Below are 57671 nucleotides of genomic sequence, written 5' to 3' on the forward strand. Positions count from 1 at the left end.
CGTTCATTGAAAGCATAGATTTTTTCAGTGACGACATCTTTACAAGAAACCCAAAATTGCTCTTGGACACGCTGGACGTACTTAAAAGAAAACAGCCAGAGATTGAGAACGTTATAGGCTGGAAACGTTACGAACGAATTGTAAGGAAATTTGAAGAAAAAACACCTGCACACAACAACCACTAAACCTAATGCGTGCGACTGTACGTCAGTCAGTCTCAGTTTCGTTCTGCGCTGTCTGTGCATGGCGAAAGAACGGCAGTTTCTAACGCATTATCTTTAGCGGAAAACGTTGTGTGTAATTTTAAAATGCCTCGCATCGAACTTGCAACCTTTCAGAAAGTTCATCAATCAACTCTCTTCAACTAATCTTAAACAATAAGTTCAATCCCCATCATTATCGTTGAAAGTGAGCGTAATTCCCAAAGAAGGGAATGCTTCTGTTTTCAGCAGAACAACCACATTTTGAATATGACTTCTGATTTCTTGCAGCGTTTGAGGAGATGACGTGACGCCTTCTGCAAGCGAAGTGTTATAGTTATCAATTAGAATAATGGATTCAGAAAGGTGCTCTTCAATATCTGTTGCGGTGGCCGATGCACCACAGGCAATTAGGTGGTTTCTGAGTGAAGCACTGTCCGACAAACCATCCATTTTTCCATTCAGCGTTTCTAATAAGGATATGATGGATGCACGAATACAGGCAAGCGATTCTCTACTTCTGAACGCTTCAGCCAACGTTTCGTCTGGAGTTCCACCGTTGTAGTTTCCAAGAGCTTGGCCGAGTTCCGAAGCATAGATACGCTCGGCTTGAGCAACCAAGGCATTACAGATAATATTCACCGGACTTTCGAGCCCAGATCTTGGTGAATTGGTCACAAACGTTTGGCCGTAATTTTCTCCAGTCATAGCCCACAAATCATTCAGAAAATACGCCTTGAAGTAAAGGTCTTGCGAATACGCTTCTATCAGGTCTTTCCGTCTCGCAAAATCAGCTGAGGACGTTAGTTGCATATGCATCTCAGTCTCTGAAAGTGTCGGATCAAAAAGCAGGTATTCCAATGCTGGCAATCCTTTCGCTGTAGAACCTTTTGTGTCAATATACGCTTGGTCTAGTACAACCACATCTGCCAACATATCATCAATGAACGTGGTGTTACAAGGCCACTTGTTCATCTTATTGTGCATGTATGTATCGTAAACATCGCCAAGGTTAAACAGCTCAATAAGTTTGTAGGCTTTTTTAGACTCAAGCCATTCCTGTCTGAGGGTTTGGAAATTGCTAAAGGAAGCATCTGTCTTAAACGCCTGCGCAGCATTATACAGCGCAAATGTTTTGTCTTGCGCACTCTGCTGCCTTGGTAGGATAACGTTATTCACCAGTTCTTGAACCAAGAGAACGCGGTCATACTCAGCTGATTCCGTCTTTTTACACGATTGATATGCTCCAATAGTGGCAATAAACAGGAAGAGCAGAACGAGTTTTGAGTAGCGCATTACAGCGAATTTAAGAATGTGATAATATCGTTGCGCTGCGCGGAGGACAGCGCTTTGAATTTATTGACGGAGTTTTCAGCTTCGCCACCATGCCAGAGAATGGCTTCTTCAAGATTTCTCGCTCTGCCATCATGCATGTAATTGGTATGTCCGTTTACGGTTTGAAACAGGCCAATGCCCCAAAGTGGCGGGGTGCGCCATTCGTTTCCATCGGCTAAAAAGTCTGGGCGATTATCGGCCAATCCTTCGCCCATATCGTGCAACAGCATATCGGTATATGGGAAAATGGTCTGACCAGACAATGCGGAAACATCTGGATGGTTTCCCGTAACCATTTTAGAACGGTGGCAGCTTTCGCAACCGATAGAGAAGAAGAGTTCTTTTCCTTTCAACACCTCTGGTGCATTGTGGTTTCTGCGCACAGGAACCGCCAGGGTTCTGCAATAGAGTTCCACTTTTCTCAGGTCGTCATCCTCGATTTCGGGTTGACCACCGTTGGGTGCGTTCTGACAGTCGTTCTGCGGACTTGTGCAATTCTCTGATGGGTTAACGAAAGAGGTAATTCCCATATCGCCCAAAAATGCCCCAGCCGCTTGCAGCAGCAAATTGGGCTGATTGGCTTTCCATCCAAACCTTCCGAGTTGTGTTGTTTGTGTAAGACTGTTCCAAACATAATTCGGTCTGCCTGAAACGCCATCGCCATCGGCATCTCCTGCATCGGCCCGTTCCAAAATGGTACTCTCTGAAAGAGCCTCTAACAGACCGAGCCCTATCATTTGGTTGGCTACGCGGGGAGAGAACATCACCCCACCTGCTCCGCCATAACCCGTAAAGTTGAGTTGATAATTCGGTTCGCGTAGCGAATATGACGTTCCATCATCATACTGACCAGAAACGGTGCTGTACGAGATGCTGAAATCGCCTTCCGCAGGCACACCAACAATTGCCTGATCATGTAACTGGCCGCCATAGGCCGGATGCGGCAATGGTTCGCCATGCGGTCCCATGCCGGGTGTGCTCAGCCTGATCAACAGTCCTGAGGAAACTTCACCTGAATATTCGGGTGCGCGGCCTCGGCCATCTTTAAAATGACAACCAGAACATGAACGCGAATTGAAAAACGGCCCTAATCCGTCTCTGGCTGTGGTGCTGGCAGGTGCTGTTACCCAATTCTGATTGAAGAAGGAATTGCCTACAAAGAACAGCAGGGCGTCATCTCCCGTTAATCCATCTATGGATTTGGAAAACGCCAAAGGCGAAGCATCATGAACTGATGCTCCGCCTCCAGATAATTCTTCGCTTGGGTCAAGGTATTCCCAAAAGCTTTCTTCTTCTGGCTTGCAGGCATGTAGCATGCACAACAATCCCAGAAAGAGGAAGGGTTTTCTATGTTTCACTTCGTCTTCGTGTTTATTCAGGCAGTTCGGTACTTACGGTCAATCCGAGTTCGGTTGCGGCTTCGGTAATCTTATCTCCCTGATCTTGAAGTTCGCGAATGGCTTGCATGATAGGACCGTTTCCTCCTGCTGTTTCTGCAATTATAGCTTGGTCAAAAGGATTGCCAATGGCGTTCACTTTAGTAATTACACTTTCTGACAATACATCAAGTTCTGAACCCAGTGTTGTGTTGGTTTCATTCACCAGATCAATAAGTGAGTACCCTGATACAACAGCGCTGTTTGTTCTTGTGTAGGTGCCTTGAATAACGTTGTAAATGCCTTGCGCATTGGTAACGATGTCTCTGTCTGTATTGTCAGAAAAGCATGAGTGCTCATCTTCTTGATTTTGGTTATCGAGAGCCGTGAACATGCGCTCGCCAGAAAGTTCGCTGCTGCTCAGTGTGCCAATTCCAGTAAGGATGTTGGCCAATGCTACGTCATTTTCCAATGCCAAGAAACTTGTTCTGTAAGCACCACCTGCTTCCCAAGTATTAACCATTTCTTCCAAGTGCTGTACCAACAATTCGGCACAAGCTTGCAAGTATCGAGCTCTTCTGTCTTGGTTTGCAGCCGTGCCGCCACCACCAGTAACGTAGTCGGTGTACGGACGCATTCCAGCGGATGAAGAACTCATATCCTGTCCCCAAAGCAAGAACTCAATAGCGTGGTAGCCAATGCTGATGTTTGTTTCGCCCCCAACTTCGTTCAATGTTTCCAAATACGCTGCTGTGATGTTCGGGTGTGAGGTTGGGTCGTTGATGATGCCAGATGTTGGGGCACCATTCACGTAATCCACATAGTTCTCATCTAACGGCCAAGCGTTGAGCGCGCCTTCAGGTCCGTCCTCATCGTCAATCGGTCCGCCAGCAAAGCGGAAGGCTTCTGTTTGTCCGTAAGGCTCGCGGGCATCCAACCAAGCCTGCTTCGCATCATCAAACAAGGTCTGAGATGGCGCTGCCACAAATGAATCAATCGCAGTTTTTAAGGCAACAGCGGTGGTATAGCTGTCTTCATATCCGGCCAGAACAATGTCGGCATAGTTAGAAATGTAGCGTGCTTTTTTGTCTGCCAATGGGTCGGTATCGTTATCTTTCTTACAGCCCGCCAAAAACATGATCGGGAGTGTTGCTAAAAGCATTAATCGGATGGTAAAGGGGTTGAACATGGGCTTCTTTATTTAGATTGATTTTAAATAGTGGGACAAACGTATGGTAGTGATCATCAAGTGGCAATACCCATTTTAGGGTAATGTTATGCTGACGAAGCGTTTTCCGTAACGGACGAGAAAAGCTGTTGTAGCGAAAAGAAACAACGACACGCCAACACTGCTATCAAAACAGGACGTGACGAGAGCTACGCAAGCTCAGTTGTTTCTACCAAGTTCAGTTTCGGGCGAAAGGTCGAAGGAATTAAAGCCCTATTTTCATAGCAGTAACCGTTGCGCGCGTTTAACGCAGCGTAACGCGTGCCTGTGATACTCGCTGTATTCCGTTAGTGCTTCTAAGCCCATCCGTATTCGGTACGCTCCGTTCCGAGAATAATCAGGAGTTATCGGTACAATCAAATAACCCCGAGGAAAAGAAACCAAGACCTACTAGGTTTTGGAAAGCTAGAAGCTCTCTCCACTGTTTGCTAATGTCCCACAAAGCCTGTACTGAGCGTGATGAAAGAATTACTCTTTAGCGTTAAAGCACAATCAATCTGTGACAGGTATTTTCGTTGCATGAAAATCAGCTATTTGAATCGCTACCTTCGGGAGGCTGCCAAACGTCCTTAACACGGGTGCAGACAAACTGATGATGAAAACATTTCACCAACTAATTCTCATCCTTTTCCTTTTTGTGTTTAGCAACGCGAATGCACAGTATTGCGCGAGTGATGAAAGATATACCGAAGCGGTCTATTTTGATATCGCAGAGATAACGGTACAGAACGATGTGGCATATGGTCAGGCATTGGATCATCTTGGAGTGAACACTACATTATTAATGGATGTGTATTACCCGAGCCTAACCATTGACGCTTCTCCACTAAGGCCGTTTGTGCTTCTGATGCATGGTGGTGGATTTTCTTCGGGAGACAAACAATTGGGAGACATCAGAGACCTGTGTTATCACCTTGCCATGCGAGGGTTTGCATGTGCTTCCATCAACTACAGACTGGGATACGACTTTACCGAATATGGTCAGTATAAGGCCAGATACAGATCTATCCAGGATGCTAACGCTGCCATGAGGTTTGTTGTTGCCAATGCCAATAGCGTGAGAATTGACCCGAATTGGCTGTTCGTAGGTGGACAAAGTGCGGGCTCGTTAACGGCTCATGGTATGATCTATGCTGATGAATCGGAGTGCGACAACATCTCGGTGCTATACAACGCTACGTCAATTAGCACAGAGCTAGGCGGTCTATACAATTCAGGCAACAACCTTACAGATACCTATACCATCAAAGGGCTGTTCAATAATTGGGGTGCCGTTGCTGGCAACGAAGTGGAAACTTTAGAAATGGTTCCAACAATTGCGTTCCATGGAGGCCTTGATAATACAGTGCTTATCGATACCGACAACTCATTTGCCAATTATTCTCTTTTTGGCTCGGAGACGATGCATGATCAATTGCTGGCGGCAAATATTTGTAGCGAATTGACAGTGGACATACTTGGTGGTCATGGAATATACAGGAATGCAAGCAGTGTTTTTAGAGCCGAAAGAGCCAGTTGCTTTTTCAAGAGCATTTTCTGTAACAGTTGTTCCGATTTCTATGCAACCGATTCAATCCCATCAAACTGCTCTACAACACTTGGTCTAAGTGTTGCAGAAAGTGCCAAGAATGCACTTGTCAAAGCATATCCAAACCCTACCAATGGTATAGTTTGGTTAGAAGGAATAAATGAACCCATAGAAATTCTCGTACTGAACGCAATGGGTCAGATTTTAAGCAAGCAAAGTTCTGTTACACATGTGGACCTATCCGAATTTCCTAAAGGAATCTATTTCATTTTAACAGAATCAATTGGAGATTCATTTGATCGCCATATCATCAAAGTGATGAAAGATTAATGCTAAGAGACAGCACCCCATAAAACTCAACCATTAAAGAAATGAAGCAAAGAGCACTTTCAGAATTAACGGATCAGGAGCTGCTGGATATAGTAAAGAAGAAGAAATCAACTTCCATAAAATACGCCCTACTGATAGGGTTTCTTATCGGTATTGTCATTTACGGTGTGGCAAAAAACAGCTGGGGATTCTTTACACTGATTCCTTTGTACTTTATCTACAAGTTGATCAGCAACTCAAGGTATGACGATAAGGAATTGGAGAAAATTCTGAAAGAGCGAAATTTGAACTGAGAAAAGACGCTGCTCTCCTCAGCCTATGACCTGCTAGGTTTTATAGCGCATCTCAAAACCTCACACTCAGCTTTCCACGGATGAAGAAAGGCGTTCCGGGTGTGAAATGGATTTCTTCCACGCTTGCAGTTTCATCGCGCAAGCGCGATTCAGTTGCAAACTGCGTTTCGTTCCATTTGCTGTTGAAGAGGTTTTGAATAACGATACCAGCTGTCCATTTGCGCCATGTGTAACTCAGGTTGGCATCGCACACAAAATAGCCCTTGGCCGTGATGGAGTAATCTTCGTTAGCTGGTCGGTCGCCTATCCAGCGGTAGTTGATGCCGCCCGAAATACCAATTGGGTGATTGACCGAAACACCGCCCACCGAGGTCAGCTCGGCCGCCAGCGGAATGTAATTGGCATCGGCAGGTTCATCCATAGCCCGAGCAAAAGCATAGTTGAAATCGGCATAGATGAAAAGCCACTTGAGCGGTTGATAGCGCAGGCTCAGGTCAGCACCCAGTCGCTGCGTTCTGCCGCTGGGTTCCACAATGGCTGCATCTCCAACGTACACGAATTCCTGTTCGAGATATAAGTACCAACCGCCCACGTTTATCATCAGGTTATCAATGGGTTTGATGATGGCGCCAAGGTCGGCTCCGTAGGCAGTAGGAAGCGTTCTGCGGCCATTCTGCGCCACCACCACGCGCGTATCGTTGCTGTGGAATCCCATTCCTGTTTTCAGGTACAATTGCCAGCGATTGCTAGGCGAGTAGATCACGTTGAATTTGGGGCTCGGCTTGATGGTTTGTTCCGAACGGTTGTTGTAAACCGAATCCAACCTATTGTGATAATCGAATTTGAAATGATCTAAACGGATGGCCGTGTTGATGAGGAAATCTCCGAACTCAAAATCGGCACCCAAAAAGGCATAGATGTTCGATTCGTCTATATCGCCCAGCGCATACGGAACGAGCAAGGAATCGCGGTTTACGGTGTGCGAAAGTTCTACATCATTCACATCATCATAGCGCATTCCAAGACCGCCTTTCAGACCGATGGTGCCTTTGTTCAAATGGAAATGATGATCGACCACGCTTTCAAACCCTGCTAGGTTTCTGCGTTCGAATTGCTTTATCTGATCACCATTTATCGAGTCATCAAGGAAGAACGTGAAGTTGCTGTAGAGTTCAAATCCGTAGCGGCTGTAGTAGGCATTGCTCTTTACGGTGGTGTGTTCGCCAAGGATGGCGGTATGGTTCATGGCTGCGTTGATGCGGTGCGTATTGCCGCCCTCGGTATCGTCAATGGCTCCAAATCTTCCAATCAAACCGTTTTCCACAGCACGGACGGGAATCTGCCCGCTTGCATCCCATTTACTGTTAAAGTAAGAAGCTTGAAACGATAGGAATTGCCGCTTGTCAATGGCTGCGTTGTATTTCGCCATTACGTTAATTCGGTTGAAATTCTGCGATGATTTGAACGGGCCATCCGTCAGTTGAAACTCGCCAGCTACGTAAGCATCTTGGTTGGGTCTGTTCTTCATAAGGTTGAACATTCCTAGCGCTCTGATGGTGTTGAATTGGCCATATTCCAACGAGACCAGACTTTCGTTTAGCTTGTCTTTGGTTTTCATGGCGACATAACCTGCCGTGTTGAAATTCCCTTTGTCGGCATAGTACGGGCCTTTGCCAAAATCTATTTCCTCTATGGTTTCAGGAATCACGAAGTGGAGGTCGGCATAGCCTTGTCCGTGTGCATGCGAAGCCATATTCACCGGCATTCCATCCACAGAAATAGTAATGTCTGTTCCGTGGTCGATATCAAATCCCCGAAGGAATATCTGCTCTGCTTTTCCACCCCCAGCGTGTTGACCAATGATAAGGCCAGGCACTTTGCGCAGCACTTCTTGAGAAGTGGTTACAGGATTCACCGCGACATCAATTTTCGTAATACTGTTTATCGCTTTTAAGCTATGACTTACTTCCACAGCGGCCAACTCGAAGGAACTTTCGCTGAGAGTTACGGTCAATGGTTCAAAATCGTTGACAATGACAGACTGTGGCATGTAGCTGATATGCGTGATCAGCAGCGTATCGCCCAGTTTTACATCATCAATTGCGAACTTTCCCTTTAGGTCGGAGTGCGTATGTGCGCCTGAATTAGTAGTGATATGCGCGTTTGCAACTCCACTTTTGTTGGTGGAAATGATCGATCCCGTCAGCGTTTGTCCAAAGCTGGTTGATGTAAAAACTAGTCCAAAAAGGGTTATAATTAAGAATGGAATGCGGAAGTGCTTAGGCATGGAATTGGGGTTGATCAAAACATTCAACAACGCTAAACTAAAAACGAACTCGAAAGTTCACAGCATAGCAGGTCAATTCTATCTACGAGATATTTTCTAGCTCGGTTTTGTAAAACCTAAAGCTCCGCAAAAGGGTCTTTTTCCGAAAACGTGCTTACGCTTGATGCAGCTTTGATGTCAGTTAGCTTCAGCTTAATGAAACCAAGCTTGTGAAGACCTGCTGTTTTGGCACCCGTTTCGAGCGTTTGCCAATCTTCCCAACTGAACTTTATGCCTTTGATGGGAATAATGGAAACCCACATTTTTACAGCGATCGGCAGCCCCGTTTCATCGCATATCCATAGGTAAGAATCGCCAGGCGTGTTGCCGCCCGTGGTGTAAGTAATGAGCAATGCATCGTTCCCGTCCTCCGTTTTCACGTAGGCCCGTTCGGTGCCATCATCGTATAATTTCTCAAAGGGATTGAGCCAGAACGAATCGTTCGCCCACGAATTCCAAGCTTCGTCAATAAGCTCAACGAGTTCTTCGCCTTCCACGGGCTTGCCATCTTTCCAAGCTCTGCCTTTTTTGGTCGTATGGTCAAAGATGACGATGGTTTTGCCCCATTCAACGCGTGAGTATTTGCGCTCGCGGTCCCAAATGTGTTTGTTCTTCCCCGCAAACGTCCAACCGACAATGGCTGTTTCTTGCCAAGCATCATGCCCAGTGGCGAGCATGATCTTTTGCGCAAGCGAATCTGCTCGTGGGCCTGAATCCTTTTCGGAGATGGCTTTGTCAACACCTGCACAACCGATGATGAGCAGAAAGGCTGTAAATAGGATAATGGAATGGCTGAATGAATATTTCATGCTAGCAAGCTACTCAGTTTTGAGCGGATGGCGACTGTGAACACTGGTGCGTTACGGGCAAAGACTCAATCTTCCGAAAACTCGACCAGCAATTTTCGGTATTCCGTAAAGAGTTTAGAACGGCTCAAATAGCCTTTGTATTTGCCGTTTTCGAGTACGGGCAAATTCCATGCATTCACATCCTTGAATGTGTTGACGACCTTTTCCATGCTGTCGGTAATTTCCACTTTGCCAAGCGGTGGACGCATGAGTTCTGCAACCAAAACAGAGTCGTATTTAGAGGTATCAAACATGATATCGCGAACATCATCCAAAAAGATGATTCCGAGGAAATTCTCATCTGGGTCTACAACTGGGAAAATATTTCGCGTTGACTTTTTAATCACCTGAACCAATTGACCAAGGTTCATTGTAGGCTGGATGCAGACCAGATTGCGTTCGAGCAATTGATCCATTCGCATAAGCGTAAGCACGTTTCGGTCTTTGTGGTGCGTTAGCAGTTCTCCACGACTTGCCAGTTTGAAGTTGTAGACAGAATGCGGAAATAGGAATTTTGAAGTGAGAAACGACATCGAAACAGCAATCATCAACGGAACGAAAAGCGAGTAGCCATTGGTTATTTCGGCAATGAGGAAAATGGCAGTTAGCGGAGCACGCATGTTTCCTCCCATTAGCGCAGCCATGCCAACCAGTGTGAAGTTAACTACGGAAATGTGCTCGAAACCGACCAGATTCAACGTTTTGGCCACAATGAATCCCAAGGTGCTGCCCATAAAAAGTGTTGGGGCGAAAATTCCTCCAACGCCTCCGATTCCAATGGTGACCGAAGTGGCCACGGCTTTGAAGATCACCAATCCCGTGAGGAATAAAAGCATCAGTGGAAGTTGATTTTCCAACCCTACAAATAAGGTGTTACTGAAAATTTTGGAGTAATTCCCGTCAATGAGCGAATTGATGAGGTCGAAACCCTCGCCATAAAGCGGAGGGAACACGAAAATCATCATCCCAAGCAATGCACCGCCACCAGCAATGCGCAAGTATGGGTTCATTTTCCGCGTTCCCAGTTTGGTAATGGTAAGGAACGTGATGGTGAAATAGACAGAAAACAGACCTGCTGCGATTCCGAGAAGGATGTAAAATGGAACTTCTGAAAGTCGCAACACTTCCATAAGTGGAAAGTGAAAAAGCGTGTCGTTTCCGAGAAATAATCGGGATGTGACCGATGCGGATGCTGAAGCCATCAACAGCGGAATGAGTGAAGCGGTGGTCAGATCGATCATGATCACCTCGATGGCGAAAACGATGCCTGCGATCGGTGCGTTGAAGATCGATGAAACGGTTCCTGCAGCTGCACAGGCTATCAGTTGCGTGCGCATTTTATAGTCGAGGTGAAAAATGCGACCGAGATTGGAACCGATTGCAGCGCCAGTGATCACGGTCGGAGCCTCCAAACCAACAGAACCACCAAAAGCTACAGTGAATGGAGCGGTAATAAGAGACGCAAACGTGTGATAGAACTTGATGAAACCGCTTTCCTTGCTCAGCGAATACAAAATGAGCGGAACACCTTCGCTCAATGGTCGTCTGATGACCCGATGAATGATGAGATAGGTAATGAGAATCCCAATTGTTGGAAGTACGAAATAGAGGTACTGTTGAATTGGACGGATGTATTCGCTCAGCAATCCTGATTGAATGAGGTGCACCGCATTTTTGATGGTAACGGCTACAAGTCCTGAGGTGAAGCCAACAAGAACGCTGAGGATCAGAACGAAATTCCGGTGCGAAATATTCCTAAGTCGCCACTTGACAAAGATCCGGAACCACTTTTTTAAGGATCCCTGCGATTGAATGAAAATGGACCTAAGCAGATTCATTTATCAGGAAGAGAGAAGATGCTCGTCTACAAATTCACGCACACAAGCGTCACCACCTTTTCGGGTAAGAATCACCGTAGCTTTCATTTTAACAGCTTCCACAGCATCGGCCGGACAGCCCGAGAAACCAACGGCATCCATCACTTCCAGGTCGTTGATGTCATCGCCAATGTAAGCCACGTTTTCGAGCTTGATTCCCAGCTCATTACACCATTGATTGAGAACTTCGAGTTTAGGTTTTGAACCGACATATACACGCTCAACACCTAGTGTTTTTGCTCGGTTCTGAATGATGTGATTGGTGCTTCCTGAGCTCAAAAACGCCACATTCATTCCTTTTTCTCGAATGATCTTAATGGCCATTCCATCCTTGGTGTTGAACTTCTTGAACTGATCGCCATTTTCGGTGTAATACATGCCGCCATCGGTCATTACACCATCTACATCCAACACCAAAAATTTGATGTTGTGCGTTGCGAATTCTTCAAATGCATTGTGATGTGACATTAATTCCTTCGTTTATCTATTTAAGCGGAGCCAAGTTCGTTGAAATCCATGTCATCAAATTCATCTCGTTTTGATTTTGTCATAACCTCAGTTGGCTTAAGCATGTCTCGAATTAGGAGAAACCAGAGAAAGGGAATTATCCAAACCACAATCGTATTTAACCTCTTTTGCGTTTCACCAAACCTATTCGACCTGTAAATCCGTTTTGTGAAACGAATTGCGAAAATCACGTGAGTCAAGCCAAGGAGGATACAAATGATTGTTGAACCAAGGTTCATGGTACAAAACTAATCGCTATTCGCTGGTGGCTATTCACTAAATGATTTCTCTTCCAATCGCCTTCGCAATCGGTCTGAGCGTTCCTAAAAGGTCACGGAATTCATCATGATTCAATTGCTGAGAAGCATCGCTTTTCGCCACTTTCGGATTCGGGTGAACTTCAACCAACAGTCCATCAACACCCATGGCAACACATGCGCGACTGAGATCAGCAACACCATACGCATAACCCATAGCGTGCGAAGGATCCAATACCAATGGAAGATTGGTGTATTCTTTCAAATACGCCACTCCACAGAGATCAAGTGTAAATCTTGTTTTCGTTTCGAATGTGCGAATACCGCGCTCACAAAGCATCACATTCTGGTTTCCACCCGAAAGGATGAACTCCGAAGCCTGTACAAATTCCTGCAAGGTGGTGCCAAAACCACGCTTCAGCAGCACAGGCTGTTTTGCCTTTCCGCATTTCTTCAGAATACCGTGATCATACATCGATTTTGCTCCGATCTGAATGATGTCAGCATATTCAATGATATCATCCACTTGAGTTGCATCGCGCACTTCCGTAATGATGTTCAGACCGAATTCATCGCGCATCTTAGCTAGCAGTTTCAGTCCTTCTAAACCCATTCCTTGGAACGAGTAAGGCGATGTTCGTGGCTTATAAGCTCCTGCACGAAGCGTGCTGATGCCTAGCTCTTTCATCAAAGATGCCGAAGAACGAATCTGCTCTTCGCTTTCTACCGAACATGGACCGCCAATGACAACCGTGTTTCCAGAATTGCCTCCAATTTGCACCTTGCCCAATTGAATGGTGCGCGTTTCGTTTTTGTACTTACGACTTCCAAGCTGAAGATCATCCGCAAACACAACGAATTTGTTTGTCAGATTTTCGAGTTCGGTTGGTAATTCTTTTTCTGACGAACTGTTGATCAGCACAAATCGGGTTCCATCGTAAATGCAAAAGGCTTTCGCAATTTTTGCCAGCTCATGAGCTCGTTCTTCGCTAACGTTTTCGTTCAGTTCAATGATCATGCTTCTCCTTTAATGAGGTCGTTAAATGTGAGTGAACCCGTCAGTTTTCCTTTGGAATTGACCACGGGCAAATAGTTTATCGGTATGGTTTGATGGCGAATGAATCGCAGCAACTCTGTCACCGTCATGTCTTCATTCACCACAATTGGATTCAGATTGATGAGTGATTCCGCTTGAAGCGAAGCCAGATCGTCAATGTGTTGAAGCAATCCTTTTCGAACATCTGCATTGCTGATAATTCCTTTCAAAAAACCAGCTTTGTCAATCACAGCTGTGAAAGCCATTCGTGCTTCTTCGATGGATTGCAGCACACTTTTCAATGAAAGATTTGAAAGACCAACAGTTGGCGTTTCGTTCAGGCCAAGCATGAAATCAGCTACGCGATAATGCGAATCAACTTCTCCATTTTTAAGACTGAGCATCGCACCGCCAACGGTATTCTGCTTAAAAAGGTACGAACCAGAAACCGCACAATGCACGCCTAGATTGCGCAAAATGAAAGAGACTTCGGCATTCACACCGCCATCCACATGTATCTGTTTGTTCGGGAATTTCTGTTTGAATTCGCGAATGCGCTTGAAATTATCCTTGTTGAATGTTCCACCACTTTCACCAGGAACGGTCGCCATAAGCAAAACGAAATCGCAGGTCTTTGCAAACTCTCCGAACACATCCACAGGCGTGGCTGAGGTCAAGGCCAAACCAAGCTTTTTGAATCCAGTATTTGGCAGTTCTCGGCTTCCATTCAAATTCTCGTATTGAATGGTGAGGAAATCGACCGGATTTGTTTCCAACACTGAACCAAAATCCATTGGTTTGCTGGTGATCAAGTGGAGGTCGAGTGGGAGTGAGGTCTGGGTTTTAACACGTGCCAGATCAGCAAAAACAGAAAGATCGTTCTTACAATCGATGTGCAGCATATCGGCATGATGCGCTTCCAATTCCTTTACGGTCTCCAGAATATCCTGAGTTCCGTTGGCGTATATGGAAGCTGAAATGCGCATTTTTCTATCGCGCAAAAGTAGGGCTTTGCCGCTTGGGAATTAGAAATTGAAAAGGTCGGAACTCAGGTATCGGTCACCACGATCGCAAGTGATGCAAACGATGGTTCCACTTTCTAATTCGGAAGCCACTTTCAGCGCTGCGAAAAGTGCTCCTCCACTGCTCATTCCAGCAAGAATTCCTTCTTCGCGTGCCATTCTTCTCGTGGTCTGAGTCGCATCATCCTGACTCACATCTACAATGCGGTCAACGCGAGTAGCATCAAAGATCTTTGGTAGAAATTCGGGCGACCATCTTCTGATGCCTGGAATACTTGATCCATCTGTTGGTTGTGTGCCTACAATTTGAACGTTCGGGTTCTGCTCTTTCAAGTAGCGAGAAACCCCCATGATCGTGCCTGTTGTTCCCATGGCCGAAACAAAATGCGTCACTTCGCCATTCGTATCTCGCCAAATTTCCGGTCCAGTTGTTTTGTAATGCGCTCCCGAATTGTCGTGATTCGCGAATTGATTGAGCATGAAATATTCTCCAGTGGCGGCCATTTCCTCTGCCAATTCACGCGAATATTCAATCGTTCTTGCTGCTGGCGTCAGAATCACTTCTGCGCCATAAGCTTTCATGGTCTGAATCCGTTCTTCGGTAGAATTATCGGGCATAATCAGGTGCATTTCCACACCTTTCAGCTGCGCGATCATTGCCAATGCAATGCCGGTGTTTCCGCTTGTTGCTTCTACGAGTTTATCACCTTTCTTAATGTCACCACGCTTCAAGGCATCTGATATCATTCCGTAGGCTGCTCGGTCTTTCACACTTCCACCAGGATTGTTGCCTTCCAACTTGCAGAAGATCCGCACGTTTGGATTAGTGTTAAGATGAGTTATCTCTACAAGTGGCGTGTTTCCAATTAGACTTTCAATTCCCACTTTGTTCAATTATGAATTAGTAATTAAAAATTAAGAATGAGATTGCCACGTTCGTTCCTCACTCGCAATGACGTTGTTAAACTATCAACTTTATCTCTTTATATACTGATCAACTCTTTATCGTGATTCGGTCCGTTTTGCCGCTTTCATCACTCATACTGGCGCTGTAATAGACCTTGCTTCCTGCTGGAACACTTCGCGTTAGCCACACATTTCCACCAATAACTGAGCCTTTACCAACGGTAGTGGTGCCTCCTAAAATGGTTGCTCCTGCGTAGATCACTACTTCATCTTCAATGGTTGGATGGCGCTTGGAAGTCGCATCTTTCTTATCCACGCTCAACGCACCAAGCGTTACGCCTTGATACAATTTTACGTGACGGCCGATAACAGTCGTCTCTCCAACAACGATTCCTGTTCCGTGATCGATACAGAAATATTCTCCAATTGCGGCAGATGGATGAATGTCGATTCCCGTTTGAGTGTGCGCGTATTCTGTCAGAGCTCGTGGAACCAAATGTGTTCCCATCTTATCCAAAGCATGCGCAATTCGGTAAGCTGAAATGGCGTAAAAACCTGGATAAGAACGTGCTACAACCTGTTTGGTTTTTGCAGCTGGATCGCCCAGAAAAGTAGCTTCCAGATCGAGATCAAGCGCAGCCTTGATCGAAGGAAGTTGTTGGAAGAATGCGGTAACAATTCCTTCTGGTTTCTCTTCGGAACAAGAACAAAGAATGTCATCTAAAATCACTTTTAGACTTTCATAATGCTGCGTAAAATCGGCTTCATTGTCGAATTTGACAGTGCTTCGTTCAGGATAAAGAACTCCCAAGAGTTCGTTCAGCCATTTGGCCACAACCTCAGGAGAAAGGCATTTGCCCGTTTTCTGATGTTGCTCGAAAAGTTTATGTATGAATGAAGATTCCAAATTCAAAAATGAAGTGCGCGAAGATAACGCTGCACATTGAAACAATGTTCTTCTTGAATTAGCCTTTCAGTAATCTCAGTTCTTGTTTCAGAGCTGGAACGTGTTTGACTGCGATTGACCAAATGACCGAGATTTCAATACTATCGTATGCATGTGCCAAATAGTTTCGAAGTGAAATGATGCTGTCGGAATGTTGAATGGAAATTGACGGGTCCGCTTTTCGCATCTTACTTACCGCTTCGCCAATGATCTCCAGATTTCTTTCAAGCGTGCGAATGGCCATGAAATTCTGTGTGAATGTTTCATAGTTGCTGTCGCACAGGGTGATAACCTGCTCAATTTCCTCAATCACAGATTCAATGTCAAGAATATACTTGAGAACGAGACTACGCGGCATATAATTGAACCTTAGTCGAGTTCAGTTCCTCAATGAAAATGGGGTTTTTCAACGCTGGAATTGAAACCAGATCTACCTTCTTGTTAAATAGATTTTCCAATGCACTGATAAGACCGAAAAAATGGTCGGCCATGTCAACAACTGGTACGTGGGCAGAAAATTTCACAGCAAAATCAAGGTCGCTCTTAGTCGAATCAAAAGATTGTCCAGTGGCAGAACCGAACAGATATAATTCCACCACATCATACTTTTTGCAAAGGATGAGCAAGGATTCGCGGTTCTGTTCTATCAATTTAAGCATGAACCAAAGATACGTTACTTGATTAATGAAGAACGAACTCTATTTTTTTCCTCGTTTTTGAGGAGTGAGTTCCTCTTTCTCGGTTCCATTCAAAAACTTAAGTGCCACGTTGACAGGAACGCGTTTTTTGCGATTGAAAGCGGTGACGAACGCATCGGTCAGCCCTTGCTGCTGCAACATGTCGCGATGTTTCTGTGCTTCTTCGTAAGTATCGAATTTACCAGCGGTGAGAATGGTGAGGTCGTTTTCGCGCACTTCCTTTAGTTTGTCCACTTCAAAATAATAAGAGCGTAGGTCTTTTGGAAGCGTTTCTGCAAACGCACCGATCTGTACACGGAATTCAATTTTGCCTTTCAGGTCGGAGTGAATGTTGTGGTCGTTGAGCGAAACCACTTCTTCTCCGTAACGCTCCGGTTGATTGATATCTACAATGAATGCATCTGGATAACCATTGGAACGCACTTCTTCCAACAACTCTTCTGCCTGCGAACGGAAGCTCAGATTTCCGATAACGTATCGGTAGATCTTGTTCTCATCTACATAAACCCCCACATTTTTCAGTTTCGGAAATTCAATCGTGTAAGCAGGATTGATGGACGCGCTTACTTGAACACCATAAAGCACCGAATTGGTGGTGTAATTCACTTCGCGCGTCACTACTTCGGGCTCGTCTGGTTGCATGCTTACCAAACGGTCTTTTAGGTAATTGGAAGAATGCGTGTTGATGTAATTCCGTGTTTTGATCTCTTGCGCCATGCGCATTGGTTCGTGGCAGAGTTCAATCCATTTCACAGCCTCATTGGTGTAAAATGGATCTCCTTGAGAGAAAACCTGCACAAACTTATTGTAGCGGTCCAAGGCTTTATCGCAGTCTTTCAATCTACTGTAAGCAATCACCAAATAGTACCAGCAGAATTCAGGTTCGCCCATGCCTGGGTCGATATCCGTCTTGCTATAATCGTCAGCGGCTTTTTCGAGATAACCAACCGCTTCTTCAATCCTAATTCCCTCTTTTACCAAGCACATTCCGAGGAAATAGTTATTCGGTGCTGCCGTGGCATCTGCTTTCATCAATTCTTCCAAGATCGGAATTGCTTCGCGGGTTTTGTTGGATGCGATCAGAATCTTCGCCTTTTCCAATTGCGACTCAACGGCAAACGAAGCGGTGCACAGCAGCACGCTGGTAATGAGTGTGGTCAATATCTTATTCATCGTCAGCAGTCATGTGTTTGTTGAGTTTAACGGCACTCTTCGATTTTCGTAATCGCATGTTCACCATTTCCACCACGAGTGAAAAAGCAACTGCGAAATAGATGTATCCTTTTGGCACATGGAAACCCAATGCATCCAAAATCAGCATAAAACCAATAAGAATAAGGAACGCGAGTGCGAGAATCTGAAGAGTAGGGTGCTGATTGATGAATTTGCTGATAACGCCCGAAAACAGCATCATCACGATCATGGAAAGTACGACCGCACCAATCATAATAAGTACGTGCTCTGTAAGTCCGATGGCCGTTAGAATGGAATCGAAGCTGAAAACCATGTCAAGTGCTACTATCTGGATAAGTGCGTTGGAGAGGGACAAGGCCTTTTTCGCTACTTTTTGTTCTTGGTCTTCATTCACACCTTCCAATTTGTGGTGGATTTCGGTTGTGCTTTTGCCCAACAGGAAAAGTCCTCCAGCCATCAGAATCAGGTCGCGGCCGCTTACCGCATGTTCAAAAACGGTGAACAATGGTTCTGAGAAACCAATGATCCAGGTAATGCCGAGCAACAAGCCGATGCGAAAAACAAGTGCTAGCATAAGGCCGATGTTCCGTCCTTTTGCCTGTTCGTTTATGGGCAGTTTGTCTGTTACAATGGATATGAAAATGATGTTGTCGATTCCGAGAACGATTTCGAGAAAGGTTAGCGTAAGAAGCGCAATCCAAGTTTCTGAATGCAAGAATATTTCCATGGAGTGAAGGTATTCTGAGTTTCCTGCGAAGTTCAAAGAACACCTCATTCTTTGCACACAGTCGCGTGTTAATTATCAACACCTGTGCATCAATTATCGAGCGAATGTTACCTTGATCCCCGATGAAAACCTTTTTGGATGAGATTGCTGAGGAGCTGCTGAAGGACGGTTCCAACGATATTTCGAAGACCTGTATCGTGCTGCCAAACCGCAGAGCAGGCGTGTTTCTTCGCGATGCCATTTCTAGGCAAAGCGATCGGGCCATTTGGGCGCCATCAATTCTTTCTATCGAAGATTTTGTATTCCAACTGTCAGACATTGTCAAGGCCGATCAGACCACGTTGCTGTTCAGTTTCTATGAGGTTTATCGGCAGTCGGTAACCGATCCGCAGACCATTGAACAGTTTGCCAATTGGGCGCCAACATTCCTTTCAGATATCAACGAATTGGATCTGAACCTGATCGATGCGGAAGATATTTTTCAGCAACTGCATGCTGTAGAACGTATTTCAAGATGGAATCCGGAAACGGGAAAAGCCACCGAATTCCAGCAAAAACACCTCGATTTTGTGAAGCAGCTTTATCCTTTCTATCAGCAGCTTCGCGAGGTTTTGAACGGCAGAAAGGTCGGATATCAAGGAATGGCGTTCCGTTCGGTGGCCGAAAACATCGAAACGGTTATTGCCAACACACATTTCGAACGGATATGGTTTGCGGGTTTCAACGCACTTACTATTTCGGAAGAGAAAATGCTGAATGCTTGGCAACAATCAGGCAAAGCCAAGATATTTTGGGACATGGATTCGTTCTATGCTGATGATCCGATGCACGAAGCAGGGCATTACATCAGGCGATTCCGAAGTGGCGAAAGCGAACTCAAAATTGCTGCCGATTTTCTATGGAAGGGCAATCGACTTTCCACTGATCCTAAAGAAATTCATCTCATTGCCACGCAACGGAACATGACGCAAGCGTTCGTTGCAGGAACGATCTTGAACAGACGTTTGATGGCTGAACGAGATACGGTGATGGCGAATTCGGCAGTAGTTCTGAACGATGAGCAGTTGCTGATTCCGCTTTTAAGCGCAATTCCAGCCGATCTGAATGGCGTGAACATCACAATGGGTTATGGTTTGACCTATTCGCAAAGCGCCACGTTTGTGGAACATCTGTTTGCCCTTTACACTCGATTCAGGGAGCACGGAAGTCGCTTTTATCACGCTGATGTGGCTGCCTTGGCCGAAGGTGCGTTTTTGAAATTGACCGAAGATAAACTTGCCAATCAACTGAAATTGCGAAAGCAGGTTTATTTCAGCGTGGAAGAATTGCAGGGTTCTGCCATTTCCGCTATGATCTTCAATAACGAAATGTCATCCGTTGCTGGATTTCTTTTGGGTTTGCAGCGCATCCTTCAGTACTTCGGAAACAGTTTGCGAGAAGCGGAAGATGCTTCGTTGGAAGGTGAATTCCTGTTTTTGCTTGCAACACAAACGCAACGGCTTATCGATCTCACAGCCGAATTCGGAAGCATCGATTCTATAAAAACCTTGCATTCGTTCTGGAAACAATTGCTGCGCGGACAACAACTTGATTTTGTGGGCGAGCCGCTCAAAGGTTTGCAGGTGATGGGAATGCTCGAAACGCGTAACCTCGATTTTGAGGAAGTGATCATGCTTGGGGTGAACGAGGGAAATCTGCCTTCCAATGCACATTCCAATTCGTATTTCACTTTCGATATTCGAAGAGCGTATGGATTGGCTTGTCAGAACGAGCGCGATGCGGTTACTGCTTACCATTTCTATCGCTTGTTGCAGCGAGCAAAGAAGGTTTATCTCATTTATGATCAAGACACCGATTCGCTTGGAAGAGGGGAGATGAGTCGCTACGTTCGGCAATTGTTGATGGAGAAAAAGGACAACATCACCTTGCATCAGTGGAATGTAGACCAGGAAATTCCATTTGGAGGATTAGCGCTGCCGATAAGCATCCAAAAAACAGATCACGAATTCGCCAAGCTCCAACAATTGGCCGAAAAAGGGTTTTCGCCTTCGGCTCTGAACACGTACAGGAGCTGTTCCCTCAAATATTATTTCCGCTACATCGCTGGCATTGGAGAGCCCGATAAGCTAACCGAAGAAATGGATCACGCCAAATTCGGAACGGCAGTTCACGATACCTTGGAAGAACTGTACAAACCGTATCTGAATAGGCCGCTTTCTGAAGCGATACTCCAAGCAGCCAAAAAAAGATTCGATCCTATTTTAAAAAGCAATTTCGCCAAACAGTTGGCCACAGGAAATGAGTTGACAGGAAAGAATCTGTTGATCTTTGAAGTGGCATCTTCCTACGTAAATCGTGTGTTGGACCACGATCTGAAGACCATTCGGTCTGGCAACATCATCACTCCATTGGAATTGGAAACAGTACTTTCAAGCAGCTATCAGTTAAACCTTGATGAGCAATCCGTGACCATCAATCTAAAAGGAATGGCAGATAGGATTGACAGACTTTCTGATGGCACCGTCCGATTGATCGACTATAAAACGGGTTCGTTCGATAAGAAAACGGAAATAAAGCAGTTGGAGGATTTTGACTCCAGTAAGGCCGATCATGCTTTTCAGTTACTCACTTATTTGGTGATGTATTCAGAAAATCAACCAATCAATTCGATTAAGCCAACGGTGTTTTACTTGCGTTCACAGCAAGTGGAGCGTCCGATTTCGGTGTCCGAAAACAAGATTGAACTGCATGATGCTGCTTTGGTTGATTACGGCAAGGAGCGAATCACGGAATTGCTTCAAGATCTGTTCAGTCCAGAAAACTCATTTGAACAGACCGAAGATCGAATGACCTGTCAAACCTGCGATTTCAATCAGGTATGTCAGCGCTAAAGCAACGCTGACGCAATTGTCCGTCTGTCGTATTGGTTACGAATTCGTTAAATGTCAATGGTTGACACGATTGTCAACTGCATTAAAAAAGTATTTTCGCATCGCTTTAAATCAATGAAAATGAAAAGAATAGCTACTCTTATTGCATTTGTAATTGCATTTGTCACGTTTCAAACGAACACGGCCGATGCTCAATGTCCTGGTTGTACCATCGATGCCACCTGCGGTGTTGGCGTAAGTCCTGTGGCACCGGCTTTATGTCCTGCCGTACTTCCAAATGGAATGCAAGGCGTTTATTATGATGAGAACGCTACCTTTTTCATGCCTCGGGATTTTGTGGACGCTGCTTCAGGACAGTCTGTAACGCTTAACACGATTACAGTTACCAGCGTAACAGGAATGCCGCAAGGTTTGAGTTATCAGTGCGATCAGCCAGGTTGTGCTTACACCGTTACCACCGATCCGCTAACTCAACGTGGCTGCGTTAAAATGTGTGGAACGCCAACGGTTCCTGGAAACTACAATATCGTTATTTCGGTTGTGGCCAATGTTGGTACGCCAATTGGAACGATCAATCAGCCAACAGGATTTACAATTCCATTGACCATTGATCCTGCACCGGGTGGCAACTGCTGCTTCAGTTTCAATCCTCCTTCTGCTTGCGGAAGTTTGGATGTGACTTACGAAGGGCTGTTGAATTTTGAGCCTTTGCAACCAACAACTTACGATTGGGATTTTGGAAATGGCAACACGTCTACAAGCGCAACTCCACCAGTTCAATCGTATACAACTCCAGGTGATTTTTATCCTGAGTTGGTAACGACCGTTTACAATTATGTAGTTACAGACATCGACTTTACAGCAGCAGGTTCAAACTGGTGTGGTGATGTTGAGGAAATTTCATTCCTAGGTGTTTGTCAGGGCTCGCCTGATATTTACTACACATTCACAAACGGAAACCAAAGCGTGCAGTCAAGTGCAGGAAGCAATAGCTTGTCGCAATCATGGACAAATCAGGGTCTGGTTCTTGAAAACAACCTTTTGTCGTTCCAATTCTGGGATTCTGACGGAACTTCTGCAGATGACAACCTCGGTGTTTTTTCGCTTAACGTCACGAGCACAGGCACCTTTCAGTTCAGCACATTCGTAAATGGTAATCAAGAAGGTTTCGGCACCGTTACTATCGGTACAGAAGTGGAAACGGTTTACACCACAACAGACACCGTTTCTGTTTTTCCAATTCCTGCTCAACCGCAGTTAGTTTTCAGTCCAGCTCAGGAGGTTTGTGTTGGAGATTCAATTCTGATTTCTGGTCCAGCAGGTCCGTATCAATATCAATGGAAACAGGCCGGTTCGTTTATTTCCGATTCAATTGCTGTTTGGGTTAACGAAACTGATTACTATGCTCTATTGATCATCGATACCAACTACTACTGTGGAATTGAATCAGATTCTGCACTTGTTCAATTATTCACAAATCCATTGCCTCCCGTCATTGCGTACAATAGTAACACGGGTAATATGGAGGTTACCAATAATCCGAATGGATATGACGTAGAATGGTATGTTGATGGCGTTGTGGTTCAGGGCGAAACAGGAGATACACTAGCGAATGTTGGTGTTGGCCCATATGCGGCTATTTACTTGAACGGTGGACTTTGCGCTTCAGGTCAGTCTACAGAATATTCTTTATGCCTGCCGGCTTCAATTCAACCACTCAATAATGACACACTTTGCTGTGGTGATATGGTGACTTTCGATGCGAGTGGCTTTGAAGTGAATCCTTTCAGCACAATTGCTTGGGCGGTAACACCTCAGTCTGCTGGTCCAGTAACAGATCAGCAAAGCGCCACGATGGCTGGAGATAATGGACAGATTTTATCTGAATATGGTCCAGTGGTTGATTTTTCGCGCAACTGCGTAAGCTACGCAGACAGCGTTGCTTCTGGAAGTTATTACGTAACGCCATTTGCAATTGAAAATCCGAACGTAACACCGCTGACTTACGATACACTTCAAGGATGTTCTCCTTATGCGGAAATATGCCCAGCATTAAGCGCTGCTGATGATAACTGGGAGATTTTTCCAATGGTTTTCACCTTCCCAGATAACTCAACGTTGAATGTGAATGATGCGATCGCATTCGGTCTTCCAATCACACAACAGTTACTTGATCTTGCTGGCGGACTTCCTTGTTTGGCACTGACGGATCTGTTCCGTGGTAATCCAAATGGCGTTTGGACAATCAGTGTGACGAACACCGGAACTACTGCGTTGGATATGTCGGTGCCAGATTTCGTTGTCATCAACTCTGTTGATAGTTGTAACCTTATTACTGAGGATGAAACCTATTTGATTGAAGGTGTTGACGTGACCGCCAATCCTGGTCAAACCGTGACTATCAGCTTCAATATTCCACCACTTCCAAGTAATTTTCCTTCTGTGAGCCCTGAGTGCTCTGCATTTGGCGAACCGATTTTGATCACGTTCAAGGATTGTTTCCCTGAATTGACCAACAACTTGGTTATTACCGGTATTGTCAGTAATCCAACCTTGGATTTCCAGAACAACTACATCTACGGAAACATCGATGTGACCATCACTGGAGGAACACTTCCTTACACTATTTCATGGGCTGATGGACCAACAAGCGAAGATCGATTGAACCTTCAACCAGGAACATACACGATCAATGTTGAGGATGCCAATGGATTAACAGCTTCTGAAACATTCGTGCTTACTGGACCATATCTTGGCATTGAAGATTTGAACCGTTATGGATTCTCCTTGGGGCAAAGCGTTCCAAATCCTACAACTGGAAATTCGCTGATCTCTTTTCAAAGCAACATTCAGGATAACTTCACATTCATTGTGCGCGATGCCTCAGGTAGAGAAGTTGCCAGAATGGCTGTTCCTGCCAAGCAAGGAGAGAATAGAATCCTATTTGACGGAAGCAACTTGAGCTCTGGTCTTTACACATATTCCCTTTCCAATGGAACGAATGCGTTGACCGAGCGCATGATCATCAACAAGTAACAATTATTACAAAAGGTTCCTTGATCATTTATGGTCGAGGAACCTTCTTTGCAACTAGCTTTGTGTTTTAAATAAAAATCTATGAAGCGACTTCTTTCTGTTCTCCTTGTATCCATTGTGCTCGTATCTTTCAATTCCTGTAACAAGAATCTTGATAAGGTGCTTTTTGGTACTTGGAGCGTGACCAAGGTTGAAGGGACATTGAATGTCAATGGCTTTTCTGTTTTTACCGGAGCAGATCAAAACCCGACTGGGACCGTTGAGTTCAAAAGCAACGGAAGAGGAGAGCAAGACTACAGTTTTGTGTTTGCCGGAACTACTTATTCGCAAACTGGCACTTTCACTTGGGAAGCCAACGAAGACGAGATCATTATTGATCGTACCTCAGATCCAGATATGATCTGGGTACGAACGGTTGATACGGAGAACAGACAAGTGGCATCTTACAATATTGTTGTGGATGCTAATCAGAACTGGGATTATACCATAACGCTAGAGAAGTGATCGAGGGTTAAATCCTCTTCGGCTCTTTTTTTCCGAGCGGACTTTCTTATCCTCCAATCGTTTTCGTTTTACTGATTCAGGAATAGCAGTTTTCTTTCGGAGTTTCTTCTTTTTGAGCGCCAGGATCACCAGTTCAATCAGCCTTTCGGTTGCAAATGATTTGTTTCTGATCTGAGATCGGGTTTCTGAACTATCAACAGATAAAATCCCGTCTGAATTAATGCGGTTCTTTAAACGTAAGGCAACTCGTGCTCGTTGGTTCTCATCCAACACCTGAGATTCGGAAACGTTAAATTGAGCGCTTACTTTGGTTTCCACCTTATTCACGTTCTGTCCGCCACTGCCCGAACTTCTCGATGTTCGATACGTGATTTCTTTCTCTATGGCATTACGAAGCGTCTGCATCAGTTTTAAGGTAAGATTCGCATCATGGAAGCAATATCGTCAGTTTGAATGATATCTGCCGATAGGAGCAATGCCTTTCGATTGGAGAAAACATCGCCACAACCCCAGATCATCACTTTGATTCCTGCATTTTTAGCACGTTCAACATCTTCGGGCTTCAATAAATTCATTTCAATTGAAATCCCATCCAAATTGGATTTCACAGCTTGATCAATGTCTGCAGTCGGTTCGTGCGCATAGTAGAACAACTCGGCATTTACGCCAGCAGTTTTTACAATGGATAGAAGTTGTAGGTCTTGAGATTCTATGAGAAAACGGTATTGGGGAAATGTGCTGGTTATCGAGTTCAACTGACGAACGAATACTTTCATGTCAACACCTTCATCTGGTTTTAGGTCTAACGAGAAAATGGTGCCATCGCGCCAATTTCCGTTCAAAATGCTAGCTAGATCTGAAATGGGTTCTGAGCTGAACCAGCCTGATGTTTGGCAAGAATTCAGTTCGCTGAAAGTTTTAGAAGCCACTGTTCCCGAACATTGGGTGGCTTTATCAAGCGAGCCATCGTGGAATGAAACTAAAACTGAATCATGCGTCATTTTCACATCAAGCTCAGTTCCATTGATCGGATAGGAAAGTGCTTCTTGAATCGATCGTTTCGAATCTAATGGAATGGAAGAGCGAACACCCATTCCACCGTGTCCCAGTATGATCGGTACATTTTCGATTTCAATCGAGCGATGAATGTAAATCCATCCTGCAAGGAAAAATACCAGCAGCGCCAATCCTGCGATAAGGAATGGATTTTTCAATTTATTGTTTGATCAGCTTATTGCTGAATACCAGTTTCTGATTGTCATAAGCGTTCAGGAAATAAGTGCCAGAAGAAAGGAAATCCGCATTGAAGGAAAGGCGATTCTTCCCTGCTTTGATTCGGTCTTCCAGAAGCAACTTAACGGTGCGACCTTCAATATCAACCAATTCCAAACGAAGTAAAGTGGCTTTTTCGAGTTCAAATTCCACCTGCAAGCCGCTCGTTACGGGATTCGGAAAAACGAGTGCTTGCTCAGCGTCCTTACTGAGGTTGTGAATTCCAGTGGATAGGTCAGGCGTGGTGAGTTCGGCCAGCCACGTGCCATGCCCATGCGCAGCACTTCCGAACGAGCCAGCGGCCCAAACCTTTCCAGGTTGGTTGTAAACCCGTTGCGAACCTGAGTAATCTCCCCAGCGTTCCAGCGTGTCATTCATCACGTTCACGAATCCCAGACCTTCTTTTATTTGAACACGGTCGGATCGTTCTAAATCTCCATTGACGTGAATGGCGCTGAAACCTGCAAACTCCGTTTCGCTTGTATGGTTGAAAGTGATGATCGATTGCTCATCATTCGCACTGAGCCCTGTCCATGAGATGTTCGGATAACCAAGGTAGAGGTTCGGTTCGCTGTAAATACGTGAAACCATGGTTGGAGCCTCGGCTGCATTGTCAATAACGCCATGATAGATTGCTGAAGTTCCAGTGGCTGGATCGGTGCAGCTCTGTACGAAATAGATCCTTCCATTTAGTGTGTAGCCGCCCAAGATGCGACTATCATTCGTGTCGAACCAATGGTTGCCGGCTTGCTTTGCCGGAACGGGAAGGATGTACGGTTGGTCAGCTTGAATGGTTCGAACTTCCAGTTCCGTGTTCGGGTCGGAAACACGGCCTGTTACATGAAGGACGAAAATGCTGTCATTTTCCGCACTCGTATTTCGGTTAGAAAGCAGGAACATGTCTTCCGATGTAGATGCATCTGCTGGAGACATCGGAGTGATATTGAAGATTTTCTTGGACTGAGGAAGAATGTCGTTGTAATAATTCGTGATGAGTTCAAATCCCAAGTAACCTTCTTTCAATCCAACTTGCCATAGGCAGGTTTCCGTAAAACCAGAGTTGTTCGAAGAGCCGTTGGTAAACGTATTGATGCCGATAAAAAGATCCTTACCCGAAATTCCGATAACGGGATAATCCGCCCACGTTTCATTCCCCAACGGATTACCAGGTAAAGCATACATGTTCCAATCTCCTGTTGGATCAGATGTTCTACTGAATCCAACCACAATCCAGCTCGTTTGCCATGTGAAACCGTTCAGAAAAACCATCACGAAACGGTTGTTGTTCGGGTCGTAAACCACTTTTGGGTCGAACTTGCTTCCTGAAAGGTCGAGTGTGTCGGCTATATTTCCCAATGATCGAAAAAGCAGTTGCTGCTCGGTGCTTGAGTTGTACATGTGAATTCTCGAATTCGTCACCGAAACGATGTTTCCATCATTCGAAATAGCCATGTCGTTGTCGTTTGGAACACCGTTGAAGCTATTGCCTTCGAAGTTGAGTCCCAAACCGGGAGCATTTCCGGCAGCAGCACGCGGTGACTCAGAAGTTTGGGCTGGATATCGTTCCATCACCCACTTCTTTTTCTCCATTAGTTCGGCTCGTTTACCTGATACGCCAGGCTTTGGAGCTTCCAAATGCTGCAACAGAATTTCCCAATCTTCCGTTGGTTTGTTCATGTTTATCGTTGCTCCTTTGGCAATGGCGAAATGATTGACCTTAGCCGTTTGCGCCAAACTCAAAACAGGAAGTGCGAGGAATATGATGATGAGATTTCTCATGTAGCGAGCTTATTCGTTCAAGTTCTAAAATTTCTTCCACATGCTGCAATGTGGACCAACGTTCGGTACCTCATATTCTGGCCCAAAACAGCACCAGCCATTTGCTTCATAAAAAGGAATGGCAACAATTCGTGCTTGGAGCCAGCCTGTTTTTGCGTCCCAACGTTCCATGCTTTCTGTCTCTAACGTTGAAAGCACTTCGCTTGCCAAGCCTTGTCCCTGATATGCATCCAACGTTCCCATGGCCCGAATCTGAATGGCAGGTCTAAGGCCTTCTGCCGGAATTTCGGTGCCGCTATCGTCCTCCATCATTGCATAATCTGCGCAAAGCGGTTCAAATGGCGGACAAGCGCTTTTAGCTTTCGCGTCCATGGCGCTTCCGTCAGCATCTTCTGGGATGAGATGCGCGCGACCTACTGCTACGATCTTTCCATCGTCTTCCACCCAAGCATTGATCGCTTCATCATCGCCCGCTAATTTTTCAGAGCCTTTTGGCGAACCAAGAGGTTTTCTGAGGATTTCAAAACGAACATCAAAATATGCTTCAGGCACATCCTGTCCGGGGAATTTCACAACGGTTTTCATAGGAAAAGATCAGTGATAACAAATGAGGCAAACAGCACGCTTGCAATACCATTTGTAGTGAAAAACGCCAAATTAACCCTGCTGAGGTCATTCGGTTTTACAATGGCATGCTGGTAGATAAGTAGGCAAAGAAAAATGCTGTACCCGATCCAATATAGCCATCCAAAATTTCCAGTTCTTCCGGCAATAAAAAGAAGGCTTGCAGTGATGGCGTGCAACACATTCGAAAGCATCAATGCTTTTGGTTTTCCGAGCCACACAGGAATGGAGAAAAGTCCATTTTCGCGGTCGAACTCTTCATCCTGCAATGCATAGATGATGTCGAATCCTCCAACCCAAAAAAGCACAGCTAAGGAAAAAAGCAACGGCAACAGGTCGAAATGACCGACAACAGCCAAGTACGCACCGATCGGTGCTAGACTGAGCCCGAGACCAAGGATCAGATGGCAAAGCGCTGTATATCGCTTGGTAAGGCTGTATCCGAGCACAACGGCCAATGCAACTGGCGAAAGTGCCAAACACAATGGATTGATGAAATACGTGGTGACTACGAACGCAACGGAGTTCAAGATGACAAACCACAGGGCTGCGTTGGCGTTAATGATTCCTGCCGGAATTTCGCGAATGGCTGTGCGTGGGTTCTTTTCGTCAATGTTTCTGTCGATGAAGCGATTGAATGCCATGGCTGCGTTGCGCGCAAAAACCATACAAAGCACGACTTTTATCAAAAGATGAAGTTCGAACGAAGCAGAGGTGAGCTGAACGGCAAGGAAAAAACCGATCATCGCAAAGGGCATCGCGAAAATGGTGTGCGAAAACTTTACGAGCGATAGGTAGTTTTTCATCGGATTTACGTTTGTCAAAAGTAGTACATGACCAATAATTGACTAACCCATAAATTTGCAGCATGTTCAAGCGCCTCTTTCTAGTTTCCGGTATTGTTGCATTTGTGTTAGCAATGCTCACCATGTGGTTCTGGTATCTACCTCGTCAAGCAAGCATTGATTCGGCTGCTGAGCAATCGGTTATACCTGTCGATTCGCTGGTGAACAATTCTACAGAAACGGAACTTCCTATTGAATGACCTTCAAAAATCGGGTTCTTTGGTTCTTTCTTCTACTGCCAAGCATCGTGTTCGGGCAGCAGATCGTAGAATACAATCCTGATTTCAAATTCCAAGATGGGATTTATCTTTCTTTTCAAGATTTCAAGAACAATAATCCTGTACCCGTCACTTATATTTTGAGCGATCTTGATATCCGCGACAAGGATTATCTGGAACTGGTGTTGGATACCGATTCGGTTGTTTATTTCGATAATCTGCTCGAAGAGCGTGTCATTGGCATTCAATCAATTTGGGGTTACGCTAAAAATGACAGGATATACATCGGTTTTAATACCGTAGATGGATCTGCCGAATGGCAAGATCGTGGATGGTTTCCCATACTTTCAATCGGTGCCTATAGCTATTTCACAGCTGTGAGATACGTTACACGCTACATGTCTCCAGCTCCTGGAGCCATGATGCCTTCCTATGGTATGTCGATGGGAATGGGTTCTGGATCCATGTATCCGAACACAGGAACCTATTACCAAGAGGCGCAAAACCTTCAGATGCTGCTCGAATTCTCATCTGGCCGTTTGATTCTACTTGGGCAAGGAGATCTGAATTCGGTCACTCCGAGTATAATGGAGAATCTGTTGGCGCCCGATCGCGCCTTGCTTGCCGAATTTGACGAGCAATCGAAACGAGATCAGAAACAAACCTCCATGTACTACATCAGGCGGTATAACGAACGTAATCCGATCTACTTCCCGGTTGTTCAGTAGATATTCTTTTGTATTGTTTAAAATTTCAGGGCAACCCTTATGATAAATAGGGTGTAAGCTTTAAAAACTCATTTTCTTTGCGGAATATTTTAAAATAGCAAGGGATGGGACGAAAAATGAGTAAAACGTATGCTACTGTAGCGTTGTTTCTGTTGGTGCTGATCGGCCTTTTTGCCGCTTTCTTTCCAACAGTTCATCCATCAGGAGGTGATTTTGATTCGGGAGATATCGCTTGGCTTATTTCCGCATCGGGACTTGTGCTCATCATGACGCCTGGCCTCTCCTATTTCTACGGAGGAATGGTCTCCGCCAAGAATATCATTTCCACCATGCTTCAGAGTTTTGTGGCGCTTGGGGTAATCACCATTCTGTGGTTCGTAGTTGGTTTCAGTCTAAGTTTTGGAGATAGTATTGGTGGATTCATCGGTGATCCGCGCACCTTCTTTATGTTCAATAATGTGGGAACCGCAGCCCATTCTACCATCGCCACAGGAATTCCATTCGTACTTTTTGCTGCGTTTCAGCTCAAATTCGCCATCATCACGCCAGCGCTCATCACCGGTGCATTTGCCGAACGCATCAAGTTCTGGGGCTACATGCTTTTCATGGTGCTGTTCTGTCTTTTCATTTACACACCATTGGCGCATTGGACCTGGCATCCAGAAGGTTTCCTTTACAAATGGGGTGTGCTCGATTTTGCGGGTGGAACCGTGGTTCATATCTCAGCGGGAATGGCAGCTTTGGCCGGAGCCATGTTCTTCGGAAGAAGAAAAGTGCACATGGAAAAAGTGGAAAGTACGCCTGTCAATATTCCGTATGTCTTGCTTGGAACGGGCTTGCTCTGGTTCGGGTGGTTCGGGTTCAACGCAGGTTCAGCCTTGGCTGCCGATGAATTGGCAGTAACCGCTTTCGTAAATACCAATTTGGCTTCTGCTGCAGCTATGCTCGCTTGGTTGGTCTACGATTCTGCTCGCGGACGCAAACCATCAGCCTTGGGCGGAAGCATCGGAGCGGTGGTCGGTCTGGTAGCCATCACACCAGCAGCAGGTTTTGTGAGTTTCGGTGCAAGCATCGCCATCGGCATCACGGCCAGCATCGTTTCGAACATCGCAGTTCACATCAAGTCAAAATCAACTTTGGATGATACCTTGGATGTGTTTCCATGCCACGGAATCGGTGGCATTGTGGGTATGATCCTGACAGGCGTTTTCGCGTTGGATGGCGGATTGATAACAGGTGAGACCACTTTATTTCTAAATCACCTGTTGGCGCTGGTCATCGTTTGCGCCTTCACTTTTGGAGGAAGCTACTTGCTGTATTTCATCACCAACGCCATTATTCCACTTCGCGTAAGCGAAGAAGCGGAAGAGATAGGTTTGGATCTTACACAACATGACGAGAAGTACATTCTGGCTCGGGTGGATTGATCTAGGTTAACATTGGTTTAACCAAGGTTCTTTACCGAAAAAGTAGCTTTGGGTCATGAAACTCGATTACCTCAATCCTGACGTACCGGCAGAATTGCCTTGGCACGAAGTACAGATCATCAAAGCCACCCAAGAGAACTTAGAGGGTTATGGCAAGTTGGTTGAAGCTGATGAGTACAAGGATTACCCCATGGAAATTGTGCGATGGCCAAAGCCAAATGGCCGCCCAATTGATGAAGGAACGGGCGATGAGGCAGGGACGGTTTCGGGCGATTTTACTTTCTATTGGGATGGAGATGTCTTCAAAGGCAAGAACGAAGCAGTTAATTCGCAGTACGTTTTCGGATGGAGCAAGAACCCGAAAGATGCTTCCGAAACCTCAACTGAAAAGCCAGAACGGGTCTTGCTTTGGCATGCCAACTATCACCCAGATGGCGGACAATTGTTCTTCCCTTTGGATGGCGGTTCTTTCATGACCGCGTTGGCTCTTCCTGGCGATGATGTGAAACCCGAGCATTTCAAAGCATTCTTGGTTGAAGGAGGAAAAGGGCTTTACATCCACCCGAATGTTTGGCACGAAGCGATTGTGCCGCTTACTTCAAGGGCCAAATTCTACGATGAGCAAGGTGCGGTTCATGGTCGCGTAAGTGTGCATTTTCCGAAGGAATTTGGGGTTTTTCTTTGCGTTCCGTTGACACACAGCGCGTCATTGTAACCGGCCTCTCCTCCCTTTGTAAGATGGCAATCGTAATTAGGGAGATGCTCTCCTGCACCGTGCAAGAGGGCAATGGTAATTGACCTTAGGGAATGGTGATTGCGGGGGCCATCTCCCATAATGCCTAGAGTTGCAATCCTTATCATTTGACGGAGATTACTCCATTTCCCATATTCTTGACTTATTTTCAGGTCATGAAAAAGTTTGTCGTAGGATTCTTTCTGATTCTTTCGCTTCTGTTCATCGGATTCATTTCGGGTGGAACAATCGCCAAATTCTTCTTCATTAAGGCTGGTGATGGTTTGGCTGGTGCAGCGACTGCAGCCATGTTGGGATTTTTCGGAGTGGGAATCGGACTGGCAATCTCCATTGTTCTTATGAGGAAGCTCAACGAAAAGGCCAAGCTCATCACAACCATTGTGCTGACGCTGTTTTCGGTGATTCTTTGGGGCATTTTCCACTATCAGTTCAAGCAGCGGCAAAAGGAAAAACAGCAGGAGAATGTCGGACTGTTCGGGGAGAATAGGAGGAATGGAATGGCAAATGAGCCCATTGCCATGGCAACGAAGCCAGCGCCTTCAGCCCCTCTTTTATTGAAACTGGCAGATGGAACGGAAATGGGAATTGGCCTCGTTTCTATATCGCCAGAAGATGGAAAGGTGCTGCGCTTTTACAGCAAGCCTAAGCATTTTGAGTTGCCCGAAAATCTGAAATCCATAGATAGTCTTACGTTCAAAGCAGGGCAACATTACGTTGACATTGCCACCGCTCCGCCATGGTTTGTGCCGCAATACATGAAGCTCGATTACGGCATTTTGCAGTTGGTGGCCGTTACTGTCCAACAGAATTGGATTGAAGTGATCGTGAACAGGAGCAATGGTCAGACATCTTGGATTTACAGACAGGACGTAGGTTATTCAACATGGTCAGAGTTCTTACTGACCGTGCATTCCGTGGAATTGCTCAACCCAAGCGATTTTCCACCACGCATCAAACCGATGGACCATGCCTCGCCAGACGAAAGCGTGGATGCCAATGGCATTTTCTATCCCATTTCTGTGAAAGATGATTGGCTACAGGTTCATCCTGATAAGGAGGTGGACCACGACATCTGGGTCCGCTGGAAGCGGGATGGAATTCTCTTGGTGAGATATTCCTTATTGAGCTGAGGTTCTTCCTCCTTTCATTTTCTTAAGCTTTTTTGATTGGAATAGGGTGGCCCCCACAGCTTATGGGGCTGCCTTCCTGTGTTTTCATTTTAGACTTCAGCGTTTTATGGAATTCCCAAAATCGCTGCATCCAAAGGGAAAGTTTAACCTAAAATCTACAAAACATGAAAACGCTTGCAGTCATTATCACATCCGCATCAACCCTTGTTTTCTTATCGCTTTATTCCATCTTTCCAGATAGGTTTTTGCCCAAACCAGTGGAACGCGAAAAGGGTTGCGTGTTCAATTCCATGATGGGAATAGAAAATACCGAGAATTACGCACAGTACAAGACCCCTGATAAGGTTGTGCAATCCATCGATCATGCCATGGGTTGGATGGCCGCAGCGCAGCAGCAAAATGGCGGTTGGGGAGCCGGAAGCCATTACAAGCAAATGGAAATGGACCCGCACGCGGTGGCTGCCGACCCAGCAACCACTTCGATGGTCGGAATGGCGCTTTTGCGCAATGGAAGCACGCTCGATAAGGGAACTTACAGCGCGCAACTGAAAAAGGCGGTCGAATTCATTCTGAAGGAAGTGGAGAATTCAAGCCCGAACTCATTGAACATCACCAGCCTGACCGGCACGCAGATCCAAACCAAACTCGGACAGAACATCGATGTGGTGTTGGCTTCGCAGTTTTTGACCAATCTGTTGGAGAAAGTGCCTGCCAATGATCCGCTGAGAAAAAGGATCAAAGAAGCGCTGAATGTCTGTGTGGTGAAAATCCAGAATGGACAAATGGCTGATGGAAGCACGCAAGGAGCAGGCTGGGCAGGCGTGTTGCAATCGTCACTTGCATCCAACGCTTTGGAAGCGGCTGAATTTGCAGGGGCAAAGGTGGATACCAAGAAATTGGAGCTCGCCAGAGATTATCAGAAAAGCAATTATGATGCGGAAAGTGGGAATGTGAATACCGACCGAGGTGCGGGCGTTGTGCTCTATTCCGTTTCGGGTTCGGCACGCGCATCAGCGAAGGAGGCTAGAGAAGTGCAGGAACAGATGGATAAGGCCAAGATGCCATCGCGGGGTCAAGCTGTCACGGCTTCTGATCTGGAAGACCTAGGTTACAACAAGGACGAAGCGGTAAAAAAGGCAGCGGCTTACAACGTTTACCAAAGCGCCAAGCAAACAGCCCAGCGAGAAGATGTGATGAGTGGTTTTGGCAACAACGGAGGCGAGGAATTCCTCAGCTTTTTGCAAACAGGCGAAGGATTGGTCATTGCGAAAGACAATTCGTGGAAAAACTGGTACGATGATGTTTCGGGGAAAATGGTCCGTATTCAGAATCAGGATGGAAGCTGGAATGGACATCATTGCATTACAAGTCCGGTGTTCTGCACTGCTACTTGTCTGCTGATCCTCTCGATAGAAAATGACCTTCAGAATCTTCAAAAAATGGGAGGCTCGTAGAAATGCGATGAATCCATTTAAGAAGAAACCGACCTCGCACAACTGATTTCCGTTGTGCGAGGTCGGTTTTTCGTTCAGCTGATAGGGGTTCAGATCCCGTAGATCACCCCATACTTCTTCTTGGCATAATCCATAAAGTACTGCGAATTCAACGGTTCTCCGCTAATGCGTTCACACAATTCTTTCGAGCTGTAAAGCTTTCCGTGTTGATGCACGTTTTCTCGTAACCAAGCCAACAGATTCTCTAAGTATGGTTTCGGGTTCGAAGGGTCTAACGCACCGATTTCTTTCTCTGCCGCAGCATGAAACTGAGCAGCGTAGAAACTTCCGATAGAGTAAGTTGGGAAATACCCGATAGAACCATGACTCCAGTGAATATCCTGCAACACACCTTGGCTATCGCTCGGAACATCCACACCTAGGTATTCCTTGTATTTCGCGTTCCACGCAGCTGGCAGATCAACCGCGTTCAGCTTTCCTTCCATAATGCCTTTTTCAATCTCGTATCGAATGAGAATATGGAAATGGTAGGTCAATTCATCTGCATTCACACGTATCAAACTCGACTGAACCTTATTCATCGCTTTGAAGAAATCCAAAGCAGAAACGCCCTCGAATTGTGTGGGGAAGATCTCCTTCAATCGGGCAAATTTCCATTCCCAAAAAGGAAGCGATCGGCCTACATTATTCTCCCACAATCGGCTTTGGCTTTCATGAATTCCCAACGAGATCGCTTCGCCACTCGGCAGGCCATATTCGCTATCTGGCAAGCCTTGCTCGTATAGTGCATGACCACCTTCGTGAATACAACTCCACAGCATTTCGTTGAAGGTTTCTTCCGAAACACGCGTGGTTACCCGAACATCCGTTGCGGAGAAATTGATGGTAAATGGATGACTCGAAACGTCTTGTCTTCCAGCCTCAAAATCATAACCCATATCCTTCAAAACCTCAATGCCGAAATCCCATTGTTTATCGTGGTTGAAGTACTGATCCATGAAGCTGTCATTCACCTGCGGCTTGGCTTTGATGGCGTCCAACAGCGGCTTCAAATCTTTCTTCACGCCTTCGAACAGTGCATCCAACTGGGCAACGGTGCAATCAGGTTCAAACTCATCGCACAGCGCATCATACGGATGACCTTCGTAACCCACAATTTCGGCCTCTTTCCGTTTCAGGTCAATCACTTTTTGGAGGAAAGGCGCATACAACGAAAAATCATTCTTCTTTTTGGCCTCTTGCCAATGGAAGAAGGCTTCGCTTGTAGCACGGCTCATCTCTTCCACAAACTTGCTATCGAACAGCGTTTTACGCTTCAGATCACGCGCAGTTTGCTTGATATTGGATGCTTGTTTCGCATCAGCAGGAAGGTTCGCTAGCAATTCATCTACCAACTTTTTCAGTTCAGGATCGGTCATTTTGATGTGCGCCAACTTAGAAAGCGTACCGATCTGCTGCGCTCTGCGCGCATGGCTTTTCTCGGGCATATATGTTTCAAGGTCCCAATGCAAAAGGGCAGTGGCGTGCGAAATATCAGCGATCTCCGAAAGTGCTTCGGTATATTGAGTGTAATTGTCCATGGTAATAAGAGTAATATGCGAATTAGTGAATCTGCGAATGTATAATAATCCGCGGCCATTGCTGGTCGTTCTGTGCTCATTCCCCCTTCAAAAGGGGGTGGACTGAAAATGAAGCTTGTGGAATTTTCAGGACGGGGGATTTTTGCTTAAAATCGTTCTGAATTTCAGGGACTAACAAAAACGGATATGAGCAAGGCAAAGAGCAATGGCGCAAAAGCGCTGATCAATACACTGACCAACGCAGGGATTGATACCTGTTTCACCAATCCGGGCACTTCTGAAATGCATTTTGTGGCTGCGCTCGATAATTCTGAAATGCGCGCGGTGCTAACCCTTTTTGAAGGTGTGGCAACGGGTGCTGCTGATGGTTATGCGCGTATTGCTGAAAAGCCTGCTGCCACTTTGCTGCATCTGGGTTGCGGACTGGGAAATGGTCTTGCCAATTTGCACAACGCTCGCAAAGCGCGTGTGCCGATGATCAACATTGTGGGCGACCACGCCAAATACCATGTGCAGTACGATGCACAGCTACAATCTGATATTGAAACCGTTGCACGTAACTGTTCCAACTGGGTGAAAACTTCACAAGAGACAAGTGAAATCGGGGCTGATACGGCCGAGGCGATCAAAGTAGCTACGAGCCAGCCAAACCAGATTTCCACGCTTATTCTTCCTGCGGATGTTTCGTGGGGCGAAGGTGGCGAAGCGGTAACGGATTTCTCGCAACCTGCACCAGAGCCAGCTTCGGATGCAACGATAAATGCCATTGCTGAAGTGTTAAAAACGGCAGGAAAGAAGACCGCCATTCTTCTTGGAAGAAGAGTAACGCAAGAGGCGGGTTTGATGGCTGCTTCTAAGATTGCAGAGAAGACAGGGGCAAAGCTTTTTGCCGAAGTCTTCCCAACACGCTTACAACGTGGTGCTGGCTTGCCGAACGTGGAGCGCATTGCCTACTTGGCCGAAATGGCTTCGGTGCAATTGGGTGGCTACGACCATTTGATTTTGATCGATGCCAAAGCGCCTGTTTCATTTTTCGCTTATCCAGGAAAGAAAAGTTACCTCGTTCCAGATGATTGCAAACTCCATGATCTGGTAACGAACGAGCAGGATGCGCTGAAAAGCTTGGATGCCTTGGTTGCGGCAGTAGGAGCTTCAGATACGGCTCCGAAGTTGCAAGAAGTTTCGCGTCCAAAACTTCCTTCGGGAAAGCTGAATGCGGAGAAGATCACACAGGCAGTCGGTGCCTTGCTTCCAGCCAACGCCATCATTTCTGATGAGGCGCAAACTTCCGGTCTCAAGTTGCCTAGCAACACGGCCGGTGCGCCAAAACATGATCTGTTGACGCTTACAGGAGGTGCAATCGGGCAAGGTTTGCCAGTGGCTGTTGGTGCTGCTGTAGCAGGCAAAAACCGACCTGTGCTGGCACTGATCGGAGACGGTTCTTCTATGTACACCATCCAATCGCTTTGGACCATTGTGGCCGAAAAGTTGGATGTGACCACTGTGATTATGAACAATGGTTCGTACGCCATTCTCAATATCGAATTGGAAAGGGTGGGAGCGGACAAGGCTGGTCCAAAGGCCTTGGCGCAATTGGATATCTCCAATCCTGGAATTGACTTCGTTTCCATCGCTAAAGGAATGGGAATGCCTGCTGAGCGTGTGCGTACTGCCGAAGAATTCAACTCAGCATTGGAGCGCGCATTCAGAGAACCAGGCCCGCATTTGATTGATGCCATTGTGCCGAGCGAATATGAAGGCTTCAAACTGAAAGCGCTACCTTACTTGCTGAATTCATTGGATAAAATCCCAAATCCAATCGCGAAAGCGATTAAGAATAAGTTGGCTCCGTAGTTCCCCCTTTTAAAGGGGGTGCCGAGGTACGAGGCGGGGGATTTACTTCCTTATTCTCAAAAAGGTCAGTCTATCTCTCGCTCATATTGTTCCTAAACTGAGTTATAGTAAGCTTGCAGAAAAAAGAGATTCCTCGTTCCTCGGAATGACAAACGGATGTCTACGGAGTTTTCAAGTTGTCACCCTGAGGTTGAGCCTGCCCTGAGTTTTTACCGAAGGGAAGGGTCTCGCCAAGAATCTGTCATGCTGAACTCGTTTCAGCATCTATTTAAATGCGTAGGATAGACACTGAAGCAAGTTCAGTGTGACGGTCTATCTGGTTTTAGTGGGAATCTATTTCTACTTCTTCCTCATAAACTGAACAGCCACGCTCAACCAAGCGGCAACCAGTATGAGTCCACCAATGGGCGTAGCCAAACCAATGGCTTTCACGCCTTCCATTCCATGAACGGGAATAGTGGAAAGCAGGAAGATGGAACCAGAGAAAAATAGGACGCCAATGACGAAAAGCCAAAGCGACACATTTAGATTTACATTAAATTGTTTCGAGAGCACAACGCATCCAACAATGGCAAAAATGTGCCACATCTGATACCGAACGCCCGTAGCAAAACTGTTCAGTTGCATTTCATTCAGCGTGTTCTGTAGCGTATGCGCTCCAATGGCACCAAGAATGACGGTGATGGCTCCGAGAATGGCGGCTAAGATTATCCAGTTTTTCATTCCGCGAAATTAATGGTCTTCGATAAGGATCATTGTTTTGGATTTGGAGGTGTGATTTATACAATTCAAAAAGAGTGACTTACATAAACGATAAGAAAACCAAGGACATAATGAACAATAATCCTACTAGTCGATTTACAAATTCATGACCGGTTTGATCAAACCAATCTTTACTTTTTTTGGGGCCGAACAGATACTCATTGAAAGTAAATTTCGGTTTATTAAAAATAGTTCTCCATACAGAGCCATAGCACCAACGCAGTACTGCTCCAATGAATCCAACTATTTCCCCTCCTAAAAACATGATTAAATGAACTCTTCCTTCGCATATAATTCAACCCCTTTCTTCACCATCTCTCCAATCTCCTTTTCCATTTCTGGACTAAGTTTTTTAATGTGGAAACAGCTTTTGCCTTTCAATGCCTTTTGCAATTCTTCAGAAAGAGAAAACTCGCTTGGGTGCGTGTAAATGGGGAAGTAGTAAAGCCGTATGTCTTTTGGTTTTGGAACAACGCTGGCGAAGTAAAAACCATCCACTTTCTGTTTGTACTGCATCACTTCTTTGGTGCCGCACATTTCCAGCACAGTTGCTTCGTCCTTCCGAATCCGAAGCTTCGGTTGTTGCGCCTTGAGAATTGCTCTCAGCGTTTCTTCAATTTCCTTCAGGTCGGTTTTCATGGCTCTAAAATAGTGACTGGCGAAAAGCAACCAGTAATCAGTAAACAACTAGCGTCATTGCGAGTGAGGAACGAACGCGGCAATCTCTATCAGGAGATTGCTTCAATCCGTTCGCAATGAAGTTGAAAATTCTCTTCACTGGTCACTCATCGCTAGTCACTAAGTAGCTAAGTTTGCCTTCCATGAAGAACATTCTCATCATAGGAGCAGGACGCTCCGCAACAACCTTGATCGCTTACTTTTTAGAGCATTCCGAGGCGAATGATTGGCGCATTACCGTTGGCGATATATCCGCGGAATTGTGCGAAAAGAAGATCGGTGGACATCCGCACGGAAGAGCCATTGCCTTCGATGTGTTCAATGCGGAACAGCGAAAAGAAGAGATTTCCAAAGCAGCTATTGTAGTGAGCATGCTTCCTGCAAGTATGCACATCGAAGTGGCGAAGGATTGCTTGGAGATGGGCAAACATCTGTGCACGGCATCTTACATCTCGAAAGAAATGAAGGCTTTGGATGATGCGGCAAAGGCGAAAGGCCTCATCTTTTTGAACGAGATCGGTCTTGATCCAGGTATCGATCATCTCTCTGCCATGAAACTCTTGGACGAGATTCGTGCTGATGGTGGAAAAGTAGAGCATTTCGAAAGCTTTACGGGTGGATTGGTTGCGCCAGAAAGTGACGACAATCCGTGGCATTACAAATTCACTTGGAACCCACGCAACGTGGTGTTGGCATCGCAAGGTGGTGCGGTCAAGTTCATTCACAATGGCAAGTACAAGTACATTCCCTACCACCGTGTGTTCCGCAGAACGGAATACATCACCATTGAAGGTCATGGCGAGTTTGAAGGCTATGCCAATCGCGATAGCCTTTCGTACAGAGAAGTGTACGGCCTGAAAGATGTGAAAACGCTTTATCGGGGAACGCTGCGCAGACCGGGCTACAGCCGTTCGTGGGACACCTTTGTGCAACTTGGAATGACAGACGACAGCTACGTGATGGAAGGTTCGGAAACCATGACCCATCGCGAATTTGTGAATTCATTCCTGCCGTTCAGCCTGCGCGATAGTGTGGAATTGAAGCTTCGCGCCATGCTTAAACTCGATCAGGACGACCGCTTGATGGAAAAACTACAATGGCTCGGCTTATTCGATAAGACTGTGGTTGGCTTGAAAGATGCCACGCCTGCTCAGATCCTTCAGCACATTTTGGAGAAGAAATGGGCCATGAAACCGAACGATAAGGACATGATCGTGATGTGGCACAAGATCGGTTTTGTGAAAGATGGTCAGAAGCACGTGACCGAAAGTTCGATGGTGGTGAAAGGCGATGATCAGGATAATACGGCCATGGCCAAAACGGTTGGATTGCCGCTGGCCATTGCCACGCACATGATCCTGGATGGAAAGATCAAAGAACGTGGTGTACTGCTGCCACTTTCGAGCGATGTTTACGCACCTGTTTTGGCTGAATTGGCCAATAATGGCATTGTTTTCAATGAAAAGACCTATCAGGTTGAGGAGTTCTCTACGTAATTGATGTACATTTTATAGCCACAGATTCACAGATTAACTCAGATTTTTCACAGAGAACATGAATTCACCAGAGTCATCAGTGGAAATCTGTGAATCTGTGGCCAACTCATGTATAAGTATATTCGCAAAGCATAAATATCATCCATGAAAAAAACGGCTGTTTTTCCAGGGTCTTTCGACCCCATAACCAAAGGTCACGAGGATATTATTCTGCGTGCCGTTCCGTTGTTCGATGAGATCATTGTGGCCATCGGTACCAATTCCAGTAAGAAGTACATGTTCTCGTTGGAGCGGAGGTTGGAAATGATCCGTTACACCTTTAGAAACGAGCCCAAAGTAAAGGTGGAAACCTACCTTGGAATGACGGTCGATTACTGCAAAGAGGTTGGTGCCAATTACTTGCTTCGTGGATTGCGGACTTCTGCCGACTTTGAATTTGAACGCAGCATTGCCCACATCAATCAGACCATTTATCCCGAATTGGATACCGTATTTCTGCTCTCGTTACAGGAGTACTCTGCAATAAACTCGACCATTGTCCGTGATATACTTATCAACGGGGGAGACGCCATGCGTTTTGTTCCCGAAGGAATGGACATGAGCCGATGAGATTTTTCTGGATTTTTCTTGTGCTTCCGTTGCTTACCAACGGACAAAACGCAGTTATCCGTGGGGTAGCTCCACTTTCTATTGGACAGGAAATTCAGCTACGCGTAAATGACGACCCCATTAGCGGAAAGGAACGCGTGCTGGCTTCGCAAGTGGTAGATGTGGACGGCACTTTTGAACTGAAAGGAATACCGAATGGCGTGCAATATGTATTCCTGCAAGTAGGGCAGTACTGTGCAGATTTTTTCATCGAGCGCGATAAGGATGTCGAACTCACCTTTGTGCCACCGGCCAAAGACCCCAATAAGGCAGAGGCCTTATACGAGCGGCATTTTTTCGCGCCTAAGATTTTGGGAGGGAAGTCGGCTGCGCTCAATCATCAGATCTCGGCTTTCAACGATAGCATCGATGCCTTTATGGAAGCCATCTATCCAACGCTCGTCAATCGGAAAAGTCCAGACGTGGTGGCAAAAGCCTTGGCACAATTTGAGAAACGCATGCAGAAGCAACATGCAACTGCTCATCCCTTTGCGAAAAGCTACATCAAGTACTCGATAGCCAGTGTGGAGCAAACCTTTCTGAGCAACCGCGAACGGCTTTTCGCCAAGTACCTCAAAGATGTGCAGCCACAGTTCAACAATCCTGCGTACACCGATTTTGTCATGCAATTCTATCAGGGAACGGTCTATAAACTGGCCGTGGCCAATAAGCACGAAGAATGCAAAAAAGCACTGGCGCAACCAGAGGCTTATGCTGCGCTGGACCGCATGCTGTTGGAGGCAGAACCTTTGCTTTTGGATGTTTCGGTGAGGAGGTTGGTGTTGATTGAAGGAATGGATGGGCTTTTTGGTCAGAAGGATTTTGAAGATGGGCAACTCATTAAGGCACTCAAAGGTTTTGCAGGGCTTTCTTCCAATTCAGACCACGCCAATGCAGCCAAGAACATTGCTGCCAAGCACGAGAAATTAGGCAAGGGAACGAATGCACCAGAGATTGTTTACCGCGACCTGAATGGCGTGGAAAAACGTCTTTCAGGTCTAGAAGGGAATTATGTTTTTCTTGAATTGACGGATGCTACCAATGGCTATTGCCAACGCGAAACCAACGTGATTCCGAACCTGAAAGATGAATTCAAGAACATTCGATTTGCTACTGTTTGCGTGGGCAATTCGGTAGCGGAAATGAAAAGCCTGCAACGACAGATGAACATCGATTGGGAATTTGGTGGCGTGGCCATTTCAAGCTCTGTGATGGACGATTATGCCATCAAAAGCCTACCACTTTTCTTCATCATAGACCCCGATGGGAAATTCTATGCCGTTCCGGCCAAAGACCCAACCAAAGGCGCCCAAATGGAATTGATGGCCCTTACCGAAATTCTGAAGACCAAGAACAAACGTCCAGTTGGGAGGTAAGTGTTTTGTCGCTATTCAGCAAGGTTTTACGTTTCTTCTTAGCATTCAAAAGAGGCCACCCTGAACAGAGAATGCGTTAAAATTTCACAAACGCTAGTGCCACGATAAATCAGTGAGGACATTCGCGTAATAAATGCTTGAAAACGAAGTTATCGCGGCATGGAAAATCAAGAATATCGTAGGCGTTTAAAAACCATTCGCATTTGGCTTGGCCTGTTCATGGTCGGATTGGCATTATCAGGAATCACCGCTTTTCCCTTAGAAACTGAGCTTAATTGGCTGGCAGATAGTTTCGATGATCCGAACACCACCATGGCCATGTGGATAGACTCTTGCAGGGATGCCATTGTTTATGTGAATGCCGAATATCCATTTCTGTCTTACGGAACCGATTGGCTCGCATTTGCACATTTGGTGCTGGCTTTGGTTTTTGTTGGTCCGTGGATGGACCCCGTCAAGAACATTTGGGTTATCCGATTCGGTATTATCACTTGCCTTGCCGTTTTTCCACTTGCCTTTATTGCTGGCTCCATTCGCGGCATTCCGCTTTACTGGCAACTGATTGATTGTTCGTTCGGAGTATTCGGAAGCATTCCTCTCTTCATAGCGCTTCATCACACCAAGTTGCTTGAGTCAAAGTAGGAGAGCTTGCAAGCTTAGGTGCGAAAACGATAGACTACGTTTAGGAAAGGACAAAAAGCGTGGTTTCAATCATGCCTTTGCCATCCTTTAAAACCACCGACAGCAAGTGCTTCTTTTCCTTGATCTTGAAATTGAATGGAGGAGCCAACAGGTCTACGCCACTTTGCTTCTTCAGTCTGGTTCCTTGTCCGGAAATGATGTCTTTATTAGGCGTGAAAGCGCCTTCTGGCAGATGTTCTGTGATGATGACGTATTGGTAAGCGGCTAGCTTAGTCACTACGCTCTGCACTTCGGCATTGGAAAGATGCTGAAGTACCTGTCTTACAATGGCGCAATCTCCGGCAGGCAGCTCATCTACCGCTATGTCCAAACAATGAAATGCGAGGTTTTCTGCGTTGAACCGTTCACGGTTTCTGTCTATCAGCTCAGGCACTATATCTACAGCCACATATTTTTTGCTGTGCGCTACCAACTTGCTTCCTACATTAAAATCGCCACAACCTAGGTCGCAAACGGTAAGCGGAGGTTTAAAGGATGCTAAGAATGCCGTCACCACATCTATGTAGGGATCAACGATCTCGGCCAAATGCGAACCTGTGCCAGAATAGAAATCAGCTTGCTCGCCACCCCAAAGCTTCATTTGGTAAACCTGCTTCATGGCGGCTTTGGTGGGCCAAGGTTTCTTTACGCTGTTCGCTTCCTTGTCTTTCATCTTTATTGGCATGCAACTGGCTTGGGAGCAAACTTACAGGGCTTGTTGGTTCTTCTATACACTAACTAGAAACAAATGGCTTTCTACTCGACAAAACAAACCCCTTTCTTACCTTGCAGGCAGTAAAGACAAGGCATGGCAGAAGAATCAGTTTTAGGTAGCATCGATCATATTTCGGTACACAGAGTAGGCAACAAAGGCAACGAAGAAGGCATGATCCTGTCCGAACTGCCTTTGGCTTTGGATTGGCAAGTTACTGAGGCGCTTACCGAGTACTTCAGATCGCCCCTCAAAACACAGGAATACTACAAACTCTACCACGATAGTGGCTTGGAGTTGAATGAGGTTTTCACCTTTGTAAGTGCCATTTTTGAAGACCCAGAAAACCTGCATGCGCAGTCGGTTAAACTGGCCAAGCACTTGTTTGAGTGCAGCACGCATCCGAACATCAAAGGCGGAGAATTCTACACCGTTTTCTTCCACCATTGCTTGATGGAAGGTACGCTGATAGATGCCGTTGGCCTCTTTAAATCAGAGAACAAAGACACCTTTCTGAAAGTGAACCCAACAGGAGAAGGTTTTGTGGTCAATACCGATCAGGGCATTAACATCAATAAGCTCGATAAGGGAGCCATTATCTTCAATACCGAGAAGGACAGAGGCTACGTGGTGGCCATTGTGGATAAGACCAACAAGAACACCGAGGCGCAGTATTGGGTAGATGATTTTCTGCATGTAAAACCGCGCGAAGACGATTTTTACCAGACCCGCGAAACCTTGGCCATGACCAAGAGTTTCATTACCCAGGAGCTTCCACAGCATTTCAATGTGAGCAAGCCCGATCAGGCTGATTTCCTTAACCGTTCCATTGCTTTCTTCAAAGAGCAGGACACCTTTGATATGAGCGAGTTTGAAGCGGAGGTCATCATTCAGCCCGATGTCATCAATCAGTTCAAGCAATACAAGCAAGAGTATCAGCAAGAGCGCGAAATGTACATAGCCGATGCCTTCGATATCTCAACGCCTGCCGTTAAGAAACAGCAAGGTGTGTTTAAGAGCATTCTGAAACTGGATAAGAATTTCTCCATCTACATTCATGGCGATAAGACCCTTATTCAGCAAGGAAAGGACGATGATGGCCGCAAATACTACAAGCTCTACTACCAAGAGGAGCGGTAAGCTCGTTAGCCAATTAGATGATCGGGGAATTAGAAAAGCTGAAATTCTAACAAGCTAATTAGCTAACCGGCTGGTTACGCTCCCAAAAAGCATCCTCCGCAAACGCGCAAAACGTGTTGTTGTTTGCTTCGAGGTTTCTGTCCTGCAACATGTTCGACATGAGCATTGTTGAGTTAAAATTTCAGTAATTATCCGAAATACAATCGCGTAGACTTCGTTTTGTTTAATATTTGGATTGTTGAAATTCAAATGAACGTGGGCTTTTTCTTAAGAGGCCCATTCCAAATTAAAAACCGATTAAAACGGGATTAAAATCTAATTAAGATCGCGGTCAGGATGAGTTTCGCTACAATTACGCGCAATTCTCTTATCTAATTTCAACCTCTGATAAGCATAATTGGAAGTATGAAAAAGCGCGCGCATTACACCATTCCGACCTCGCGGGCTTTTTACGTCAGTTCTAACGATGTGCGCTTAGACTTCGTCACTTCGATAGCTCTGGTTCACACGTTTCTTGATGGAGTTTCGATGATTCCGTCAAAAGTGCATGACAGGTTTTCGTACTGATACGAAGCTGTTCTCGGAAAAATATTAGACATGAAATCAAGGACAATGTCACTCCTACTGGGAGTGTTACTCACCGCGGTGGTTTTTCGTTTGGAGGCTCAGCATGCTGGCAATACGAATGGAAATTCAGCTTTAAACGAGAAGATATCGAATTCCATTCGTAAAGGTTTGGTGTTTCTGGCCGATACCTCTTACACGTTGGATTATGGGAGCTACGCGCTCATGCATTATGTAGAAAGGATTGCTGGCGAACCGATTGCCTTCGATAAGATAGAAGGACAGAAAAGGATTGCCAAAACCTATGCAGGAAAAGAGGTTGAAATGCAATTCTTCGGCAGGCTGATCGGTGAAACTGAACAGGCTCCAACTTGGAACGACATTAATGGACTAGTAAGCCAAGTGGATAGCACCACACTTCAGGCACTTTGGAGTGATCGATTGAAACCACAGAAAAAAGCCTATTACGATTGGCTTGTGAAAATTTCGAAGAAAGGAGGCTACGAACTGACCCATGCCTTATTGGCCTGCCAATGGTTGGAAGAGACAGGGTATGTGGATGGACAAACGGACGAGGAGTTTGCAAAGACCAAAAGATACTTGGCTTCCGAAGTAAGAGCAGAAATCCTAAGCAAGGTCTCTTTTTGGGGAGATATTGAGATTGAATCGGTTGCCCTTCTCTTGTATGTTGGTGAGCAGTCTTCTGTTAAGCAAGAATGGATAAAGGCCATTCTCAAAGCTCAACGTGCCGATGGAAGTTGGGCCATTGATTCAGAACAGAACTCATCTGTACCGCATGCCACGGCATTGGCCATTTGGGCACTTAAGCAATACAGTATGAGTGTGGAGTCCCACATTTCTTGGATTCAACCAGAACATTAAAACACGTAGGTCATGATTTTCAGTTCTAAATTCAAGATTGTTTTTCTGGTCATTTCGTTCCTCTCTCTTGTTTATGGAGAAGGAATTGCGCAAAACATAACCTACAAGGCCCGCGTAGATCAGCTACAAGGGGCTGAGTGCGGAGATTGTGTTTTCTGTGGTGGGCCAGACAATCATTGGTATGTGGCCATCAGAGATAATAATGCAAGTACCAGCAACAGTATATGGGATTACTATAGAGGTGATGATGATTGCGGTTGGAGAAATTATTCAAACGCGAACTGGAGAACAGCTACCAATGCAGCTTATGGAACCAGTGTCATTGCAAGTATGACAGCATTTGAGGATGATGGCGGTAGTTGGGGTGGAGGAAACGATGCAAGTTGTGGTTCTTCTTATCTTGATATCAACACGGTCAACATCACTAACGATGCACCCTGCAATTGGAAGCAATACACAGGAACCAGAAGTTGCGGTGGGGATCAAACATGGGGAGTTCGTTGGTCCATCTATTGGGAATACAATCAAGCGCCAACGCTCACTTCGCCAACTCCACTTAATCAACTTAAGTGTCAAGGAACCACAGCCACTGCCTTAACTGTTACGTCTGATGCAGATGGTAATGGAAGAAGCATGGCCAGATGGCGCAAATGGCAGATAGCAAGTACTGCAAGCGGTCCTTGGACCGACATTTCAGGCACACAGAATGCCACTGTTAATACAGCTACTACAACACTCAGCTACACGCCTGCTCAGATCAGTGGCACGAGGTATTACCGATGCTTGGCAACCAGTAGTTGTTCTGCCGATTTCACTTCATTGACTTCAATATCATCAGTTTATACCGTAACCTATGCCTTCAATACATCAGGCGCATTTGGCGGAGGCGATGTTGCTCCGGCTATTCAATCTGGAGTTTGTGGAAGCACGATTCTCCCATCGCAGGTCATCACTTTCAATACGCTGAACAGCAATGCGGTCGCAGGTTCAGCCTTGAACAATTCATTTGCTTGGACAGCCACTGGTGGGTCTCCAACATCTGGCACGGCCAATAACCTTGTTTGGACCGCCCCAACCACTGCTGGAACATATACCATCAGTCTGACCTATAATTATTCGCCAGTTTGTGCTTCTCCGGTCACACTTACATGTGTCGTCACAGTGGGTTCGCCTAATTGTAATTATGCTTACGTAGCACCAGGAGGAACAAACACTACAACCTCAGGTGGACCAAGCAATCCGTATGCGACCATTGCCTATGCCATTTCTCAGTTGGGCAGTAGAGATTATATACGTGTTGCGGAAGGCACCATCAATGAAACTTCCATTATCAACATTCCAACTGGAATAACCATAGAAGGTGGTTATGTGGTTACAGCAGGAAATTGGGTAAAAAGCTTTGATGGTGTATCTGATAAAACCACTGTTAACGGACCTAGTGCAGTAGAGACCATCACAAGTGTTTCTCCGAACGTTTGCCACACGGCAACATTTAAGGCGGTTGGAGTAACCAACTGGAAATTGATAGACCTAACGGTTCGGTCTGCCAACGCCAGTGGAACAGCAGCAAGCATGGGTTGCAGTAGTTATGGTATTTACATGAGCAATACCAGTGGCTACAACGTTGTCCGCTGCGATATAAAAGCTGGAAATGGAGCTTCTGGAACAGCTGGTGCTGCCGGCTCCACTGGTCATACTGGAGGAAATGGTGGTGCAGGGCAATCCGCTTCTTGTGGAGATGGGGCTAAAACAGGAGGAAGTGGCGGAAATGGTGGCTCCAATGCTTGGGGAAACAACGGAGGAAATGGTGGAAAGGGCGGTAATTCGGTCAGTAATGGAGGAGGGACCAATGCAGGCGCAGCTGGAACGGCAGGCGTTGGTGGAACGGCAGGTACACTTGGTGCAGCGGGAACAAACGGAGGTGGTAACTGTGGTACTAACTCAACAGGTGGCAATGCAGGAGCTGGTGGCGGTTATACAACCACCACTGTTAGTACAAGTGGTATAAACGGGGGAACGGCTGCAGTTACTCATACTTATGGCGCTTGGTACACACCAAGTGGTGTAGGGTCTCAAGGAGGGCATGGTAATTCCGGTGGTGGAGGTGGTGGCGGTGGCGCCAGTCGCGGACAGAGTGGGTCATTCATCAGTTGTGTTTCCAATGGTGGAAATGCAGGTGGTGGCGGAGGTCAAGGTGGCGGAGGTGGAGAAGGTGGAGATGGTGGCTATGGTGGTGGTGGTAGTTTCGGTATCTACCGAACCAGCAATGCTGCCACAGGTACATTCACCGATATGACAGCAGCATCAGGAACTGGCGGTGCAGGAGGCGCAGGCGGAACTGGTGGAAATGGCGGTCCTGGTGGAAGCGCTGGAAATGGACCAAGTGATTGTTCTGGTGAACGCGGCAACGCAGGTGATGGTGGTGTCGGTGGAGCAGGTGCTAAAGGTGGAAGTGGACAAACGGGTGCTGCAGGTGCCACAGCGGTTATGTATACTCAAGGAACGGGTGCTTCCGATCCTTCTACCTCTATTCCAACAACGCCAATGTTGAAAATACTGACCAACAATACCAGCTATTGCAGGAATAGCGTCATCACGCTTGATAGAACATCCGGGTCTGGAAACTGGAGCTTCAGTAATGCGAATATGGATTATGTCGATAACCTCACATCAACCACAGGAACCAATAGCGCAACTTCTGACCCGGTAAATGTTTTCACCGCTGTTGGAGGGATCAATACAGACATCACTGTGGGAGTCGAAACCTACACAAGAGGTTTGGAAATTGAAGGAACTGCAAGGTCACTTCCAAGTTTGTCGTTGGATTATTCGACCATCTGCGTTGGTGGTTCGGTCACAGCTTCGTTCACCGAAACTGGATATTCTCAATCAAATGTGGATTATATCTGGGAAGTATTTAGTGGAACGCAAGCAAGCGGAACGGTGGTTTTCAGTTCAAATCTTCCTTCACCTTCTTTTGGGCCTTTCAATACGAATGGAACATATACTATTCGATTCCAAGTAAAGGAGATCTGCTGTGGATGGAGTATTCCTCGTTTTACTACGCTTACTGTTAATGCCGATCCAACAGCTCCTACCAACATCACATTCAGTTCTCCGGCCTCTGGTGCTGAGATCTGCGTGGGATCTACTGTTTCTGTGAGCGGAACTTCGGGTGGAACTGGAGGATTTTCTCCTTACACCTACGAATATGTATATGATAATGGAGCTGGTTTTGGAACATACAGCACTGGCCTACCATCGTTTGCAGCTCAAGAAGGAGCTAATGAAGTGAAGGTCAGAATTCAGGAAAACCTTGCACGAGGTTGCGATGCGTCTTCAGAATATGCTGAAACCATCACGGGTCGTCCAATACCTGTTGGCGTTGCTGGCCCTGCTTCGCAGGAAATCTGCAGCGGTCAAACGGCCGACATCAGTTTTAATACAAGCAATGCCGTATCTGGAACAACATTCGCATGGACAAGGACAAACACAGGTTTGGTTACAGGTCTGGCAGCTAGCGGCACCGGAGATATTTCGGCAGCCTTGACAAGTTCTTCTGCTGTTGCACAAACCGTAACCTTCACAATAATACCTACAGGTCCTAGCCCGACTTCTTGTCCAGGAGCTTCGTTTACTTCTGTTGTTGTCGTAAATCCGAATCCGACTGCGAGCCCTACGAACAATGGTCCATTGTGCGAAGGAGCGACATTGGTACTGACAGGAGGTGCGTCTGCAGGAACTGCTCCATACACGTACGCATGGACAGGACCTAGTGGTTTTGTAGGCACTGGAAGTCCAAAAAGTAGAACCTTCAGTACAGTAGCTATGTCAGGTACGTATGATCTTACTGTTACAGATGATAAAGGATGCACAGCAACTGGAAGCACCGTGGTATCGATTGTGCTAGACCCGACCATTGGAACACAGCCTCTCGGAACAACCATTTGTGCTGGCGCATCTTACGGTATGAGTGTGATAGTGAACGATGGAATTGGTTTGAGCTATCAGTGGCAATACAGTACGGATGGTACCAATTGGTTCAGCGTAGGTGCAAATCTTCCTGTGTCGGGATTTTCTTACTCGGGGGCAAATACTGCGTCTATGACCATAAGCACAACGGTTGCAACCGCACCATCAGCCAATTATAGATACTGATGTTCGGTTGGAAGTGGAACGGGCTGCAATCCTAATCCGCTTATTACGTCTAGCGTAACGGTTAATGTGGTTCCGGCCAGCATCAGCAGTCCATTCAGAACTTGGACCGGCATGGTGTCTACCAGTTGGTTGAATCCTTTAAATTGGGATTGTGGTGGCGTGCCGACCACAACCACAGACGTAATCATCCCGATCAGCGTAAGCACAGGAAACTATCCGATCATATTGAATGGAGAGGTGGGTGATTGTAGGACGATAGAAATTAAAGGTCCGCCCAGCGAAGTGGAAATTCAAGATGGGGGCACCTTAAATGTAGTAAGCCCATAGTATCAAGAGAAGACAAGGATTAAATGGACAATGACAAACCTAAAGAGTCTAGAATATTCTAGATTCTTCAGGTTTTGTTTTTCATCCATTATGCTCCCAAAAAGCTTCCTCCGCAAACACGCAACACTTGGCCGGTAATGGCTTCTGCACCAGGATGTGCTAGGAATGCCATTGCTTCTGCAATGTCTTCAGGTTTTCCAGCTTGGGCCAGGCTCGTTAAGCGTTCGGCAAATATTCTCGTCATCAGCGGCATGGTCTTCACCATATCTGTCTCAATGTAGCCCGGAGCAATGGCGTTGATGGTGATGCCTTTAGCTTTCAATTCTTTCGATTTTGCAGCGGAATAACCGATCAAAGCGGCTTTGGTGGCCGTGTAATTCGTTTGTCCGAAGTTGCCTGCAATGCCAGAGATGGATGAAGTACTGATGATGCGTCCACCTTCGGGAATCAATTCCATGGCAAGCGCATCTTCCGTTAGATTGATAACAGCTGTTAGGTTGATGGCAATCAATTGGTCCCAATAATGCTCGGGCATGTTCTTCAATGTTTTATCGCGGGTAATGCCAGCGTTGTTCACCAACACATCAATGCGTCCATGTTTTGCTTTAATGGTTTCGAGAAGATTCTTTCGAGCAGCTTCATCGGTTAGGTCTGCTCCTAAGAAGGAAACCTTGCTTGCATTGAGCGAAGTCGAAGTGTCATTTAAAAGCGACTTAGCGCGCTCTTCCATCTGCGGCATGTCTGCAATAATGACTGTGGCACCTTCGGCAGCCAATCGCTTCACAGTAGCAGAACCGATTCCTCCAGCACCGCCAGTTACCACACAGATTTTCTCCGATAATTCTCTACCTGTTTTAGTTGAATTGTTTGCAGCAATCGCTTGTCCGGTAATGAACGCAGAACGGCCTGACGTGAAGAATTCCTGAATGGTTGCGTAGTTCTTCAGATCCACATTCGGTGGAAGTTTGACCAAATTGACTGTGGTTCCTCTTCCGCCCAACTCTTTTGCCAACGAACGGCTAATTCCTTCTAGCGCTCGCTGATAGGTTGAGTGATGAACGCTTGCACTGAGCGAGGTCGAAGTGTCATCAAGCAACTCTGGCTGAATGGAATAGATCAGCACTTTTCCGTTTGAGTTCAGCGATTTTATGCCGTTTTGCAATTGATGGAAGATGGTTTTTAAACCCGAAGCATTTCCCACATTTCGACCATCAACGATGAGTGAGTCAGGCACAATCGTTGTCCCATCTTTCCATGGTCCGTAGGTCTTATTTAAAACCGCTGGTGGCGGAAAACCGAATAGGGAGAGGATCTTTTCTTTCATTGCGCAATTTTACGCATAAACGTCATTGCGAGCGAAGAATGAACATGGCAATCTTTTCATGTATGATTGCTTTGTTCCTTGCAATGACGGTTTTATGATTTTCCTCACCGACAACATTTCCGCTGCAATCAACTATTTCAGCCACAACGGCATTGAAATACATGAGTAACTGCCAATATTACCGCTAAATGCTTGATATTCAGTAATGGATGTGCTTTTGATGAGTGCTTGCGGTCTGCGTCTATCGCAGATGGAATACAAACCAAAACCAGTACGATATGAACTTCAATAATTTCACGATAAAGTCGCAGGAAGCGTTGCAAGCAGCTACGCAGGAAGCGATGAACAACGGCCAACAGGCCATCGAAACAGGACACGTGTTAAAAGGTGTTCTGAACGTTGACGAGAACGTAACTCCATTTCTTCTCAAGAAATTGGGGGTAAATCTTCAAGCGTTCCAAGCAGCAGTTGACAGCCAAGTGAAAAGCTATCCCAAGATTGAGGGTGGACAGCCTTACCTATCCAACAACGCCAATCAGGTCTTGAATAAGGCTAATAACTTCCTAAAAGAGTTTGGCGATGAGTATGTTTCCATCGAACACATTCTTTTGGCCTTGCTTGCAGGGGGCGATACCATTGCACAGCTGATGAAAGACAGCGGTGTGACCGAAAAAGGACTGAAATCTGCCATTACTGAACTTAGAAAAGGAGGAAAGGTAACCAGCCAATCGGCAGAGGAAACCTACAACGCCTTGGGTAAATACGCCTTGAATTTCAACGAGTTGGCAAAGAGTGGAAAACTCGACCCGGTCATCGGAAGGGATGAAGAGATCAGACGCGTGTTGCAGATACTTTCCCGAAGAACCAAGAACAATCCGATCCTTATTGGAGAGCCAGGTGTGGGTAAAACCGCCATTGCCGAAGGCATTGCTCACCGTATCATAAACGGAGATGTTCCTGAGAATCTGAAAACGAAGCAATTGTATTCCTTGGATATGGGTGCATTGATTGCTGGGGCCAAATACAAAGGCGAGTTTGAAGAACGTTTGAAATCTGTGGTGAAAGAGGTTATTTCTGCCGATGGCGAGATCATCCTTTTCATTGATGAGATACACACGCTTGTTGGAGCAGGTGGAGGAGAAGGCGCCATGGATGCGGCCAATATCCTGAAGCCAGCGTTAGCACGTGGCGAACTGAAAGCAATCGGTGCCACCACACTGAACGAGTATCAGAAATACTTCGAAAAGGACAAGGCGCTTGAAAGACGTTTCCAGAAAGTGATGGTGGACGAGCCAAATACGGAAGACGCCATTTCCATTCTGCGTGGCCTGAAAGAGAAATACGAAACGCACCATAAGGTCCGAATTAAGGATGAGGCTATCATCTCAGCAGTTACGCTGTCACAACGCTACATCAACGACCGTTTTTTACCAGACAAGGCCATTGACCTGATTGATGAAGCTGCTTCTAAACTTCGTATCGAGATCAACTCATCTCCGCAGGAATTGGATGAAATTGAACGTAAGATCCGACAATTGGAGATTGAGCGCGAAGCCATTAAACGGGAGAAAGACCAGCCGAAGTTGGATAAGCTTGCTTCCCAATTGGCAGAATTAAGTGATGAACGCGATTCGCTAAAAGCCAAGTGGCAGAATGAGAAAGACATCGTAGAAGGCATTCAGCAGGCCAAGGAAGACATTGAGAACTTCAAATTGCAAGCTGAGCAGGCGGAACGTGCAGGAGACTTTGGAAAAGTAGCGGAGTTGCGCTACGGAAGAATTCAGGAAGCAGAAGCCAAATTGGAGGAAAGCAAACATCAATTGGCCGAACTCCAAGAGAATTCTCCGATGATCAAAGAGGAAGTAGATTCGGAAGACATTGCAGGCGTGGTTTCGCGCTGGACGGGAATTCCCATCAATAAGATGCTGGAAAGCGACCGTGAGAAGCTTCTCAAATTGGAAGACGAATTGCACAAACGTGTGGTAGGGCAAGAAGAAGCCATTTCTGCTATTTCAGATGCTGTGAGACGAAGCCGAGCAGGACTACAGGATGAAAAACGACCCATCGGTTCGTTTATCTTCTTAGGAACAACGGGTGTAGGTAAAACCGAACTTGCTAAAGCCTTGGCGGATTATCTTTTCAATAACGAGAACGCCATGACGCGTATTGATATGAGTGAGTATCAGGAACGCCATTCGGTTTCCCGTTTGGTAGGAGCACCTCCGGGATACGTGGGCTACGATGAAGGCGGACAGTTGACCGAAGCGGTGCGAAGAAAGCCGTACTCGATCGTGCTTTTGGATGAGATTGAGAAAGCGCATCCTGATGTGTTCAACATCTTACTGCAAGTGTTGGATGATGGCCGATTGACCGACAACAAGGGCCGCGTGGTGAACTTTAAGAACACCATCATCATCATGACCTCGAACCTTGGTTCGCACTTGATCCAAGAGAAGATGGAGGATATCAATGAATTCAACCGCGAGGAAGTGTTGGCATCTACCAAAACAGAACTGTTTGAACTGCTGAAGAAAACCTTGCGACCTGAGTTCTTGAATCGAATTGACGACATCATCATGTTTACACCGCTCACGCGAGATGATGTGTCAAGCATTGCCAGACTGCAGTTGCAGTTACTTGCCAAGCAATTGGCTAAGAATGGTATCACCTTCGAATTCACGGATGAATGTGTGGATTGGCTGTCTCAACTTGGTTTCGACCCACAGTTTGGTGCCAGACCATTGAAACGTGTCATCCAACGTGAAGTACTGAACGAACTCTCTAAGGAGATTCTTGCCGGAAAAGTGAACAAAGATGGTGTTATCATCCTCGATTGCTTTGACAAGAAGATCGTCTTCAGAAATCAACCGAAGCAAGAAGAGACGGTTTAAGTTGAGTTTGATTGAAAGTAAAAGTCCCGTTACACTCGTGTAACGGGACTTTTTTAATTAACAGCAGCCACTTTTAGGCGTACAGCAAGAAGATTCCTTCTCTATTTCGGAAAGCTTCACTTTAGGTTTTACGGTTTTTGCACCAGGCTTTTCTGCGTAAACTGTAATGCTGAAAATGCCTGTATCTCCGCTATTGAATGCGTTCACTTCTTCTGTTGATAGGTACTTGCCCAGTATGTCATCAGGAATGACGATCGGTTTTTCCTTTTGAACCGTGATGTTCTCGAAGCCAGTGTCGGTTATCAGTTTCAGGTATTCCGCCCGTTGAATGGCACCAGCCACACATCCGGCATACATTTCGGCATCTTGTCGCAATGCTTCTGGCAGTTCACCAACCAGAACGATGTCTGAAATGCTGAAGTGTCCGCCAGGTTTTAATACCCGATGAATTTCGGCAATCACTTTCTGTTTGTCTGGAACCAGATTCAGAACGCAGTTGCTTACCACTACATCGGCCACATCATTACTCACGGGCATCGCATCAATATCTCCTTCTCTGAATTCGACATTATTCAAACCGAGCTTTTCGGCATTGGCACGGGCCTTTTCAATCATAATAGGCGTGAAGTCAATTCCAATGACCTTTCCTTCTGCACCCGTTTCATGTCGGGCAACAAAACAATCATTTCCAGCCCCAGAACCAAGGTCAATGACCGTATCTCCGTTCTGGATCTTTGCAAATTGTGTAGGCAAACCACAACCTAATCCCAGGTCGGCATCTTCCACGTAGCCTTCCGTTTGGGAGTAGTCATCCATCATAATGTTGTAAACCTTGTTTGCAGGCGTGGTTGCACCACAGCAAGAGGACGCATTCTGCGTTTTACCCTGCTCGGCAATTTTGGCGTACCGCTCTTTCACTAAATTCTTTAACTGCTCTTCGTTCTTCATTTCAACCATCTTTTGGAGAAGTAAGATTAGTGAATTGATGGAGCATTGGCCTTGTAGGTGAGTTAGGTATGTTTCTGATTATTATCATGGGGAAGGAATTGATTCCCGCACAAATGCCAACAACACCCGTGTCATTCCGACCGCAGTGGAGGAATCTTTTGTTGAGAAATGCTAGATTGAATGAGATGCTTCGTTCCTAAGTATGACAGACGAGATACGATGGATGCTACTCATAAACGCCAACTGCACCTCTCACCCTGAGAAACAGCCTGCCTGAGGTACTCGAAGGAAAGTAGGGGCTTGTATGCTGGAAGGAATGCGTTACAGCTTCCGCTCGCTGCCGGTTCGTATCTT

The 57671-nt window shown here is 46.0% G+C and carries 49 protein-coding genes; 23 read left to right on the top strand and 26 right to left on the bottom strand.

The annotated features are described in order from the left end of the window. Positions 1-185: hypothetical protein (locus tag K9J17_10865; GenBank protein MCF8277223.1), on the top strand; the 185-nt coding region annotated here is incomplete at its 5' end. Positions 186-383: 198 nt separating this feature from the next. Here K9J17_10865 and K9J17_10870 read toward each other — a convergent pair. The 3 genes from K9J17_10870 to K9J17_10880 are packed head-to-tail and all read right to left on the bottom strand — an operon-like array spanning position 384 to position 4100. Beyond that, on the bottom strand, positions 384-1496 hold the full coding sequence (locus tag K9J17_10870) for an imelysin family protein (protein MCF8277224.1): 1113 nt from the start codon (positions 1494-1496) through the stop codon (positions 384-386). Then, entirely contained in the window at positions 1496-2851 is a 1356-nt protein-coding gene (locus tag K9J17_10875; GenBank protein ID MCF8277225.1) for a c-type cytochrome, read from the bottom strand. The genes K9J17_10870 and K9J17_10875 overlap by 1 nt, the downstream gene beginning before the upstream one ends. A 55-nt stretch (positions 2852-2906) precedes the next feature. After that, entirely contained in the window at positions 2907-4100 is a 1194-nt protein-coding gene (locus K9J17_10880) for a hypothetical protein (GenBank protein ID MCF8277226.1), read from the bottom strand. A gap of 634 nt (positions 4101-4734) precedes the next feature. On the opposite strand from K9J17_10880, the gene K9J17_10885 reads away from it, so the two are divergent. Beyond that, on the top strand, positions 4735-5997 hold the full coding sequence (locus K9J17_10885; GenBank protein MCF8277227.1) for an alpha/beta hydrolase fold domain-containing protein: 1263 nt from the start codon (positions 4735-4737) through the stop codon (positions 5995-5997). Positions 5998-6038: 41 nt separating this feature from the next. Continuing rightward, on the top strand, positions 6039-6290 hold the full coding sequence (locus K9J17_10890; GenBank protein ID MCF8277228.1) for an FUSC family protein: 252 nt from the start codon (positions 6039-6041) through the stop codon (positions 6288-6290). 52 nt (positions 6291-6342) lie between these two features. On the opposite strand, the gene K9J17_10895 is transcribed toward K9J17_10890, so the two are convergent. The 12 genes from K9J17_10895 to K9J17_10950 all read right to left on the bottom strand — a co-directional run bounded on the left by K9J17_10895 (position 6343) and on the right by K9J17_10950 (position 18634). Continuing rightward, the gene (locus tag K9J17_10895; protein MCF8277229.1) at positions 6343-8577 is read right to left on the bottom strand and encodes a TonB-dependent receptor; all 2235 of its coding nucleotides are present in this window, start codon (positions 8575-8577) and stop codon (positions 6343-6345) included. 116 nt (positions 8578-8693) lie between these two features. After that, entirely contained in the window at positions 8694-9425 is a 732-nt protein-coding gene (locus K9J17_10900; protein ID MCF8277230.1) for a hypothetical protein, read from the bottom strand. 65 nt (positions 9426-9490) lie between these two features. After that, positions 9491-11302, bottom strand: coding sequence for a chloride channel protein (locus K9J17_10905; GenBank protein MCF8277231.1), 1812 nt, complete (start codon positions 11300-11302; stop codon positions 9491-9493). Positions 11303-11305: 3 nt separating this feature from the next. Next, positions 11306-11809 carry an HAD-IIIA family hydrolase gene (locus tag K9J17_10910; protein MCF8277232.1) on the bottom strand — a complete coding sequence of 168 codons (504 nt, stop codon included), beginning with the start codon at positions 11807-11809 and terminating at the stop codon, positions 11306-11308. Between the two features lie 315 nt (positions 11810-12124). Next, entirely contained in the window at positions 12125-13123 is a 999-nt protein-coding gene (aroF, locus tag K9J17_10915; protein MCF8277233.1) for a 3-deoxy-7-phosphoheptulonate synthase, read from the bottom strand. Continuing rightward, a complete protein-coding gene (locus K9J17_10920; protein ID MCF8277234.1) occupies positions 13120-14127 on the bottom strand; it encodes a CBS domain-containing protein in 1008 nt (335 codons plus the stop codon). Before K9J17_10920 ends, aroF begins: the two co-directional genes overlap by 4 nt. A 39-nt stretch (positions 14128-14166) precedes the next feature. Next, a complete protein-coding gene (cysM, locus tag K9J17_10925) occupies positions 14167-15057 on the bottom strand; it encodes a cysteine synthase CysM (protein MCF8277235.1) in 891 nt (296 codons plus the stop codon). Between the two features lie 100 nt (positions 15058-15157). Beyond that, positions 15158-15976, bottom strand: a complete 819-nt coding sequence (locus tag K9J17_10930; protein ID MCF8277236.1) for a serine acetyltransferase — start codon at positions 15974-15976, stop codon at positions 15158-15160. Positions 15977-16034: 58 nt separating this feature from the next. Continuing rightward, a complete protein-coding gene (locus tag K9J17_10935) occupies positions 16035-16373 on the bottom strand; it encodes a DUF86 domain-containing protein (protein MCF8277237.1) in 339 nt (112 codons plus the stop codon). Further along, a complete protein-coding gene (locus K9J17_10940) occupies positions 16363-16674 on the bottom strand; it encodes a nucleotidyltransferase domain-containing protein (protein MCF8277238.1) in 312 nt (103 codons plus the stop codon). Before K9J17_10940 ends, K9J17_10935 begins: the two co-directional genes overlap by 11 nt. Before the next feature lie 39 nt (positions 16675-16713). Further along, positions 16714-17886 carry a hypothetical protein gene (locus tag K9J17_10945; GenBank protein MCF8277239.1) on the bottom strand — a complete coding sequence of 391 codons (1173 nt, stop codon included), beginning with the start codon at positions 17884-17886 and terminating at the stop codon, positions 16714-16716. Then, complete coding sequence (locus tag K9J17_10950) at positions 17879-18634, bottom strand: TerC family protein (GenBank protein ID MCF8277240.1); 756 nt, start codon at positions 18632-18634, stop codon at positions 17879-17881. Before K9J17_10950 ends, K9J17_10945 begins: the two co-directional genes overlap by 8 nt. Before the next feature lie 122 nt (positions 18635-18756). On the opposite strand from K9J17_10950, the gene K9J17_10955 reads away from it, so the two are divergent. The 3 genes from K9J17_10955 to K9J17_10965 all read left to right on the top strand — a co-directional run bounded on the left by K9J17_10955 (position 18757) and on the right by K9J17_10965 (position 25065). Beyond that, complete coding sequence (locus K9J17_10955; GenBank protein ID MCF8277241.1) at positions 18757-21525, top strand: PD-(D/E)XK nuclease family protein; 2769 nt, start codon at positions 18757-18759, stop codon at positions 21523-21525. 120 nt (positions 21526-21645) lie between these two features. Continuing rightward, positions 21646-24561 (top strand): T9SS type A sorting domain-containing protein, encoded by a 2916-nt coding sequence (locus tag K9J17_10960; GenBank protein MCF8277242.1) that lies wholly within the window; start codon positions 21646-21648, stop codon positions 24559-24561. A gap of 81 nt (positions 24562-24642) precedes the next feature. After that, positions 24643-25065 (top strand): hypothetical protein, encoded by a 423-nt coding sequence (locus K9J17_10965; protein MCF8277243.1) that lies wholly within the window; start codon positions 24643-24645, stop codon positions 25063-25065. Here K9J17_10965 and arfB read toward each other — a convergent pair. Genes arfB through ubiA form a run of 5 tightly spaced genes read right to left on the bottom strand, consistent with a single transcriptional unit; the run spans position 25054 to position 29546 of the window. Then, positions 25054-25470, bottom strand: a complete 417-nt coding sequence (gene arfB / locus K9J17_10970) for an aminoacyl-tRNA hydrolase (protein MCF8277244.1) — start codon at positions 25468-25470, stop codon at positions 25054-25056. The genes K9J17_10965 and arfB overlap by 12 nt on opposite strands. 5 nt (positions 25471-25475) lie before the next feature. Beyond that, on the bottom strand, positions 25476-26279 hold the full coding sequence (locus tag K9J17_10975; GenBank protein ID MCF8277245.1) for a hypothetical protein: 804 nt from the start codon (positions 26277-26279) through the stop codon (positions 25476-25478). A 1-nt stretch (position 26280) separates the two neighbouring features. Then, entirely contained in the window at positions 26281-28116 is a 1836-nt protein-coding gene (locus tag K9J17_10980) for a T9SS type A sorting domain-containing protein (GenBank protein ID MCF8277246.1), read from the bottom strand. 24 nt (positions 28117-28140) lie between these two features. Further along, positions 28141-28701 carry a GNAT family N-acetyltransferase gene (locus tag K9J17_10985; protein MCF8277247.1) on the bottom strand — a complete coding sequence of 187 codons (561 nt, stop codon included), beginning with the start codon at positions 28699-28701 and terminating at the stop codon, positions 28141-28143. Then, positions 28698-29546: a putative 4-hydroxybenzoate polyprenyltransferase gene (ubiA, locus tag K9J17_10990; protein MCF8277248.1), complete on the bottom strand. Its 849-nt coding sequence runs from the start codon at positions 29544-29546 to the stop codon at positions 28698-28700. Before ubiA ends, K9J17_10985 begins: the two co-directional genes overlap by 4 nt. Positions 29547-29608: 62 nt before the next feature. Here ubiA and K9J17_10995 point away from each other — a divergent pair, with 62 nt between their 5' ends. The 6 genes from K9J17_10995 (at position 29609) to K9J17_11020 (ending at position 35296) form a co-directional block, all read left to right on the top strand. Beyond that, complete coding sequence (locus K9J17_10995) at positions 29609-29785, top strand: hypothetical protein (protein ID MCF8277249.1); 177 nt, start codon at positions 29609-29611, stop codon at positions 29783-29785. After that, positions 29782-30531, top strand: a complete 750-nt coding sequence (locus tag K9J17_11000) for a hypothetical protein (GenBank protein ID MCF8277250.1) — start codon at positions 29782-29784, stop codon at positions 30529-30531. The genes K9J17_10995 and K9J17_11000 overlap by 4 nt, the downstream gene beginning before the upstream one ends. Before the next feature lie 116 nt (positions 30532-30647). Continuing rightward, positions 30648-31958 carry an ammonium transporter gene (locus K9J17_11005; GenBank protein MCF8277251.1) on the top strand — a complete coding sequence of 437 codons (1311 nt, stop codon included), beginning with the start codon at positions 30648-30650 and terminating at the stop codon, positions 31956-31958. A 55-nt stretch (positions 31959-32013) separates the two neighbouring features. Then, positions 32014-32673: an ureidoglycolate lyase gene (locus K9J17_11010; GenBank protein ID MCF8277252.1), complete on the top strand. Its 660-nt coding sequence runs from the start codon at positions 32014-32016 to the stop codon at positions 32671-32673. A gap of 194 nt (positions 32674-32867) precedes the next feature. Next, positions 32868-33842, top strand: a complete 975-nt coding sequence (locus tag K9J17_11015) for a hypothetical protein (GenBank protein MCF8277253.1) — start codon at positions 32868-32870, stop codon at positions 33840-33842. 164 nt (positions 33843-34006) lie between these two features. Next, the gene (locus K9J17_11020) at positions 34007-35296 is read left to right on the top strand and encodes a hypothetical protein (protein MCF8277254.1); all 1290 of its coding nucleotides are present in this window, start codon (positions 34007-34009) and stop codon (positions 35294-35296) included. Between the two features lie 89 nt (positions 35297-35385). Here the strand turns inward: K9J17_11020 and K9J17_11025 are convergent, their stop codons facing one another. Then, positions 35386-36876, bottom strand: coding sequence for a carboxypeptidase M32 (locus K9J17_11025; GenBank protein ID MCF8277255.1), 1491 nt, complete (start codon positions 36874-36876; stop codon positions 35386-35388). A gap of 186 nt (positions 36877-37062) precedes the next feature. Between K9J17_11025 and K9J17_11030 the strand changes: the two genes are divergently transcribed. Further along, on the top strand, positions 37063-38730 hold the full coding sequence (locus K9J17_11030; GenBank protein MCF8277256.1) for an acetolactate synthase large subunit: 1668 nt from the start codon (positions 37063-37065) through the stop codon (positions 38728-38730). Positions 38731-39069: 339 nt separating this feature from the next. On the opposite strand, the gene K9J17_11035 is transcribed toward K9J17_11030, so the two are convergent. Both K9J17_11035 and K9J17_11040 read right to left on the bottom strand, forming a co-directional pair. After that, complete coding sequence (locus K9J17_11035) at positions 39070-39453, bottom strand: DUF423 domain-containing protein (protein MCF8277257.1); 384 nt, start codon at positions 39451-39453, stop codon at positions 39070-39072. Positions 39454-39759: 306 nt separating this feature from the next. Beyond that, positions 39760-40131, bottom strand: a complete 372-nt coding sequence (locus K9J17_11040) for a hypothetical protein (GenBank protein ID MCF8277258.1) — start codon at positions 40129-40131, stop codon at positions 39760-39762. 182 nt (positions 40132-40313) lie between these two features. Between K9J17_11040 and K9J17_11045 the strand changes: the two genes are divergently transcribed. The 4 genes from K9J17_11045 (at position 40314) to K9J17_11060 (ending at position 44332) form a co-directional block, all read left to right on the top strand. Next, a complete protein-coding gene (locus K9J17_11045; protein MCF8277259.1) occupies positions 40314-41666 on the top strand; it encodes a saccharopine dehydrogenase NADP-binding domain-containing protein in 1353 nt (450 codons plus the stop codon). 144 nt (positions 41667-41810) lie between these two features. Next, on the top strand, positions 41811-42275 hold the full coding sequence (gene coaD, locus K9J17_11050; protein ID MCF8277260.1) for a pantetheine-phosphate adenylyltransferase: 465 nt from the start codon (positions 41811-41813) through the stop codon (positions 42273-42275). Then, complete coding sequence (locus K9J17_11055; GenBank protein MCF8277261.1) at positions 42272-43690, top strand: redoxin domain-containing protein; 1419 nt, start codon at positions 42272-42274, stop codon at positions 43688-43690. Before coaD ends, K9J17_11055 begins: the two co-directional genes overlap by 4 nt. 159 nt (positions 43691-43849) lie before the next feature. After that, entirely contained in the window at positions 43850-44332 is a 483-nt protein-coding gene (locus K9J17_11060) for a hypothetical protein (protein ID MCF8277262.1), read from the top strand. A gap of 40 nt (positions 44333-44372) precedes the next feature. On the opposite strand, the gene K9J17_11065 is transcribed toward K9J17_11060, so the two are convergent. Continuing rightward, positions 44373-45044 carry a class I SAM-dependent methyltransferase gene (locus K9J17_11065; GenBank protein MCF8277263.1) on the bottom strand — a complete coding sequence of 224 codons (672 nt, stop codon included), beginning with the start codon at positions 45042-45044 and terminating at the stop codon, positions 44373-44375. A 135-nt stretch (positions 45045-45179) separates the two neighbouring features. Between K9J17_11065 and K9J17_11070 the strand changes: the two genes are divergently transcribed. From K9J17_11070 to K9J17_11090, 5 genes are all read left to right on the top strand, one after another. Then, positions 45180-46223, top strand: coding sequence for a nucleoid-associated protein (locus tag K9J17_11070; protein MCF8277264.1), 1044 nt, complete (start codon positions 45180-45182; stop codon positions 46221-46223). Positions 46224-46628: 405 nt separating this feature from the next. Beyond that, a complete protein-coding gene (locus tag K9J17_11075) occupies positions 46629-46790 on the top strand; it encodes a hypothetical protein (protein ID MCF8277265.1) in 162 nt (53 codons plus the stop codon). 45 nt (positions 46791-46835) lie between these two features. Further along, positions 46836-47669 (top strand): hypothetical protein, encoded by an 834-nt coding sequence (locus K9J17_11080; protein ID MCF8277266.1) that lies wholly within the window; start codon positions 46836-46838, stop codon positions 47667-47669. Between the two features lie 2292 nt (positions 47670-49961). Then, positions 49962-51827 (top strand): hypothetical protein, encoded by a 1866-nt coding sequence (locus K9J17_11085; GenBank protein MCF8277267.1) that lies wholly within the window; start codon positions 49962-49964, stop codon positions 51825-51827. Between the two features lie 111 nt (positions 51828-51938). Further along, positions 51939-52154: a hypothetical protein gene (locus K9J17_11090; GenBank protein MCF8277268.1), complete on the top strand. Its 216-nt coding sequence runs from the start codon at positions 51939-51941 to the stop codon at positions 52152-52154. Between the two features lie 88 nt (positions 52155-52242). Here the strand turns inward: K9J17_11090 and K9J17_11095 are convergent, their stop codons facing one another. Then, positions 52243-53478 (bottom strand): SDR family oxidoreductase, encoded by a 1236-nt coding sequence (locus K9J17_11095; protein MCF8277269.1) that lies wholly within the window; start codon positions 53476-53478, stop codon positions 52243-52245. Between the two features lie 278 nt (positions 53479-53756). Between K9J17_11095 and clpB the strand changes: the two genes are divergently transcribed. Further along, complete coding sequence (gene clpB / locus K9J17_11100; GenBank protein MCF8277270.1) at positions 53757-56369, top strand: ATP-dependent chaperone ClpB; 2613 nt, start codon at positions 53757-53759, stop codon at positions 56367-56369. Between the two features lie 57 nt (positions 56370-56426). Here the strand turns inward: clpB and K9J17_11105 are convergent, their stop codons facing one another. Next, positions 56427-57317: an arsenite methyltransferase gene (locus tag K9J17_11105; GenBank protein MCF8277271.1), complete on the bottom strand. Its 891-nt coding sequence runs from the start codon at positions 57315-57317 to the stop codon at positions 56427-56429. Between the last annotated feature and the right edge of the window lie 354 nt (positions 57318-57671).

This window comes from Flavobacteriales bacterium (genome assembly GCA_021739695.1).
GTDB lineage: Bacteria > Bacteroidota > Bacteroidia > UBA10329 > UBA10329 > UBA10329.

What these genes read in the sequence shown, in the direction of transcription:
- K9J17_10870 (MCF8277224.1), bottom strand. Translation starts at nt 1,496, where the DNA reads ATGCGCTACTCAAAACTCGTTCTGCTCTTCCTGTTTATTGCCACTATT.
- K9J17_10875 (MCF8277225.1), bottom strand. Translation starts at nt 2,851, where the DNA reads ATGCTACATGCCTGCAAGCCAGAAGAAGAAAGCTTTTGGGAATACCTT.
- K9J17_10880 (MCF8277226.1), bottom strand. Translation starts at nt 4,100, where the DNA reads ATGTTCAACCCCTTTACCATCCGATTAATGCTTTTAGCAACACTCCCG.
- K9J17_10885 (MCF8277227.1), top strand. Translation starts at nt 4,735, where the DNA reads ATGAAAACATTTCACCAACTAATTCTCATCCTTTTCCTTTTTGTGTTT.
- K9J17_10890 (MCF8277228.1), top strand. Translation starts at nt 6,039, where the DNA reads ATGAAGCAAAGAGCACTTTCAGAATTAACGGATCAGGAGCTGCTGGAT.
- K9J17_10895 (MCF8277229.1), bottom strand. Translation starts at nt 8,577, where the DNA reads ATGCCTAAGCACTTCCGCATTCCATTCTTAATTATAACCCTTTTTGGA.
- K9J17_10900 (MCF8277230.1), bottom strand. Translation starts at nt 9,425, where the DNA reads ATGAAATATTCATTCAGCCATTCCATTATCCTATTTACAGCCTTTCTG.
- K9J17_10905 (MCF8277231.1), bottom strand. Translation starts at nt 11,302, where the DNA reads ATGAATCTGCTTAGGTCCATTTTCATTCAATCGCAGGGATCCTTAAAA.
- K9J17_10910 (MCF8277232.1), bottom strand. Translation starts at nt 11,809, where the DNA reads ATGTCACATCACAATGCATTTGAAGAATTCGCAACGCACAACATCAAA.
- aroF (MCF8277233.1), bottom strand. Translation starts at nt 13,123, where the DNA reads ATGATCATTGAACTGAACGAAAACGTTAGCGAAGAACGAGCTCATGAG.
- K9J17_10920 (MCF8277234.1), bottom strand. Translation starts at nt 14,127, where the DNA reads ATGCGCATTTCAGCTTCCATATACGCCAACGGAACTCAGGATATTCTG.
- K9J17_10935 (MCF8277237.1), bottom strand. Translation starts at nt 16,373, where the DNA reads ATGCCGCGTAGTCTCGTTCTCAAGTATATTCTTGACATTGAATCTGTG.
- K9J17_10940 (MCF8277238.1), bottom strand. Translation starts at nt 16,674, where the DNA reads ATGCTTAAATTGATAGAACAGAACCGCGAATCCTTGCTCATCCTTTGC.
- K9J17_10945 (MCF8277239.1), bottom strand. Translation starts at nt 17,886, where the DNA reads ATGAATAAGATATTGACCACACTCATTACCAGCGTGCTGCTGTGCACC.
- K9J17_10950 (MCF8277240.1), bottom strand. Translation starts at nt 18,634, where the DNA reads ATGGAAATATTCTTGCATTCAGAAACTTGGATTGCGCTTCTTACGCTA.
- K9J17_10955 (MCF8277241.1), top strand. Translation starts at nt 18,757, where the DNA reads ATGAAAACCTTTTTGGATGAGATTGCTGAGGAGCTGCTGAAGGACGGT.
- K9J17_10960 (MCF8277242.1), top strand. Translation starts at nt 21,646, where the DNA reads ATGAAAAGAATAGCTACTCTTATTGCATTTGTAATTGCATTTGTCACG.
- K9J17_10965 (MCF8277243.1), top strand. Translation starts at nt 24,643, where the DNA reads ATGAAGCGACTTCTTTCTGTTCTCCTTGTATCCATTGTGCTCGTATCT.
- arfB (MCF8277244.1), bottom strand. Translation starts at nt 25,470, where the DNA reads ATGCAGACGCTTCGTAATGCCATAGAGAAAGAAATCACGTATCGAACA.
- K9J17_10980 (MCF8277246.1), bottom strand. Translation starts at nt 28,116, where the DNA reads ATGAGAAATCTCATCATCATATTCCTCGCACTTCCTGTTTTGAGTTTG.
- K9J17_10985 (MCF8277247.1), bottom strand. Translation starts at nt 28,701, where the DNA reads ATGAAAACCGTTGTGAAATTCCCCGGACAGGATGTGCCTGAAGCATAT.
- ubiA (MCF8277248.1), bottom strand. Translation starts at nt 29,546, where the DNA reads ATGAAAAACTACCTATCGCTCGTAAAGTTTTCGCACACCATTTTCGCG.
- K9J17_10995 (MCF8277249.1), top strand. Translation starts at nt 29,609, where the DNA reads ATGTTCAAGCGCCTCTTTCTAGTTTCCGGTATTGTTGCATTTGTGTTA.
- K9J17_11000 (MCF8277250.1), top strand. Translation starts at nt 29,782, where the DNA reads ATGACCTTCAAAAATCGGGTTCTTTGGTTCTTTCTTCTACTGCCAAGC.
- K9J17_11005 (MCF8277251.1), top strand. Translation starts at nt 30,648, where the DNA reads ATGAGTAAAACGTATGCTACTGTAGCGTTGTTTCTGTTGGTGCTGATC.
- K9J17_11010 (MCF8277252.1), top strand. Translation starts at nt 32,014, where the DNA reads ATGAAACTCGATTACCTCAATCCTGACGTACCGGCAGAATTGCCTTGG.
- K9J17_11015 (MCF8277253.1), top strand. Translation starts at nt 32,868, where the DNA reads ATGAAAAAGTTTGTCGTAGGATTCTTTCTGATTCTTTCGCTTCTGTTC.
- K9J17_11020 (MCF8277254.1), top strand. Translation starts at nt 34,007, where the DNA reads ATGAAAACGCTTGCAGTCATTATCACATCCGCATCAACCCTTGTTTTC.
- K9J17_11025 (MCF8277255.1), bottom strand. Translation starts at nt 36,876, where the DNA reads ATGGACAATTACACTCAATATACCGAAGCACTTTCGGAGATCGCTGAT.
- K9J17_11030 (MCF8277256.1), top strand. Translation starts at nt 37,063, where the DNA reads ATGAGCAAGGCAAAGAGCAATGGCGCAAAAGCGCTGATCAATACACTG.
- K9J17_11035 (MCF8277257.1), bottom strand. Translation starts at nt 39,453, where the DNA reads ATGAAAAACTGGATAATCTTAGCCGCCATTCTCGGAGCCATCACCGTC.
- K9J17_11040 (MCF8277258.1), bottom strand. Translation starts at nt 40,131, where the DNA reads ATGAAAACCGACCTGAAGGAAATTGAAGAAACGCTGAGAGCAATTCTC.
- K9J17_11045 (MCF8277259.1), top strand. Translation starts at nt 40,314, where the DNA reads ATGAAGAACATTCTCATCATAGGAGCAGGACGCTCCGCAACAACCTTG.
- coaD (MCF8277260.1), top strand. Translation starts at nt 41,811, where the DNA reads ATGAAAAAAACGGCTGTTTTTCCAGGGTCTTTCGACCCCATAACCAAA.
- K9J17_11055 (MCF8277261.1), top strand. Translation starts at nt 42,272, where the DNA reads ATGAGATTTTTCTGGATTTTTCTTGTGCTTCCGTTGCTTACCAACGGA.
- K9J17_11060 (MCF8277262.1), top strand. Translation starts at nt 43,850, where the DNA reads ATGGAAAATCAAGAATATCGTAGGCGTTTAAAAACCATTCGCATTTGG.
- K9J17_11065 (MCF8277263.1), bottom strand. Translation starts at nt 45,044, where the DNA reads ATGAAAGACAAGGAAGCGAACAGCGTAAAGAAACCTTGGCCCACCAAA.
- K9J17_11070 (MCF8277264.1), top strand. Translation starts at nt 45,180, where the DNA reads ATGGCAGAAGAATCAGTTTTAGGTAGCATCGATCATATTTCGGTACAC.
- K9J17_11075 (MCF8277265.1), top strand. Translation starts at nt 46,629, where the DNA reads ATGAAAAAGCGCGCGCATTACACCATTCCGACCTCGCGGGCTTTTTAC.
- K9J17_11080 (MCF8277266.1), top strand. Translation starts at nt 46,836, where the DNA reads ATGTCACTCCTACTGGGAGTGTTACTCACCGCGGTGGTTTTTCGTTTG.
- K9J17_11085 (MCF8277267.1), top strand. Translation starts at nt 49,962, where the DNA reads ATGACAGCAGCATCAGGAACTGGCGGTGCAGGAGGCGCAGGCGGAACT.
- K9J17_11090 (MCF8277268.1), top strand. Translation starts at nt 51,939, where the DNA reads ATGGTGTCTACCAGTTGGTTGAATCCTTTAAATTGGGATTGTGGTGGC.
- K9J17_11095 (MCF8277269.1), bottom strand. Translation starts at nt 53,478, where the DNA reads ATGAAAGAAAAGATCCTCTCCCTATTCGGTTTTCCGCCACCAGCGGTT.
- clpB (MCF8277270.1), top strand. Translation starts at nt 53,757, where the DNA reads ATGAACTTCAATAATTTCACGATAAAGTCGCAGGAAGCGTTGCAAGCA.
- K9J17_11105 (MCF8277271.1), bottom strand. Translation starts at nt 57,317, where the DNA reads ATGAAGAACGAAGAGCAGTTAAAGAATTTAGTGAAAGAGCGGTACGCC.